The sequence below is a fragment of the Neorhizobium galegae genome, from assembly GCF_021391675.1.
Lineage (GTDB): Bacteria > Pseudomonadota > Alphaproteobacteria > Rhizobiales > Rhizobiaceae > Neorhizobium > Neorhizobium galegae_B.
The window spans coordinates 115,343-172,888 of record NZ_CP090096.1 but is presented as its reverse complement, the minus strand read 5'-3'; the positions used below and the strand labels follow the sequence as shown (position 1 = coordinate 172,888).

The 57,546-nt window shown below is 59.9% G+C and carries 48 protein-coding genes and 3 pseudogenes (2 of these 51 only partly in view); 21 read left to right on the top strand and 30 right to left on the bottom strand.

Annotation, left to right across the window (positions count from 1 at the left end):
- Both LZK81_RS23630 and LZK81_RS23625 read left to right on the top strand, forming a co-directional pair.
- Nucleotides 1-824, top strand: the 3' portion of a protein-coding gene (locus LZK81_RS23630) for an alpha/beta fold hydrolase (protein WP_233957501.1). The gene continues 19 nt to the left of window position 1, outside the view; only the last 824 of its 843 coding nucleotides appear in the window; its start codon lies beyond the left edge, outside the window; the stop codon is at nt 822-824.
- 523 nt (nt 825-1,347) lie between these two features.
- Entirely contained in the window at nt 1,348-1,914 is a 567-nt protein-coding gene (locus LZK81_RS23625; protein WP_233957500.1) for a hypothetical protein, read from the top strand.
- On the opposite strand, the gene LZK81_RS23620 is transcribed toward LZK81_RS23625, so the two are convergent.
- From LZK81_RS23620 to LZK81_RS23575, 10 genes are all read right to left on the bottom strand, one after another.
- On the bottom strand, nt 1,908-2,099 hold the full coding sequence (locus LZK81_RS23620) for a hypothetical protein (RefSeq protein ID WP_233957499.1): 192 nt from the start codon (nt 2,097-2,099) through the stop codon (nt 1,908-1,910). The two genes, LZK81_RS23625 and LZK81_RS23620, sit on opposite strands and share 7 nt — an antisense overlap.
- A gap of 117 nt (nt 2,100-2,216) precedes the next feature.
- Nucleotides 2,217-2,912 carry a TfuA-like protein gene (locus LZK81_RS23615; RefSeq protein ID WP_233957498.1) on the bottom strand — a complete coding sequence of 232 codons (696 nt, stop codon included), beginning with the start codon at nt 2,910-2,912 and terminating at the stop codon, nt 2,217-2,219.
- The gene (locus tag LZK81_RS23610; RefSeq protein ID WP_233957497.1) at nt 2,909-4,060 is read right to left on the bottom strand and encodes a YcaO-like family protein; all 1,152 of its coding nucleotides are present in this window, start codon (nt 4,058-4,060) and stop codon (nt 2,909-2,911) included. The genes LZK81_RS23615 and LZK81_RS23610 overlap by 4 nt, the downstream gene beginning before the upstream one ends.
- A gap of 19 nt (nt 4,061-4,079) precedes the next feature.
- Nucleotides 4,080-4,298 (bottom strand): hypothetical protein, encoded by a 219-nt coding sequence (locus tag LZK81_RS23605; RefSeq protein ID WP_040124903.1) that lies wholly within the window; start codon nt 4,296-4,298, stop codon nt 4,080-4,082.
- A 32-nt stretch (nt 4,299-4,330) separates the two neighbouring features.
- The gene (locus LZK81_RS23600) at nt 4,331-6,085 is read right to left on the bottom strand and encodes a tetratricopeptide repeat protein (protein ID WP_233957496.1); all 1,755 of its coding nucleotides are present in this window, start codon (nt 6,083-6,085) and stop codon (nt 4,331-4,333) included.
- A gap of 69 nt (nt 6,086-6,154) precedes the next feature.
- Nucleotides 6,155-6,595, bottom strand: a complete 441-nt coding sequence (locus tag LZK81_RS23595) for a helix-turn-helix domain-containing protein (protein WP_233957495.1) — start codon at nt 6,593-6,595, stop codon at nt 6,155-6,157.
- A 432-nt stretch (nt 6,596-7,027) separates the two neighbouring features.
- A complete protein-coding gene (locus LZK81_RS23590) occupies nt 7,028-7,525 on the bottom strand; it encodes a DoxX family protein (RefSeq protein ID WP_233957494.1) in 498 nt (165 codons plus the stop codon).
- On the bottom strand, nt 7,522-8,304 hold the full coding sequence (locus LZK81_RS23585) for a DNA-binding domain-containing protein (protein WP_233957493.1): 783 nt from the start codon (nt 8,302-8,304) through the stop codon (nt 7,522-7,524). Before LZK81_RS23585 ends, LZK81_RS23590 begins: the two co-directional genes overlap by 4 nt.
- Nucleotides 8,301-9,182: a DUF692 domain-containing protein gene (locus LZK81_RS23580; RefSeq protein ID WP_233957492.1), complete on the bottom strand. Its 882-nt coding sequence runs from the start codon at nt 9,180-9,182 to the stop codon at nt 8,301-8,303. Before LZK81_RS23580 ends, LZK81_RS23585 begins: the two co-directional genes overlap by 4 nt.
- A gap of 64 nt (nt 9,183-9,246) precedes the next feature.
- On the bottom strand, nt 9,247-9,534 hold the full coding sequence (locus LZK81_RS23575; protein ID WP_233957491.1) for a DUF2282 domain-containing protein: 288 nt from the start codon (nt 9,532-9,534) through the stop codon (nt 9,247-9,249).
- A 145-nt stretch (nt 9,535-9,679) separates the two neighbouring features.
- On the opposite strand from LZK81_RS23575, the pseudogene LZK81_RS23570 reads away from it, so the two are divergent.
- Nucleotides 9,680-9,886: pseudogene (locus LZK81_RS23570) on the top strand (LysR family transcriptional regulator); the annotation flags it as partial.
- Nucleotides 9,887-10,159: 273 nt separating this feature from the next.
- Here the strand turns inward: LZK81_RS23570 and LZK81_RS23560 are convergent.
- The gene (locus LZK81_RS23560; RefSeq protein ID WP_233957490.1) at nt 10,160-11,074 is read right to left on the bottom strand and encodes a LysR family transcriptional regulator; all 915 of its coding nucleotides are present in this window, start codon (nt 11,072-11,074) and stop codon (nt 10,160-10,162) included.
- 106 nt (nt 11,075-11,180) lie between these two features.
- Here LZK81_RS23560 and LZK81_RS23555 point away from each other — a divergent pair, with 106 nt between their 5' ends.
- Nucleotides 11,181-12,350: an L-talarate/galactarate dehydratase gene (locus LZK81_RS23555; protein ID WP_233957489.1), complete on the top strand. Its 1,170-nt coding sequence runs from the start codon at nt 11,181-11,183 to the stop codon at nt 12,348-12,350.
- A gap of 9 nt (nt 12,351-12,359) precedes the next feature.
- On the opposite strand, the gene LZK81_RS23550 is transcribed toward LZK81_RS23555, so the two are convergent.
- Nucleotides 12,360-13,385: a LacI family DNA-binding transcriptional regulator gene (locus tag LZK81_RS23550; protein WP_046606058.1), complete on the bottom strand. Its 1,026-nt coding sequence runs from the start codon at nt 13,383-13,385 to the stop codon at nt 12,360-12,362.
- Between the two features lie 237 nt (nt 13,386-13,622).
- Here LZK81_RS23550 and LZK81_RS23545 point away from each other — a divergent pair, with 237 nt between their 5' ends.
- The 3 genes and pseudogenes from LZK81_RS23545 (at nt 13,623) to LZK81_RS23535 (ending at nt 16,680) form a co-directional block, all read left to right on the top strand.
- Complete coding sequence (locus tag LZK81_RS23545; RefSeq protein WP_233957488.1) at nt 13,623-14,603, top strand: Bug family tripartite tricarboxylate transporter substrate binding protein; 981 nt, start codon at nt 13,623-13,625, stop codon at nt 14,601-14,603.
- A 20-nt stretch (nt 14,604-14,623) separates the two neighbouring features.
- Nucleotides 14,624-15,142 carry a tripartite tricarboxylate transporter TctB family protein gene (locus LZK81_RS23540; RefSeq protein ID WP_233957487.1) on the top strand — a complete coding sequence of 173 codons (519 nt, stop codon included), beginning with the start codon at nt 14,624-14,626 and terminating at the stop codon, nt 15,140-15,142.
- A gap of 39 nt (nt 15,143-15,181) precedes the next feature.
- Nucleotides 15,182-16,680: pseudogene (locus LZK81_RS23535) on the top strand (tripartite tricarboxylate transporter permease).
- A 280-nt stretch (nt 16,681-16,960) separates the two neighbouring features.
- On the opposite strand, the gene LZK81_RS23530 reads toward LZK81_RS23535, so the two are convergent.
- From LZK81_RS23530 to LZK81_RS23520, 3 genes are all read right to left on the bottom strand, one after another.
- A complete protein-coding gene (locus LZK81_RS23530; protein ID WP_233957486.1) occupies nt 16,961-18,619 on the bottom strand; it encodes a GMC oxidoreductase in 1,659 nt (552 codons plus the stop codon).
- Nucleotides 18,620-18,747: 128 nt separating this feature from the next.
- Entirely contained in the window at nt 18,748-19,737 is a 990-nt protein-coding gene (locus LZK81_RS23525) for a sugar phosphate isomerase/epimerase family protein (RefSeq protein ID WP_233957485.1), read from the bottom strand.
- 142 nt (nt 19,738-19,879) lie between these two features.
- The gene (locus LZK81_RS23520) at nt 19,880-20,812 is read right to left on the bottom strand and encodes a LysR family transcriptional regulator (protein WP_046605819.1); all 933 of its coding nucleotides are present in this window, start codon (nt 20,810-20,812) and stop codon (nt 19,880-19,882) included.
- A gap of 402 nt (nt 20,813-21,214) precedes the next feature.
- Here LZK81_RS23520 and LZK81_RS23515 point away from each other — a divergent pair, with 402 nt between their 5' ends.
- The 5 genes from LZK81_RS23515 to LZK81_RS23495 all read left to right on the top strand — a co-directional run bounded on the left by LZK81_RS23515 (nt 21,215) and on the right by LZK81_RS23495 (nt 27,295).
- Nucleotides 21,215-22,573 (top strand): ABC transporter substrate-binding protein, encoded by a 1,359-nt coding sequence (locus tag LZK81_RS23515; RefSeq protein ID WP_233957484.1) that lies wholly within the window; start codon nt 21,215-21,217, stop codon nt 22,571-22,573.
- A 63-nt stretch (nt 22,574-22,636) separates the two neighbouring features.
- Entirely contained in the window at nt 22,637-23,605 is a 969-nt protein-coding gene (locus LZK81_RS23510) for a carbohydrate ABC transporter permease (protein WP_233957483.1), read from the top strand.
- A 2-nt stretch (nt 23,606-23,607) separates the two neighbouring features.
- Nucleotides 23,608-24,498: a carbohydrate ABC transporter permease gene (locus tag LZK81_RS23505; RefSeq protein WP_233957482.1), complete on the top strand. Its 891-nt coding sequence runs from the start codon at nt 23,608-23,610 to the stop codon at nt 24,496-24,498.
- A gap of 86 nt (nt 24,499-24,584) precedes the next feature.
- A complete protein-coding gene (locus tag LZK81_RS23500) occupies nt 24,585-25,643 on the top strand; it encodes an ABC transporter ATP-binding protein (RefSeq protein ID WP_233957481.1) in 1,059 nt (352 codons plus the stop codon).
- A gap of 110 nt (nt 25,644-25,753) precedes the next feature.
- Complete coding sequence (locus LZK81_RS23495; protein ID WP_418936520.1) at nt 25,754-27,295, top strand: ATP-dependent acyl-CoA ligase; 1,542 nt, start codon at nt 25,754-25,756, stop codon at nt 27,293-27,295.
- 145 nt (nt 27,296-27,440) lie between these two features.
- On the opposite strand, the gene rfbA is transcribed toward LZK81_RS23495, so the two are convergent.
- The 3 genes from rfbA to rfbC are packed head-to-tail and all read right to left on the bottom strand — an operon-like array spanning nt 27,441 to nt 29,829.
- Entirely contained in the window at nt 27,441-28,304 is an 864-nt protein-coding gene (rfbA, locus tag LZK81_RS23490; protein WP_046605824.1) for a glucose-1-phosphate thymidylyltransferase RfbA, read from the bottom strand.
- 12 nt (nt 28,305-28,316) lie between these two features.
- Entirely contained in the window at nt 28,317-29,246 is a 930-nt protein-coding gene (gene rfbD, locus LZK81_RS23485; protein WP_233957479.1) for a dTDP-4-dehydrorhamnose reductase, read from the bottom strand.
- Nucleotides 29,247-29,256: 10 nt separating this feature from the next.
- Complete coding sequence (rfbC, locus tag LZK81_RS23480; protein WP_046605826.1) at nt 29,257-29,829, bottom strand: dTDP-4-dehydrorhamnose 3,5-epimerase; 573 nt, start codon at nt 29,827-29,829, stop codon at nt 29,257-29,259.
- Between the two features lie 380 nt (nt 29,830-30,209).
- Between rfbC and LZK81_RS23475 the strand changes: the two genes are divergently transcribed.
- The gene (locus LZK81_RS23475; RefSeq protein WP_233957478.1) at nt 30,210-31,163 is read left to right on the top strand and encodes a hypothetical protein; all 954 of its coding nucleotides are present in this window, start codon (nt 30,210-30,212) and stop codon (nt 31,161-31,163) included.
- 84 nt (nt 31,164-31,247) lie between these two features.
- Here the strand turns inward: LZK81_RS23475 and LZK81_RS23470 are convergent, their stop codons facing one another.
- From LZK81_RS23470 to LZK81_RS23430, 9 genes are all read right to left on the bottom strand, one after another.
- A complete protein-coding gene (locus tag LZK81_RS23470; protein ID WP_233957477.1) occupies nt 31,248-32,567 on the bottom strand; it encodes a glycosyltransferase family 4 protein in 1,320 nt (439 codons plus the stop codon).
- Nucleotides 32,564-34,834, bottom strand: coding sequence for a glycosyltransferase family 2 protein (locus LZK81_RS23465; protein WP_418936519.1), 2,271 nt, complete (start codon nt 34,832-34,834; stop codon nt 32,564-32,566). The genes LZK81_RS23470 and LZK81_RS23465 overlap by 4 nt, the downstream gene beginning before the upstream one ends.
- A gap of 17 nt (nt 34,835-34,851) precedes the next feature.
- Nucleotides 34,852-35,583 (bottom strand): hypothetical protein, encoded by a 732-nt coding sequence (locus LZK81_RS23460; RefSeq protein WP_233957476.1) that lies wholly within the window; start codon nt 35,581-35,583, stop codon nt 34,852-34,854.
- Complete coding sequence (locus LZK81_RS23455) at nt 35,580-36,842, bottom strand: glycosyltransferase family 4 protein (RefSeq protein ID WP_233957475.1); 1,263 nt, start codon at nt 36,840-36,842, stop codon at nt 35,580-35,582. Before LZK81_RS23455 ends, LZK81_RS23460 begins: the two co-directional genes overlap by 4 nt.
- Nucleotides 36,839-37,678: a class I SAM-dependent methyltransferase gene (locus LZK81_RS23450; RefSeq protein ID WP_233957474.1), complete on the bottom strand. Its 840-nt coding sequence runs from the start codon at nt 37,676-37,678 to the stop codon at nt 36,839-36,841. Before LZK81_RS23450 ends, LZK81_RS23455 begins: the two co-directional genes overlap by 4 nt.
- Complete coding sequence (locus LZK81_RS23445) at nt 37,675-39,930, bottom strand: glycosyltransferase family 2 protein (protein ID WP_233957473.1); 2,256 nt, start codon at nt 39,928-39,930, stop codon at nt 37,675-37,677. Before LZK81_RS23445 ends, LZK81_RS23450 begins: the two co-directional genes overlap by 4 nt.
- Nucleotides 39,931-39,995: 65 nt before the next feature.
- Nucleotides 39,996-40,655 carry a calcium-binding protein gene (locus tag LZK81_RS23440; RefSeq protein WP_233957472.1) on the bottom strand — a complete coding sequence of 220 codons (660 nt, stop codon included), beginning with the start codon at nt 40,653-40,655 and terminating at the stop codon, nt 39,996-39,998.
- 272 nt (nt 40,656-40,927) lie between these two features.
- Nucleotides 40,928-42,349 (bottom strand): HlyD family type I secretion periplasmic adaptor subunit, encoded by a 1,422-nt coding sequence (locus LZK81_RS23435; protein ID WP_418936518.1) that lies wholly within the window; start codon nt 42,347-42,349, stop codon nt 40,928-40,930.
- On the bottom strand, nt 42,346-44,106 hold the full coding sequence (locus LZK81_RS23430) for a type I secretion system permease/ATPase (protein WP_233957471.1): 1,761 nt from the start codon (nt 44,104-44,106) through the stop codon (nt 42,346-42,348). Before LZK81_RS23430 ends, LZK81_RS23435 begins: the two co-directional genes overlap by 4 nt.
- A 195-nt stretch (nt 44,107-44,301) precedes the next feature.
- On the opposite strand from LZK81_RS23430, the gene LZK81_RS23425 reads away from it, so the two are divergent.
- The 7 genes from LZK81_RS23425 (at nt 44,302) to LZK81_RS23395 (ending at nt 54,074) form a co-directional block, all read left to right on the top strand.
- Entirely contained in the window at nt 44,302-44,874 is a 573-nt protein-coding gene (locus LZK81_RS23425; RefSeq protein WP_233957470.1) for a MarR family transcriptional regulator, read from the top strand.
- 44 nt (nt 44,875-44,918) lie between these two features.
- On the top strand, nt 44,919-46,175 hold the full coding sequence (locus LZK81_RS23420; RefSeq protein WP_233957469.1) for a glycosyltransferase family 4 protein: 1,257 nt from the start codon (nt 44,919-44,921) through the stop codon (nt 46,173-46,175).
- A 181-nt stretch (nt 46,176-46,356) separates the two neighbouring features.
- Nucleotides 46,357-47,838 (top strand): DUF6212 domain-containing protein, encoded by a 1,482-nt coding sequence (locus LZK81_RS23415; protein ID WP_046605839.1) that lies wholly within the window; start codon nt 46,357-46,359, stop codon nt 47,836-47,838.
- Nucleotides 47,828-50,506, top strand: a complete 2,679-nt coding sequence (locus LZK81_RS23410) for a glycosyltransferase (protein ID WP_233957468.1) — start codon at nt 47,828-47,830, stop codon at nt 50,504-50,506. The genes LZK81_RS23415 and LZK81_RS23410 overlap by 11 nt, the downstream gene beginning before the upstream one ends.
- 39 nt (nt 50,507-50,545) lie before the next feature.
- Nucleotides 50,546-51,724 (top strand): polysaccharide pyruvyl transferase family protein, encoded by a 1,179-nt coding sequence (locus LZK81_RS23405; protein WP_233957467.1) that lies wholly within the window; start codon nt 50,546-50,548, stop codon nt 51,722-51,724.
- Nucleotides 51,725-51,778: 54 nt separating this feature from the next.
- A complete protein-coding gene (locus LZK81_RS23400; RefSeq protein ID WP_233957466.1) occupies nt 51,779-52,951 on the top strand; it encodes a polysaccharide pyruvyl transferase family protein in 1,173 nt (390 codons plus the stop codon).
- A 4-nt stretch (nt 52,952-52,955) separates the two neighbouring features.
- Nucleotides 52,956-54,074, top strand: a complete 1,119-nt coding sequence (locus LZK81_RS23395; RefSeq protein WP_233957465.1) for a glycoside hydrolase — start codon at nt 52,956-52,958, stop codon at nt 54,072-54,074.
- Nucleotides 54,075-54,137: 63 nt separating this feature from the next.
- Here LZK81_RS23395 and LZK81_RS23390 read toward each other — a convergent pair whose 3' ends face one another.
- Complete coding sequence (locus LZK81_RS23390) at nt 54,138-54,896, bottom strand: GGDEF domain-containing protein (RefSeq protein ID WP_233957464.1); 759 nt, start codon at nt 54,894-54,896, stop codon at nt 54,138-54,140.
- 120 nt (nt 54,897-55,016) lie between these two features.
- Here LZK81_RS23390 and LZK81_RS23385 point away from each other — a divergent pair.
- Nucleotides 55,017-55,112: pseudogene (locus LZK81_RS23385) on the top strand (hypothetical protein); the annotation flags it as partial.
- A gap of 52 nt (nt 55,113-55,164) precedes the next feature.
- Here LZK81_RS23385 and LZK81_RS23380 read toward each other — a convergent pair.
- Both LZK81_RS23380 and LZK81_RS23375 read right to left on the bottom strand, forming a co-directional pair.
- Nucleotides 55,165-56,541: a M20/M25/M40 family metallo-hydrolase gene (locus tag LZK81_RS23380; protein ID WP_233957463.1), complete on the bottom strand. Its 1,377-nt coding sequence runs from the start codon at nt 56,539-56,541 to the stop codon at nt 55,165-55,167.
- Between the two features lies 1 nt (nt 56,542).
- Nucleotides 56,543-57,546, bottom strand: the end of a protein-coding gene (locus LZK81_RS23375) for a hydantoinase/oxoprolinase family protein (protein ID WP_233957462.1). Its footprint extends 1,045 nt past the window's final position; the window shows 1,004 of its 2,049 coding nt (coding positions 1,046-2,049); the start codon falls outside the window, past its right edge; the stop codon is at nt 56,543-56,545.

Below are 57,546 nucleotides of genomic sequence, written 5' to 3'. Positions count from 1 at the left end.
ACAACGCCACCTTTGTCTACGACGACATCGGCAATCCCGATGCCGAGCCGATCATTGCGCTGCATGGCGGGCGCGGCATCGGCGACCGCCACGGAGAGTTCAACGCCTACAAGGTCCTGTCGGACAAATACCGTGTCATCGCCTATGATCAGCGCGGTTGCGGGGAGACGAGCCTGACGCCTCCCTACACGTTCGAGCAGCTGGCCGATGACGTCGAAGCCTTTCGCGTGAACCTGTGCGGCGGCCGCAAGATCATCCTCGAGGGTGGCTCGTTCGGCGGCATGATTGCGCTCACCTATGCCGTGAAATACGGCCAGAATCTGTCGCGGTTGATCCTGCGCGGCACCGCCGCCAGCTATCACCACGAAGACGATGCCATGGTGGTGTTCAAGCAGCGCATCCACAAGGCGACCAGCGCCTCGCTCGACATGCTCGACAAGATGTTCTCCGACAGGGTCAAGGACGATACCGAGCTGCGCCTGATCTGGCTGGCGCTGCAGCCGCTTTATTACGAAAAATTCGATCCGGATGCGGCGCTGGAGCGCACCCGCACCATGCATCTGCATGCCGAGACCCACAACGCACTGTTCAAGGAACGCCTCTACGACCTGCGCGACAAGCTGAAAGACATTCCGGTTCCGACGCTGGTTGTCTGCGGTGCGGAAGACTGGATCTGCCCGCCGAACCATTCGCGCCTGATCGCTGAAAGCATTCCCGGGGGCGAGCTTCTCGAAGTGCCGAACGCGAACCACGCGGTCCATGCCGAAGCGCATGAGGTCGTGATCGCGGCGATAAGGGAATTTTTGGCGCGCACCGCGAACTGAGGCCCACGGAAGGCACATTCAGAATCGGTTGTGCTGATCAGCAGCTATATTACATGGTGCGGGTTCTGAAGCTGATTCCCGGGCGCGACGACGAATGCGATCAAGATGATTTCCGCTCTGCTGGCCGGCGTAATCATAGCGGGGATTCCCGCCTGGATTGCGGCTCGGGCTATTGATCCCTAAGACGGCGGCAGCGGCATTCGGCTCGACGACTCGCTCTAATTTTGAGGATGCGATCAAGAAAGCCTGGGCCCGTGACGGCTGGAAGCCCTGAGGCGTGCACGTCCCTCCGTCTGTCAGGAAGTCCTCGACGCGGGAACCGGCACGCAGTGCAGCATGAGATCAATCAACGCTCTATGTGAGTAGATAGACAAGGATTGCGGCTCCCAGTAACCAAAGCCCGCTCAGAAGGGCTAGAGAAACAGCAACCGTTCTGCGGTCAACCTGAACCCACGGCCGCTGTGGACCGCGCAGGCTCATAGCAGACGTGTTGTTGGGCGTGGTTGGAACTCCGAAGGCCGATATGGTTTCCTCAGCAGAAGATGTTTTTGACAGTCTCGCGTTCATGCCAGTCTCATCCAATTTTGTCCCTGATTTTTTCACCGAGTCCAACCAAATCCATTCGATTTCGCGACTTGAGGGGCAATGGCTCACTGAACAGGCGGCAGCGACAATTGCTGACCCGCGAGAGAGCTTGGCGGTCTCAAGCAATGTTGTGGCGCTGACCAAAGATCTCACCGCCGATCTCCGGAAGCTTCTCGTCAATTCTGACGATATTCCGCCGGAGTTGGTTGTCGGTGCGTGGATCCGGTGCGCCGACGAGATCATGTGCCTGCAAAAGTTGTCCCAATACTCGTCGGTTGCGGTGGAAATTTACCGGATATTCGCTACACTTCCTGACCGAACTGGACGACGGCGACAGCCGTGTGGAAGTTCCACTGCTGCAGGGCCGCCCCTAGCGGTTACCCCACTGCGGCAAGGGCTCGACGTGCTTTCCATACCGCCCGTCGAGCCCTTTGTGCCGCCCCCACTGCACTGTTCAGCGACCTCAACCGTCAACCACCATCCGATCGCGGTTCCCGCTTATTGATAGGTTTGACTTGATGTTTTGCGTGAGTGCCTGGTCGCCGTAACATCCAGGTCGCCAGTAAGCTCCTTGGTGATCGCTTCAAGCGTCACGGAAAGTCCAGCCTCGACCTCGATCGATTTGAGGCTTTTTGCGATCTCTCTCGCGTAGATCACCAGCCTCGCCAGAGCGACGAGTTCTACTTCCATATCAGTTTGCAAATCCGAGCATTCCATGCACCAACCCCCAACTTGTGTGGGCAATCTAAAACTCTTTGAGGGTCGTCGGGCGTGACATCGCCGTGACACAACGCATGGCTGATGACGCTAGTCATCGCGCCAGAGAGATGTTCGGTTAAATTCAAAGCGAGTGGGGGGAGAATAGGCCTCGGCCTGACGCAGAGCGTCGATAAGGGCTATGGCGTCAGCTCTTTTTTGGTCCAAATAATTGTGGCGAAGAATTCGCAGGACTTCGTTGGCCCGCCCACTTGCAATCTCCGAGCAGTTTGCCAGGATCGCGTTCCAGCTACGGACCTTGAAGAACAAAGATCGCGCGCTTTCTTTGAGATGCCGCGCTTCCTGGCCGCAGATCAGGCCGTGCGTGCAACAGCTGGCGACTGTTGCGTCTACATTGACCATCGGAATGGTGATGGCGAAATATCCAAGCTCTTCCGGTCCGTGCAGCAGTGCGACATCCGCATCGTCGACACGGGTTTCGCTCGCATAGGCCGCAAAGATTTCCCCAATGCCAGTCATGCCGAAGGCGTGACATTCTGCCGCCCGCAATGCACCCATGCTCGCCGCTCCAAAGATCGCCACGCCTTTCGAGAGACCGTAGAGAATTTCCTTGTGCCAGACGGGGGCGACATATTCGAAGGCACCGTCAATTAATCCGATGGCCCGCGCACCTTCGTCGACCGCCAGCCGCACGTCTCCCTGCATCGCCGGCGGCCTCACAATCATATCATCAGCGACGAAACGTCTTGCCTCCGGCAGGCTTGGACCGACAAAGAGTACTTTCATGAGGTAAACGATGCTGTCATCGCCCTGTCGCCAAATCTGTACCGTCGCTCTCCCTCAGGACTTTCCAGTCCAGGCACCAATATCTTGACGACCGCGAAGGGTAATGCCGGCTCGCTCAGTCGAACGGCGATTGCTTGCGTGATACCCGACCGCTTCAAGTTCCCCAAGATTCCTGCAAGGTCGTTCGGACCGGGCAAGGGCACGCCGCGTGAGGGATCAGCGGAAAACAGCTTTAACAACCGCTCTGGCAGTGGTCGCCGATAGGTCTCATGGAATACGTCATCACGTGCGCCGCTAATATAAGTGACCCGGGACTGCGCGGCTTCCGTCAGCGCGCGCATGGCAGCGCGCTCGGAGGATGGATGAGCGCCGCAGCCGAACGTCACGTCGACATACCGCGGCGCACGCGCCGCGAGCGCGGTTTTCGCCGCCAGGAAGGCGCCGATACACGGTATGCCGATATCGCTTGTCATGTCGAACATGCGCAGCAGGATGCCCGCATCCTCGATCTTCGCGATAAGGGACCTAACCTCCTCATCGCTGAATGCGTCGGGTTCCAGACACCTGGAGTGCTGGCTAGATTCAGGAAGAACCTGCCACAAGACATGAGCGTCGCGTTCGATACGCTCCAGAAGGCCGTGGAAAATTGCCTCGTCATGCGTATTGCCCGATGCAAGGCCGTCCGAAGATTGCCAGTACCGGCAGTTCGACAGAGTCCGATCGAGTGACACGGCTTCGGCCGGAACGTAGACGCGATCAAAACTGAAGAGGTCTTCTCCCGCCGCAAATGCCATAGTTTCGGTTGCTCGGGGAGGGGACTGGTTCCGGCCAAGGAGCGGCACAAGCAAGTCGACACGCTCGTCGGCATCTGAAAGAGCTGACGCGGAGACATTCTTGATTGGCAGGAACGGATCGCAAGCGACAGCCCGCTCTATGGCCTCCATGACCGCGGATGTTCTCGCATCGGCATCGGTGAGCCCTTTGCCTTGAGCAACCACGATCGATTTGGCGTTTGGAGTATAGGCGCACCAAACCGGAATGCCGATATGATCGAGTCCGGTCTGGCGGCCAATACGGGTTATCCCAAGCGTCTTCAGAAAAGGACGCACCCGCTCATAGGTCTCCTCGGGTAAGCAGATGCGGTCCATCGCTTACGCCGTGGGCAGCTTAACCATCGAAGACACCAGAGAAAGCCTGTTCAGAGGAGGAGACTGCAACCGCCAAGTTGACGTCTTTGACAATTGTTCCTCCCGCATTTCTAAGATCGTTTGCAGCAGCCAGCGGTCCGGAAACTGGCGGCTGCATCGGCAGGACCGTTCCCGCGTCAATGTCCGCCAGATAAAGCTGATCGTCTCCGGGCAGCCCGATTATCACAACTCTTGCCATATCTTACCCCTTAGGTTGTTGGTGCTGAAAATCTAAAACCCGGCTTTCATCAGGCCCTCTCGGTAGAGTTCCTTCTGCCATTGTTCTTTCACCGGAAGTACGGAAAGCCATTTGTCGAGATCGAATTGCGGATTGAGCTCCTGAGCCCGGCGGCGATGGAAGCGTGCTTTCGCGGTATCGCCGGCCATAGCATAGCTGGCCGCAAGCAATCTCCGAGCCGACGAGGAGTCCCCCATTCGGTCGATATAGCTGATCGCCTGATGAAATTCACCCAGGAAATAGCTGGCGCCGGCCGCAATCCAGAAATAATCGTCGGGGCATATCGGATTTAGGCGGATAGCGTTGCTGATTTTCGCTAACCCATCGGCAGGCTTCGATGCATGAACCAGAGCGTCGGCATACCCGCATATTGCGTCGGCAAGGTGTGGGCTCAATCCTTCCGCCCGATCGAATGCCTCCAGGCTTCCGTCGACATCGCCAAGGTAAAGCCTCGATAGCCCAAGCTCCCGGTGCGCCGATGCCAGTTCCGGCTGCAGGGCCACTGCTTTTCTTGCCGTTTCTTCCGCCTGAGCCAGCAGTTCGGTCTCTCCCCGCGCCGTCAAGACCCATTCCCAGGAGTAGGTACGGGACAAACCCGCCAATGCCGGCGCGAAATCCCCGCGCATTCTCAGCGTTTCTCGAAAGGCATTTCTAGCCCGGCGCACGTCAGGGAGCGTGAACTTGTTGAGATGCTGGGCGCTTGTAAGATAGGACCTGTAGACATCCGGATGAGCACGGTAATCAGCGAGCACAATTTCGGTGCGCTGGAGGTGGCCGCTGATTGCCATCACGATCATCTGTGCCACTTGTCTGCGGTGTGAAGCAAGCGAGCTGGCATTGAGGCGGAAGCGTTCCGCCCACAAAACGCTGTCCGAGGGAAGGAAGATCATCTGTACGAAGAGACCTTCGCTGCTGATGTTCGTGTCAAGGACGTAGGAGATGGAATGTCTCTCCAGCTGAGCCATCTTATCCGCATCCTGCCGGATGCGGGCAGCCGTATACGGAGCAACGACCGCCACCGTCCTCAAGGAGCAAAGACTTATCGTGATATCTTCCATCAATGCGCGGGCTGGATAAGCGGCGTTTTGCTCTGCTTCCTGGGGAGGAAGTAATACCAGCCGGGGCAGTTCCATGGGCATTGAGGGGACGATTGCTGTCCCTACGGGCAGCGTGAACTCAGCTCGACTGACCGATGATCTAGAGGATCCAATTTGGTCATCATGACGATGCGCCCCCAGCAACACCTCACGTACAGCGGAATCGCCCGGATCGCGTTCGAGGAGTTGTTTTGCGCTATCCTTGACATCGGCCCATTCCGACCGACTCGCCGCGGCGGCTTGTGCCTCGAAGAGCCCTGCGCGAAAGCGTTGCCACTGGACCGACCGTTGTTTCTCGATCCATGGTTTTAGGCCGATGGGTAAATTGGCTTCGTCCATAAACTGCCGCGTCATCAATTTCGACATCGCGTTCAATCGCGGCAGTGCTTCAAGATCACTGGAGAAGACGGAGAAATCCGCCTCAAGGGGCTCGGCAGATAGCTGTACGGTCGAAGCCGTGAAATCGAGTGGCGCGGGCCAGCCGTCCACGGCGCATTTCCGCACGCGCTCGGCCATTTTTCGAAAGTTGATTTTGGCGGCGTCTTGATCGCCGGCCCAGAGCAGCCGCGCCAGATAATCTCGCGGTAGTTCAAATTCACCGCTGGCCAACATATAAGCGAGGCCAAACAGTGCCTTCTGCGGCAGGGGCACTGTCCCTCGTTCCCCGTCAGCAAGCCAGAGGCCCCCGAACGTCACAAGCCGGAGCATCGGAACGATCCGCTAACGCGTAGCGCCTGGATCCGCGTGATCGCGGTCCAGACCTGACGGGGCCCCTAAGGATTTGACCAGTTGAACGATGTTTTGGCGGAGCTTCGCATTTGCCACCCTCTGGAATGCCAGATTGAGTTCCACCCCCTCGCGGGTTGCCAAAAAGGAGGTCACCGCATCTTCCTCGTGCACGACAGGTTTGCTATCGGTTGTCGACAACGGGGTTGGCGCATCGGCAAAGAAATAGCCAACAGGCGCGCCCAGTATAGTTGCGATCATCTGAAGACGACTGGCGCCAACCCGATTGGTTCCCTTTTCGTATTTCTGCACTTGCTGGAAAGTAATCCCAAGCCCGTCGGCCAATCTCTCCTGAGACATCTTCAGCATGGCCCGCCTCAGCCGGATCCTTGATCCAACATGTACGTCAATCGGGTTCGGCTTCTTCTGATCCATCACTGCACCCTCCGTCACCGCTACACAGTGGTATAAACGGAGACTTCGTGCAACTGGGACCTGTCGGCAAAGGTGTGCACCATGTAGATTCATGGCGACCCCTCAGAAATTCTGGACGGAAACGCTTTCTACATGGGTGATGACGTGGCTTAAGTCACGGAACAAAGTGAACAGCTCGGCCGCTCTGTTCTTGGCCCGGGAGGCCGGGCCGGTTCTGTTACCTGCTCCACCAGGCTTCAACCGTCACCGGATTTGTGAGACCCGGATGACAATTGATTTTCTGAAGCGTTTCCTCAGGTTTCAATGACTTAAAGCAGCGTACCCCATCGCGTGAGTTGAAGCTTCGATCCCCTTCGGGGGCACGCTCTTCCGAATGTCTCCAGGTTAGGCGGATTGAGAGTATCCAACCGATTCGGGATGGGCGGAGTTTGGTCATTCGCCGCGCAGTTTGACCAAGGGATCAAGTGCGATCCTGCCGCCGCCGTACACCACAAGGGTCAGCGCCATGGCGGCCCATGGAAGATGGAAGTTGGCCCAGCCGTCCGGAATGGTGAGCTGGATCACTGCCGTCATCGCGAGCAGGCCAAGAGCCGCATAGCGGGTGAAAAGGCCCAGGACCAGCAGGACGGGCAGGGCAAGTTCGGCAATCCCGGCCGCCGCCGCCATGGTCAACGGCATAGGGTAGGAGAATTGGCTGCCGAATATATGCAGCTTGAATTCCTGTTCGAATAGAAATCTGGCTCCGGTCGAGAGGGTCAGGAATCCGTCCCACTTCGTCAGCCCCGATTTGAAGAACGGGATTGCCAGGCCGATGCGCAGCGCCAGCAGCGGCAGCGACTGTGGAATTAATGCGAGCAGGCGTTCGGCGCGATGATGAAGCGAGACAAGTGCTACGCCGAGACCGCGGGAGGAAGTACGTTCTATGGTCATGGGACTTCTCCTTCAACAGGTTCAAAGGCGCTGAATACGCCAAGGCCGATCAGACCGATCAGCGCCGATCCGAAATCGAAATCGGGCGCGACGGCGAATGCCGTCTGCGCCGCCTCGCCGAGGGTAGCGCCCTCAAGGAGGGAGGCCGCGAACGTCGCGTCCTGCGGAGGTAGGACATGTACCTCGACGTGCATTGCCGGCCGCACGACCAGCGCCGCTTCGGGATGCCAGTCGGCTACCGTTGCCACGGTCTCGCCCTGGTGGGCGCTCCAGATGGCGCCGGCCGGAAAGTCCGACCGCACGAGCCGGGCCGAAGGATGCGGAACGAGCACCATCTCGGAAATTCGTTCTGGCGCGACGCTGGCAAGTGCGGTGACGCCGAGCGGCAATCTGTCCGCCGCATGATAGGCCCGGGTCCAGGCAACCTCGATCCGGGCGACATCGGGAAGATAAGGGAGAGAAGCAGCGGGGAGAAACGCCGCGATGAAATCGGGGAAGTCATCGCCATAGTGCATGATCAGTGGTGAGGCCGGCTTGTGATCCGCGGCGTAGGCGCGTGCCATGCCGACGAAGAAGTCGGAGCCGACGAGCCGCTTCGTCACCGGGAAGCGCTGGCCGAGTGCCGTCGTCAGCCCGACATAGACATTGTTGCGGTAGACGGCGAAGCGCGATGAACCGGCCGCGCCGCGGGCGGTGGTGATGCCTTGGGGAAGCGGCCCGTCCGGATGCAGCAGGGCGGTCGCGAAGGCATCCTGACTTTCGGTGAGACCCATGGTCATGCCGCCCGGGTTGCGCGGCGGCCCGGGGCCGCGGCGGCCAGCATGGCATCGGCGCGAACCGCCTCTGCCTGAAGGGTGGCAAAATCCGGGACGTCGTTGTCCCACTCGATCAATGTCGGCAGGGGGCCGCTCCGGGACAGCGTGTGCCGGTAAAGCTCCACCACATCGGTTCTGACCGTGCTGCCATGGGCGTCGATCAGCAGCCGGTCACCCACGCTGTCGACGGTTTCGTCATAGCCGGCCAGGTGTATTTCACCCACCAGTTCGAGCGGAAAACGGTCGATATAGGCGACCGGATCGAGACAGTGGTTTACGGCCGAAACCATGACATTGTTGACGTCGAGCAGCAGCCCGCAGCCGGCGCGGTCGGCGATCTCCGTCAGGAAGTCCACTTCGTCGATCGTGCTCTCGGAGAACAATAGATAGGTCGACGGATTTTCGAGCAACATTTGCCGGCCGAGCCATTGCTGCGTCTCATCGACATGGTCGACGACCCGCGCCAGCGTTTCGGCCGTATAGGGCAGCGGCAGAAGGTCGTTGAAGAAGCTGGTCTCGTGGGTCGACCAGGCCAGATGTTCCGAAAAGCTCTGCGGCCGGTAGCGATCGATGAGGCCGCGAAGCCGCTTCAGATGTTTTCTGTCGAGGTCGCGCGCTGCACCAATCGACAGGCCTACGCCATGGAGCGAGAGCGGATAGAGGTCGGCGACGGCCTCGAGATAGCGGTGCGGTGGCCCGCCAGCACCCATGTAGTTTTCGGCATGAACCTCGAAAAAGCCGACATCCGGCCTGATGGCGAGAATGGTTTCGTAATGCTCCGGCTTGAGGCCGAGGCCGGCGCGTAGCGGCAGGACGGTGGCACGGTCTGCTGAAACGGTCATTGCTGTTCTCCCTGTATCGACGGATGAGGCGGAGGCCCGGCCAAACCGGGCCTCCGGTCGGGGATCAACCCTTCATGGGCTCCAGCATGCCTTTATGGCCATTGACATTCATCGAGGTGCAGGTGCCCGTGGGGACGGCCTTCCAGGCATTGCCCTGATAGTCGACCGTCGAGGTGCCTGCGCAGGTGGTGCCGGCGCCGGCGGCGCAATCGTTCTGACCCTTCAGTGCGATGCCATAGCATTTCTCGTTGCCGACCATCTTTTCCGGCGCCAGCGGTGCGGCGAAGGAAACGGATGCGATTGCCGATGCGAGCGAGCCGGCGAGGGCGAGGGTGAGCGTGGAATGGTTCATGGATGATCTCCTCTTTGAAGTCCGCAGGCCGGTGATCGGCTGCGTAACCACCTATTCGATGGGGAGAGGCCCGACGTTACGCTTTGCCGCGAACACAAGTTCGTGATCGCCTTTTGTTCTTCGTTGGGCAGGATTTCGAGCCTAGGCAACCCTGTCCCGACGCGTTACCGAGCTGGAGGCTGCCCTTCAGCTTCGGCTGTTCGGGCGCGGGGTGCACAACCTGAAACTCACCAAGGAAGGACGCGCCCTTCACGCGCGGACAGCCGCTCTGTTGACGGAGCTCGATGAGACTGCGGCAGCTATTGCCTCGGGTACGGAAAAGCCGCGTGGGAGGTTGCGGATCAGCGCGCCATCCGTTGAAGCCGGCGATTAGAATATCTTGGAGAGCCGTACCCCAGAGCTCCCTGCAGGCGAACAGGCCGCCGGTCGCCATGTCGTCGTTGGAATAATAGATGCAGTCCAATTCGGGAGCGCACGCCAGCATCAGTTTGGTGAGGTGTTTTCCCAGCGCGACAGACGAGAAGGCATCGTCCAGCTGCTGTCCGGCGAAACGAGACAGTGGTCATTCAATCGCCGAACGACTGGAAGAAGCTTGTAGTCGACGCGCCGGGTTTCCGACGGTTATTCAAAGGTTCTTTCCGGCGAGATGACCGTCATGGGTTCCCGTTCGCACTGCTACGTTGCGGATGTCTTGCAGCAAGCGATTGCGATTGTCCGGTCTCCAGATGGCGTGGAGTTCGGCTATGCATTCTTCGCGGAGATCGATCGGGCGAAATACGACACTATCGAAGCAAGCGGTCCGGGTCTCGCCTGGCACGATTGCCAAACCTATGCCAGCGCTCACCAGTGACAGAATGGCCTGTGAATGCGTCATGTGCTGCACAATGCGTGGGGTAATCCGGGCTTCGGCCAGTAGCCTGGCCAGCTTTTCGTGCAAATATCGCGCCTGGGCGGAAAACATGATGAAGGGCTCGCCGTCGAGCATGTTCAGCGCGGGACGGCGATTGGCGGCTAGGGGATGAGCCCGGGGTATCGCAAGCATCATCGGTTCGAGCGCCACGCAGACGCTTTCGAGATAATGCGAACCTATTAACGGGCGCGACAAGCCCAGATCGATACGGCCGGCGTTGATCGACTGGAGTTGTTCCGCCGTCTCCATCTGCACCAATTCTAGCTCGATCTGAGGGGCGGTGGTGCGTGCGGCACTGATGAATTTTGGCAAAAAACTATAGGTTGCTGCTCCCACAAATGCGATTCTCACCGATCCAGCGCTGCCGCGTGCCGCTCGCCGCGCCGCTGTTGTGGCCGTATTACCCTGCTCGATCAACTTTTGGGCTTCCACCAAGAATATCATGCCGGCAGGAGTCAGAGCGACCCGCCGGCTAGTCCTTTCCAACAGCGTGACGTCCAGTTCCTGCTCCAAGAGCTTGATCTGCCGGCTGAGGGGCGGCTGCGTGATATTCAAGCGTCGGGCGGCACGGCTGAAATTCAACTCTGACGCCAGCACGACAAACGATCTGACCTGCGTCATATCCAGCATCTATCCAACTCCGGTATAGATTCTCTACAATAATCAATCTGGACTTAAATGGGTGAGATCGGTAACGGTCAAGACCAGACGCGAAACCTTTATGGGCGTGAGACGAATGGATACGCACTCGACAACGGGCTCAACGCAGCAAATCGGCGGTGGAGACAGCATTGCCTGGATCAAGCTTTCCTCGATCTTCCTGCCGCTGAAAACGCCGATCAGCGATGCAAAGGTGCTGACCGGCCGGCAGAAGCCGCTGACCGAGGTTGCGTTCCTGTTCGCAGAGATAGAGACGCAGCGGGGGCATAGCGGCATCGGGTTCAGTTATTCCAAGCGGGCAGGCGGTCCCGGCCAATACGAGCATGCAAAGGAGATCGCCGAGGTTTTAATCGGTGAAGATCCGAACGATATCGGCAAGCTCTGGAACAAACTCTGCTGGGCCGGTGCCTCCGTCGGTCGCAGCGGTCTTGCCATTCAAGCGATCGCTGCTTTCGATGTGGCGTTGTGGGATCTCAAAGCCAAGCGCGCGGGTCTGCCGCTCGCAAAGCTGCTGGGCGCACACCGTGATTCCGTCAGATGCTACAACACGTCCGGCGGGTTCCTTTCTTCTCCGATCGAAGAGGTTCTCGAAAACGTCGAGCAGTCGATCGCGGCCGGCATCGGCGGCGTCAAGATCAAGGTCGGTCAGCCGGACATGAATATCGACCTGAAGCGAGTGGCGGCAGTTCACGACCGCATCGGTGGCCGGGCAGCCATGATGGTCGATGCAAACCAGCAATGGGACCGGCCGAGCGCCGTGCGTTTCGGCCGCCTGATGGAGCCTTATAACCTTACCTGGATCGAGGAGCCGCTCGACGCATATGATGTCGAAGGGCATGCGGCGCTTGCGGCGCAGTTGGACACGCCGATCGCGACCGGCGAAATGCTGGCAAGCGTTCTTGAACATGCATCTCTTATCCAGAACAATTCCGTTGATTTCATCCAGCCGGACGCGCCACGGGTAGGCGGCATTACCCAATTCCTGAAGATTTGTGCGCTGGCGGAAGCGAAAAAGGTGCAACTGGCGCCGCATTTTGCCATGGAAATCCATTTGCACCTGGCGGCAGCTTACGAACTTGAATCTTGGGTCGAACATTTCGACTGGCTCGATCCGCTGTTCAACGAGCGGCTGGAGATCAAGGACGGCCGCATGGCTGTACCGGCCCGTCCGGGACTGGGGATCACGCTTTCCGAGCAGTCGCATCATTGGACAAGGGGAACGGCGGAGTTCGGCAAGCGAGCTTGAGGCCGCATGTCAGGCAGTTCCCCGCGCGACGATGTGGAAATCGACATTGATCATGGCGCCCACATCCTCGTTGCCGGCGATTTTTTTTAAAATCGATTGCGCCGCCTTGGTGCCGATGTCGCGGCGATCGATGCGGACGGTCGTTAGCGGAGGATGCGTGTGCGGAGCGAAATCGAAATCGCCAAAGCCGATGATAGCCAGGTCCTCCGGTATCTTGCAGCCTTGGAAATGGGCTTCGGCCAGTGCCCCGTGGGCTACCACGTCCGACGAACAGAAGACGCCGAGCGTGCCGTGTCCCCGGTCCAAAAGCTGCGCCATCGCGGCCCGTCCGTCGCTAAACGTCGATGGCGAGTTCATATCGAGCGCCGGCAATTCCACCTCCGCAATTCCCGCCAGACGATTGACGAAGCCGTCGCGGCGTTGGACTGCGCGCGGGTCGTTCGCGCCAATTTGGGCATAGCGGTCATATCCCGTCGCCAGAAGATGCTCGGCGACCAGGGCGCCCACGGCCAAGTGCGAAAAGCCGACTGCCGTATCGAGCGGCGACGGCGTCGAGTCCCAGATCTCGACAATCGGCAACCCTGCCCCGGTCAGCATCGCGCGCGTTTCTTTCAGATGAGAGATTCCGGTCAGGATAATGCCGTCGGGACGGCGGGCGAGGATCGCCCGGGTCAGTTCGAGCTCTCGTTGGACATCGTAGCCGGAAAGTCCAAGCAAGAGCTGGTAGCCGGCAGAAACAAGCTCGGCGTTAAGACCCTCTATGGTTTCTGCGAAGATTGTGCTGGCGACTGACGGCACGATCGCAGCGATCAACCTCGTTCTTCGTGAGGCGAGCCCCCCGGCCAGGAGATTGGGCACGTATCCGGTCCTTGCGATGACGCGGCCGATTGCTTCCAGCGTTTGCGGCTTGACCAGATTTGGGGTGTTGATGGCTCGTGAGACGGTAACAGGAGATACGTCGGCCAGCCTTGCGACGTCGGCAAGCGTCACCGGCCCATTCGTCGGATTTCTTCTGTTTTTATCGTGACCCGTCATATTCGCCATTCCTGCAAAATGATTTACGCTTTCATTGGACACGCACACAAGTGTCTAAACTGCAGAAACTTCGAGCGAACTGGTTAACTTACTGATTTAAAGCGGTATAAATTTTGCCACTTATGCTTGCGGAGCAAGATTTTGAAGTTACAATGAAAGCGCTTCCATTCTTTCCCGGGAGGTCTGGAAAGAGTGGGTTTATGAGGCTGGCTGTTGGCCAGGCAAGGAGGAAGTTCTATGTACTTCAAGCGTTTCACGACGTTTGCGGCCGTTGTGGCTGCACTATGCGCGACAAGCATGCAGTCGAGCCGCGCCGATGACTATCCATCCAAGACCGTGACGGTGGTCGTGCCGTTCGCCGCGGGCGGGAATACGGATACATTCGGCCGCCTCGTCGCCGAACAGTTGGACAAGAGGCTGGGGCAGCGGTTTATCGTCGAGAACAAGCCCGGTGCGGGCGGGAATGTGGGTCTTGGGGATCTCGCGCGGTCGAAGCCGGATGGCTATACGATCGGCATGGGTACCGTAAGTTCAAACGCCATCAACCAGACGCTTTACAAGACCTTGCCCTACGACAAGGAGAAAGGTTTTGCGCCGATCTCGCTCATCGCGACCTTGCCGAACGTTTTGGTGGTCAATCCGGACAAGATCAAGGCGACCTCCGTCGAGGAGCTTATCGAGCTTCTCAAGAAGGAGCCAGGCAAGCACACTTATGCTTCGTCGGGCGTCGGCACGTCCATACATCTAGCCGGCGAGCTTTTAGCCACCAAGGCAGGCATCAAGATGACCCACATTCCCTACAAGGGAAGCAGCCAGGCCATTCTCGATGTGGTTGCGGGCCATGTTGACATGATGTTCGACAATATTCCGACGGCAGCGCAGCAGGTGAAGGCCGGCAAGGTACGCGCACTCGCGGTGACCAGTCTCGAAAAAGCGGCTCTTCTGCCGGAAGTGCCGACAATGGCGAGCATCATTCCCGGGTTCGAAGCAACGTCGTGGCACGGTATCTTTGCGCCTCCCGGCACGCCGCCGGAAATCGTCGAGAAGCTCAGCAAAGAGGTTCAGGCTATTCTTGCGGAGCCGGCCATGAAGGCAAAGCTGGAAGGCATGGGGGCGACCCCGGTCGGCAACACGTCGGCCGAGTTCAAGGCCTTCATTGACACGGAAACGGTAAAGTGGGCCGAGGTGATCAAGGCCGCCAACGTTCCGCCTCAGTGAGTACGCGCCGGTCGGAGCTGATGCCCGACCGGCTCATCTTTCCACGCGAGTGTCATGCCATGTTGAAGATAAGAAATGGCCGCGATTTCGTCGGCGGCGTGACGATGATCTTTGCGGGTCTGCTATTTATCTGGTTCGGTCGCAACCTGGAGGTCGGAAACTCTTTCCAGATGGGGCCGGGCTATTTTCCCACGGCACTCAGCCTGGTTCTGATGGCGATAGGCGCGCTCATCATTCTTCAGTCCCTGGTGGTCGAGGCCGAGAGAGTGGAGCCGCAGAGGCCGAATTGGAAAGCCTATTTTCTCGTCATCCTCGCGCCAGTAGGATTCGGTGCGCTGCTCTCCGGACTGGGGTTGGCGCCGACAATGTTTCTCCTGATCGTCGGCGTCGCGACTGCTAGCCGATACGCCAACTGGCGCCATTCCATCCTCCTCGGCCTGTTCCTGGCGGTCTGCTCGGTCTTGCTGTTCACGCGGCTTTTGTCGCTCCCCATCAGCGCGTTCGGACCGTGGGTCCCTTTTCTCGGCGACCTTTCATAACCCTCCCAGCGAGGCCGACGAAACCGGATTGGATTGCTTATGGACATCTTCTCGAACCTCTGGCTCGGCGCCTCGACCGCATTCCTGCCGATGAATCTGCTCTACGGCTTCGTCGGGTGTCTGCTCGGGACAGCGATCGGCGTGTTGCCGGGGCTGGGGCCAACGGCGACGATTGCCATGCTCCTGCCGATCACTTTCGGACTGCCGCCGGAATCAGCGCTCATCATGCTTGCGGGCATCTTCTACGGTGCACAATACGGCGGTTCGACAACAGCCATTCTCATCAATCTTCCGGGCGAGAGCTCATCCGTCGTGACCGCGATAGACGGCTATCAGATGGCGCGAAACGGGCGTGCCGGTGCTGCGCTGGCGACGGCTGCACTTGGCTCCTTCTTCGCCGGGACGGTGGCGACAATCCTACTCGCGATGGCAGCCCCCCTCTGGCTGCGGTTGCACTGAATTTCGGGCCCGCCGAGTATTTTTCGCTGATGGTTCTGGGGCTGGTTGCCTCTGTGGCGCTCGCCAGCGGGTCGTTGCTCAAGGCGATGGCTATGATCGTTTTTGGGCTGATGCTTGGCACTGTCGGCACCGACGTCGAGAGCGGTACCCCACGTTATGTCTTCGACATCCCCGAGCTTTATGACGGGCTTAACTTCGTCGCGGTCAGCATGGGCATATTCGGGATCTGCGAGATTCTTCGCAATCTCGAAAGCGAGCAGGAACGTTCGGTTGGCGTCAAGCGCGTGACCGGGCTGATGCTGACGAGGAGCGATTTTAAGCGCATTATCGCTCCGATTCTACGCGGCACGGCGCTCGGATCCTTTCTTGGTGTTCTGCCTGGAGGCGGCGCGATGCTCGCATCCTTCGCGTCCTATGCAATGGAAAAGCGAATATCCCCGAACCGGGCTGAGTTCGGCAAGGGGGCGATCGAGGGGGTCGCGGCACCCGAATCCGCCAACAATGCTGGTGCGCAGACTTCGTTCATTCCGATGCTGACGCTCGGAATTCCCGGCAACCCGGTCATGGCCCTGATGGTAGGGGCTATGATCATGCAGGGCATCACGCCCGGTCCTAACGTTATCTCGGACGAGCCGGCATTGTTCTGGGGCATGATCGTCTCGATGTGGTCGGGCAATCTCATGCTGGTCATCCTTAACCTGCCGCTTATCGGGCTATGGGTACGGATGCTGACGGTGCCTTACCATCTGTTGTTTCCCGCGATTATCGGTTTCTGCTGCATCGGCGCCTACAGCATCAATAACAGCGTCTTCGACGTGTTCGTCATGGCAGGTTTCAGCGTCATTGGATTTGCGCTCAGCAAGATGCGATTCGAGCCGGCGCCGCTGCTCCTCGGCTTCATTCTCGGACCGATGCTGGAGGAGAACCTGCGGCGTGCCATGCTCATCAGCCAAGGAGATCCGTCGATCTTCTTGCGCAGCCCGCTCAGCCTTTCGCTGTTGATTTTCGCCGTCGTTGTCCTTGCGCTGGTGCTGTCGCCGAGCATCAGCCGTAAACGGGAAGAGGCCTTCACGGAATAGCGCTGAGCACGATCAGGAAAATTGCCGATGGGCACAATGAAGCCGGTATGGCAACATCATCCAGCCCGCCGGGCGCAATTGTTCGGAAGTCTCGCTGACTGGCTCGACGCAACGCAACGCCAATGCCTTGGCCATCGAACGCCGGCAAAGTCTCCGCAAGAAAGTACGCGCCTAGATGCGCTATGCCGGTTAGCTTCAGACGACCCGCAAGTCGCGCCTCGGCATGGACCCACACAGCCCGTCGTCAACTCCGGCCGCAATTCGGCTGGAACGGTCGCGGTCACGTTGGCCGGCCATGACCATGCTGAGCGAGGCGCCGGCATGCACGTGTCGTGAGTGCCATTACCGTGAGAGTAGTTCCGGCGACCCCGCTCGTCGGGAAGGAACTTGCGTCGGTAACGAGAAGGTTGGGAACATCCCAGCTCTGGTTCCACGAGTTCAGGACCGACGTCTCAGGCGACGTCCCCATCCGTATACCGCCTGTCTCATGAATGGCGGCGCCCATCGACATGCTTCGATGGAACATCTTTCGAAACATCAGGCGGCTGACGACATCAGCATTGGGATAGGCGCCCTTTCCCATTTCCTTGAGCCCGAGCGGAGACCCGATGAACTCCAGGTCACCACCGGCTTGCCTGACGATTTCGATCAGGGTCTCTTCCTGCCTGGCGAGGAGGTCACGCTCTCCGGCCGCCATGACGCAGCGGATATGAGGGACTGGGATGTTCCAAGTATCCGTCTTGCGGCTATCCAGGGTCACGCGGTTGTCGGCGTGGGGCAGCATCTGGCCGTAGCCGAAAAACGCCATGCGGGCCGGCGTACCACTCGAAACGGGCGCCCTGCCGACAGCCCCTTGATAAGCGAAGTCACCGCTTTGGCCTCCGGTCCCGGAGGGTTCAAACCGCGGGATGAAGATGCCGCCGGAGGCATTGTAGAACGGGTCTGCCGGCGCGGAATCATCCTTCATCCACCCGGGGACCGGCGGAAAGGAACCCATCGCCAGGCATGGCAGCTGGTCCATGAAGTAACGCCCCAACGTCCCCGAACTGTTGCCAAGGCCTTGCGGATGCCGGGACGAGGCGGAGTTCAGGAGAAGCCGGATGCTCTCGATCGGAGAGGCGCAGACGACGACGTTCGAAGCCCGGACCGTTTCCGTTGTTCCGGTGGCGCTGTCGGTAAACTCCGCGCCGGTCGCCATCCCGGTCCGACTATCGGTCGTGATACGACGCACGACCGCATTGTAGCGGATGGCGAGGCGGGAGGTCGACTGTGCGTCACGAAGGGCGCGGGGGATGCGTTCGGCTTCCGGAGCGATATAGCGCCAAGATACGACGCGCCGTTCTGGCCATCGTCCCTCAACGGCTGCCTTGAACGATTCCTCGGCCGGCGTGAGAGTAGCTCGTTTCGAGTAAATTCCGTCGGGTAACGTTGAGACATGGTCTTCTTGGCCGTAGAGGCCCAGATAGGATTCGACCTCGGCATAGAAAGGATCGAGTTCCTCATATGACAAGGGCCAGTCGACGCCCTGACCGGTCCGGGCATGCAGCCTGAAATCGTCGTCACTCCAGCGGAGCAGGACGCGACCGAAGGTGTGCAGCCTCCCCCCGGCCTGCCGCCCTCTGATCCAGAGGAATGGAGCATCCGGCGGCGTCGTGTAGGGGTTTCGACGATCGTTGACGAAGAGGTGGCTCATCCACTCCTTGAAGAAGACCGCGCGCGCCTGTACGGCCTGCCCGTTCGCCGTCGCGCGTGCCCGTTCCCAGATGTTGATGTCTTTCTGTGCCGCCTTCTTGCGAGCCGGGTCGAAATCCTTCGGACCGACCGAAGGTCCTGCCTCGAGGAGCAGGACCGACAGACCTTGGGCAGTCAACTCCCTGGCTGCAAAGGACCCGGCCGCGCCGGAACCGACGACCAGTGCATCATAAACGGTTTGAGACATAGCTTTCAGTATCCTGCCTGCGGCAAAGAGATTTGTCCCGAGAGATCAACGGAATTCCGGGTGTTGGTCGGGCCGGAACGACCCGCCATGCAGCGATCCGATCTGTTGCGGGCGCCCCGCCGTGTCGGTCAACGGGAAGAGGGGACGGGGCGCCGCAGATCAGCCAGCCACTCGGCGCTGGCTTGAGCACATTCGAATGGCGCAAGCGTGGGAAAGTCCACTTCGGCAATCAGCCAGCCGTCAAAATCAGGGCCCAGTGCAGCGAGCATCCCTTCAAGATCAAGTTCGCCAGTCCCGGGTTCCGCCCAAAGGCCGGAAACGACGGTTTCCTGGTAACTTTTTCCGTCAGCCTTGGCTGCGTCGCGGACGCTCAGCCGGCAGTCCTTGACATGCACGACCCGTGTCCGGTCGCGGTAGTCGCTGATGAGGCCGATGACGTCTGCCCCGGCCCATGACAGATGCCCCGTGTCAGGGCCGAAACCGAGCTGATCCGAACCGATATTGTCCAGCAGGCGGCGGGTTTCAGCCTCACTCTCGATCCAGGTCCCGATATGCGGATGCAGCGCCGCCTTGACGCCTTCCTCCTTCAGAATTGCCGAGGCTCGCTCGACAAGGTCGAAGATCATGACAAAGCGGGCCTCGTCGAACTCTGCCCCGACACCCGGGTGTTTGACGCGCGGTGCATCCTTGGTCATCCGGGTGGCGATGAACATGTCGGTCAGGCCGAGCTGTGCCTGTTGCGCGGCGCTCGTACGTGCCGTTTCCAGTGTTGTCGCTATATCGACGCCGTGTTCCGGCAGCGCCATCGACAGATAGCCCGGGGCAGGCTGCAGGCCCGCATCCTTCAGGGCGTTCTGATAGTCCTCTGTCGTCCATCCGGTCGGAACCTGGGCGTGAACGGCGTGAAATCCGGAGTGTGCGATTTCCTTCAGCAAGCCCTGCGGCGCCGGTCCTTTAGCCGGATCGAGCCAGCCGTCTTCCGTCGCGAACCACTGGATGGGATTGAGAGCATATCTGTAGCCGCCGGAAGCAAATTGGGAATCTGTCATCAAGAATGTCCGCTTTTGGTTATTCCGCGCCGCTCGTCCCTCTATCTTTGGGCATGCCTTCACCAGCATCCGGACACATATATCCGGATGATGCGAAATGCCCTTACTGCGCGTGTTGTCGATGAGACGAGTACGTTTAGAGGTACATGAGCGCGCTCATCGAATAAAATAACTTCGACTGGCGAAGGTATAACTGATCGTCATAGCGGACTTATTGCGGCGAAAGGGATCCGCCCATACCGCTGGATCGTTCGATTTCTTTGAGAAGTACCGAGACTGTTGGACGGACCTCCCCCTTGCGGCGAAAGACCGCATATATGTCGCGCGCCAGTGAAATCTCGTTGAAGTCGAGAGCCACTAATCCCAACCCACTTCCCTGAAGGTTCGCGCGTGTCAGATAGGCCAAATGGTGGGTGCGCGAGATCATCGACGTGAGAAAATTTATTGATGTCGTTTCCACGGCCACCACAGGTTTTGGCAAGCCGGCACCGCGGAAAAGAGACTCGAGCAGCAGCCTGTCGGTCTCGGGTAGCGGCGGCAGGACCCAGCTGTATTTTGCGAGATCAGAGATCGTCAGATTTTCACGATTTGCAAGCGGATGCGATTGATGCGCAACGATTTGCACGGGCTCCCTCGCGACAAGCCTCCACTCAAAATCCTCGTTCAGGATCTCGCTGGGTTTTACGGTAAAAACGACGTCGAGCTTTCCGGCGAAGAGTTGGGGAAGCAAGACTTCATTTATACCCTCATGCACCATCAGGCCGACATCTGGGCGTGTCACCGCGAAGTGGTTCAACGCATCGGGGATAAGTTGTCGCAATGCGGCAGCCATGCTTCCAATTCGAAGCGAGCCACGACGCGCACCGCGTAGCGCGTCAATTTCATCAATGGCTTCGCTGGCCAATGACAGCAGCAATTCGCTGTAGCCGATCAGGCGCTGTCCGAAGATGGTAGCCTGAACTCCGCTCGGTCCGCGGTCGAGCAGGCGGACGCCAAGCGACTGCTCCATGCTGCGGATGCTCTTGCTGAGCGCAGGTTGGGTTAGCCGCAGGTTCTCCGCCGCCATGCTGAAACTGCCCGTATGCACGACCGCAATGAAATGCCGGAGTTGTCGAAGATCTAGGCGGTGCAGGTTTTTGTTCATGGGGACCTTGCTGCGAAACGCGTTTACGGGTGGCAGTATGACTAAAGGTTATACCTCGGGCAATGTTAGTTGTTTGACTTCGAGCCGCGGTGAACGGAGTGTCGTGCCATAAAGGCCGGGCGGAACACCGCCATGACATATCGACACCGGATCGGCATGCATGGTGATTGTTCTGCTAAAACCGGCCGCATAAGGGAACATGGTGACTACGCTGAATATTCCGAAGCCTGGAAGATCAGCGTCATAGTCACGGAAAACGGAAACGGCGGGCCGGAGCCGCGCCGGGATTTTGTACACACGATCGAACTGTAAGCATCCTGCATTTCCGAGAGATGCTGGCGGCAGCCGTGCGCGCAAACGCAAGAATCTGCGAACGACCGTAAAACAGGAGGTAAATACATCATGGTGTTGCTAAAAACTGAGAAGACGTCGCGCGTGCCGACACTGCTATCCATGGGTTTCGTGGTGGCTATGGCGTTGACGTCCTCCGACAGAATGGCGCATGCCCAGGGGGTGGAGCTTCCCAAGCCTCTCATCGACGCGGCGCAGGCTTATGCATCGACCCTGACCGGCGGACAGAAGATCGGCGGTAAGGTATCCATTCTCGGCGTCAACGGCGGCCGGGAGCTTGATATGCTCAAGGCGGCCTGGGCGCCTTTCCAGGCAGCGACCGGCATTACCGTCGACTATACAGGCACGACCGATTTCGCCGCGGTGCTTCAGACGCGCGTCCAGGCGGGCGATCCGCCGGATCTAGCCGGCAGCACCAACATTAACAACCTCATGCGCTACGCCAAGCAGGGGGCTTTGAAGGATGTCGGCGCGATGGTCGGCGAAGCCGCCATCAAGGGCAAATTTGATGCCGGGCTTGTCGATGCGGCAAGCTTGAACGGCAAGATTTACGGGGTCTGGACCGAACTCAACAACTTCATGGTCTGGTACAACGTCCATACCTATGACGGCCCGAAAGAATCGCCGACCTGGGAGCAGTTCGACGCATGGGCCGTGAAGCGCGCCAACGCCGGCAAGACGCCCTGGTGTTATACCGACGAGCGAGGCGCGTCCTCGGGAGCGCTCGCCGGCAACTGGATCCAGGCCTACATCCTGAAGAATTCCGGCCAGAAAACCCTCAAAGGTCTTGCCGATGGCTCGGTTTCCTGGACCGCTCCCGAAGTGAAGGCAGCCTTCGAGGCGTTCGGCAAAGTCGCCCATGATCCGAAGATGGTTCCGGGCGGGCCGGTAGCTGCCATGTCGACGCCCGCCGTCAAAGTCGGTACCGGACTTTTCTACGAGCCGCCGCAATGCTCGGTTCTTCTTTGGGGGACGTATGCAGGCAGCCTGACCACCTTGATCTATCCAAAGGTCAAGCCGATCGAGGACCTGGACTTCATGCCGGTGCCGGGCAAGCCGGAGAATGCGGCCTATGAGACCTTCGGCGGAACGCTTTACCTGGCATTCAAGGATACGCCGCAGGCCAAGGCATTCCTGTCCTACCTTGTCTCGGACGAGGCGCAGAAGCTCGTGGCTTCCGCTGGCAACTGGACCGTTGCCAGCCAGGCTGTTCAGCCGAGCGACTATTCCAACCCGGTTCTCAAACGGGCTCGCGAGACGCTGCTCAAGCCGGGTGTGACGCTTGTCGCCCAGCCGACCCAGGTTGTCGATCCGCCGGTGATCCAGGCCTTGTGGAAGGGTATTGTGCAATATGTGCTCGACCCAGACAGCCTCGACAGCGTCCTGCAGTCCATTGACGCTGCGAGATAAGTCGGACGATCAATTCCCGGGAGCGGCCTGAGGTCGCTCTCGGCACAAGACGGAACAAGCGCCATGACTAGTCAGATCCTGCAACTTGTCCTCGGGCTTCTCGCAATGCCCGCGGTCGTCCTCGCCATCATCCTGCCGGGCGAACTGGCTATCAGGAGGTTTCCGCAGAAGCGCCAGAGCAGCCTGCGGCCATGGATCTGGCTCTCGCCTGTCCTTGCTCTGGTCGGGCTTGTCATCGCCTATCCGCTCGCCGCATCGATCGTTTTCAGTTTTCGCGATGCCACGGCCAGCAAATGGGTCGGATTCAGCAACTTCGTCTGGGCATTCGGGAGCGCGATGCGGCCCGTTCTGGTCAACAATGTCCTCTGGATCGTCGTCTTTCCGCTGCTGACAGCCGTGCTTGCGCTTTCTGCCGCCATCATGCTGGACCGGGTCAAGTACGAGCGCATCGCCAGAACCTTCCTGATCCTACCCACGGCGATGTCCTTTGTGGCCGGTGCCGTGATCTGGAAGATGATGTACACCTATGAGCCGCCGATGCAGCCCCAGACCGGTACGCTCAACGCCATCTGGACTGCGGTCACCGGCCGCATGCCGATCGCCTGGCTGATAGACCGCAACGTCAACAACTACGCGCTGATCTTCGTCGCTGTTTGGATGAGCATCGGCGTCGCCACGCTGATCCTCTCGGCTGGCGTCAAGAACATCCCGCGAGAGCTGGTCGAAGCGGCCCGCATAGACGGGGCGGGGGAGTGGGCGATCTTCCGGTTCGTGACGCTACCCTCGCTGTGGCCGACGATCCTCGTGGTCCTGACGACCCAGGCGATCTTTTCCCTCAAAGTGTTCGACATCGTCTACGTCATGACCAACGGCTCCTTTGGCACCGATGTGATCGCCAACAGAATGTATACGGAGCTCTTCGTGAAGCAGAATCTCGGAACGGCCAGCGCCATCGCAGTCCTGCTCCTCATCCTGGCGTCCCCCGTGATCTTTATGAATATCAAGCAGATCAAGTCGGGGGGAGGAGAGTGACGATGTCCGCAATCGAAAGCCACAGAGCCACGTCCGCACCGATGCAATCCACGTCCAAGCTCGGAACCCGGCTGAAAGGTGTAGCGCTGCACACCACGGTCTTCCTGCTTTGTCTGGTCTGGTTCACGCCCGTCCTGTCGCTTTTCGTGACGACGTTCCGATCGGAAAGCGACTCGTCGCGAACCGGGTGGTGGCACGCCTTCATCGAGTGGCGGCCAGTGCTGTCGAACTATGTCGAAGCGATGTACTTGACCGGCGTTGGCCGAAGCGTCGTGAACTCGATCGTCCTGACGGTCCCGACCGTCCTGGGCACCGTGCTCTTTTCCGCGATCGGTGCGTTTGCGCTCGCCCGGATGCGGTTTCGCGGGCGCATCGCCTTGTTCCTCGCCATGGTCGGTTTCCAGGTGCTTCCGCCCCAGCTCGTTCTGGTGCCGATGCTGAAATTCTTTCTCGCGCTCGGCCTTACCGGAACCTTCATCCCGGTGTGGATCATTGAGATGGGGTTGACGGTGCCGTTCGGGATCTTTCTCCTTTACGGCTTCTTCGCCAGCATTCCATCCGACCTCGTGGAAGCCGCACGCATCGACGGCGCTTCCGAGCCCCGGATATTCTTCCAGATCATCCTGCCGCTGTCGGGAGCCGTTCTCGCATCGCTGGCGATCCTGCAGTTCATGATCGCCTGGAACCACCTGCTGATCCCGCTGATCTTCCTGGGGTCCGGCTCGCTCTCGCCGCTGACGGTGCAGGTCGCAAGCCTGGCACAGACCAATGCGGGTGGCCTCAACACGCTCACCGCCGCGACCTTCATCTCGGTGATCGTGCCTTTGGTCCTGATCGTCACCCTTCAGAAATATTTCGTCCGCGGCGTGCTCGGCGGCGCTGTCAAAGGATAACCATCAACGGCTTGCGATCCGCCTAGAGCGGATGGCAGCCGCTGCGCCCGACGGGACAGTCGGCGCACGCAACGAGGAATGGAAGCATGGCCAACGTAAATCTCCGCGATGTCAGAAAGATCTATAATCAGACCCAGGTCATTCATGGCGTGAACGTCGATATCGATGACGGCGAGTTCGTGGTTCTGGTCGGACCGTCGGGATGTGGAAAGTCGACACTGCTGCGGATGATTGCCGGGCTGGAGGAAATCAGCGACGGCCAGGTGCATATCGGATCGACCATCGTCAACGACATGTCCCCGAAGGACCGGGACATCGCGATGGTCTTCCAGAGCTACGCGCTCTATCCGCACATGACGGTTGCCCAGAACATGGGTTTCTCCTTGCAGATGCGCGGCAACGCCAAGGCGGAGATCCGCACCCAGGTCGAAAAGGCCGCCAAGATTCTCAACCTCGAACCTCTGCTCGAGCGTTATCCGCGGCAATTGTCGGGTGGCCAGCGGCAGCGCGTTGCCATGGGTCGGGCGATCGTGCGCAATCCGCAGGTCTTCCTGTTCGACGAGCCGCTGTCCAATCTGGACGCCAAGCTGCGGGTCGTCATGCGCGGCGAGATCAAGGCGCTGCACCAGAGGCTGGGAAGCACCATGGTCTACGTGACGCACGACCAGATCGAAGCCATGACCATGGCAGACAAGATCGTGGTGATGCGGGACGGTTTCGTCGAGCAGGTCGGTTCTCCCCTTGCTCTCTACGATCGGCCGGCCAATCTCTTCGTTGCTGGTTTCATCGGTTCGCCGGGGATGAACTTCCTGTCAGGCAGATATGCCGCGGGCGCGGTCTGGGTCGGCGATGTCTCGCTTCCGGTTTCGGATCTTCCGGCCTCTGCCAGCGAAGGGCGGCAGGTGATTTACGGCATCCGCCCCGAAAACCTGGCCGTTACCGATGACGATGGCCTGCCTCTCGTCGTCGAGGTCATCGAGCCGACAGGCGCCGAAACGCATGTCGTCGGCCACATATCCGGACAGCGGGTCATCGGTGTTTTCCGGGAGCGATTTGCGACGCGGCCAGGAGATGTTCTTCGCGTCAAATTCGATCCCCGGAAGGTCCATCTCTTCGACCAGCAGAGCGAACAGCGGATAAACTGAGGGGCAGGCGGCGAACAATAATGAACGCACATCAGATCGAATTATCTCGAGAGGCGAAGGTCTTTCGGCTGGCGGAGACGTTCAGTCCGTCAATGCGGACATTCCCCCAGATGATTTCTCTTCAGGCCGAACGTCATGGCGACCGGCCGCTGGTTAAAATCGACGACAGGACGCTCAGTTTTTCCGCGGCGAAGGAGCTTGCGGCAGCGGCTGGAAACACGCTTCGCGCAGCAGGTGTCAAAGCCGGCGACACGGTCGCCATCATCTGCTCCAACAGGCTCGAATTTCTTCAGATCCTGCTCGGCTGCGCCTGGTGCGGTGCCGTTGCGGTCCCCATCAATACAGCCTCCCGCGGGGCTCAGCTCGCGCATATTCTGAAGGACAGCGGTGCCAAACTCGCCCTAGTCGAGGGCAATCTTCTCGGTGCCCTGGCAACCATCGAGGATGCGCCGCTGCCTCTCGAACAGATCTGGACCGTAGGCGACGTGCCGGACGATCTTGCCCTTCGCTGGCCGCACCATCAGGTCCCTGAAATGAAGGGCGATATGGCGGCTCACCCAAGCCGGCCTTCCGACACGATGGCGATCCTCTATACGTCCGGTACCACCGGTCTTTCGAAAGGCGTGTGCTGCCCCCACGCGCAATATTTCTGGTGGGGTGTGCACACGGCGGCACTTCTCGGCGTTGCGGACGACGATGTCCTGCTCACCTGCCTTCCGCTTTTTCACACCAACGCGCTGAACACATTCTTCCAGGCCCTTCTGACCGGCGCATCGTTGGTAATCGACACCCGCTTCTCCGCGTCACGCTTCTGGACGACCCTTGCCGCGCACGGAGCAACGGTCACCTATCTCCTCGGCGCGATGGTGCCGATCCTTCTGTCGAAAGATGCAACCGATGCCGAAAAGCAGCACAAGACGCGTATTGCGCTCGCGCCCGGCGTTCCGCCTCAGTTCCATGCCCCTTTCACGGAACGCTCCGGCGTGGCACTGCTCGATGGTTATGGATCGACGGAGACGAATTTTGTCGTCGGCGCGCTGCTGCATGACCAAAAGTCTGGAACGATGGGAAAAGCCCGACCCGGCTTCGAGATTGCGGTGTTCGACGAGAACGACAACCAGGTGCCGGATGGCACGCCCGGAGAACTGGTGGTACGCGCGGCGGAGCCGTTTTCCATCGCGACCGGCTATTTCGGTATGTCTGAAAAGACCGTCGAAGCCTGGCGGAACCTTTGGTTCCATACGGGTGATCGCGTCACCAGGGATGCGGACGGTTACGTTCAGTTTCTGGACCGCATGAAAGATGCCATCCGCAGGCGAGGGGAAAACATCTCATCCTTTGAGGTGGAGCAGGTGCTGATTTCCCACCCGAGCGTCGAAAATGCGGCGGTCTTTCCTGTCCGATCGGAACTGGCGGAAGATGAGGTGATGGCATCGATCGTGCTCAAAAACGGCTTCGGTCTCAGTGCCTCGGAGTTGCTCGACTTCTGTCAGCCCCGGATGAGCTATTTCTCCGTGCCGCGCTTCATGGATTTCATTGAGGCGCTGCCGCTGACGGAGAACGGCAAAGTTCAGAAATTCAAATTGATCGAGAGAGGCGTGACGAACACGACCTGGGACAGGGAGAAGGTAGGGTACAAAGTGGCCCGTTGAGGTTTTGATCTTGCTCGCGATCCCGATCGATGGCTGGCGATGTGTCGTAGACTGATAGGTTCTGTTGCCGCCGGGTGTTTCGCGGCGCCCGTAGCGGCCGCCAAAATATGGCTGCCATACTTGTCAACAGGATCTGGTCTTGAACTTAGGTGCAAAGCGTTTGTAGATATCTGCCATATTCGCTTTTGCCCAGCTTCTTGCCAACGGCCTCCAGTTGCTTGTCATCTATAAAGCCCCGGCGCCAGGCGACCTCCTCAGGGCTGTTGATTTTGATGCCCTGCCGCTTCTGCAGAGTGCCGACAAAATTCCCTGCTTCCAACAAACTCTCGGGTGTCCCGGTGTCGAGCCAAGCAAAACCGCGGCCCATTTGTTCGACGTTCAACTTGCCGCGTTCGAGATATACTCGGTTGACATCGGTGATCTCCAGTTCACCGCGCAGCGACGGCTTGAGGTTTGCGGCAATGTCAACCACGTCCTTGTCGTAAAAATAGAGTCCGGTAACTGCCCAATTGGATTTCGGGACTGTCGGCTTCTCGACGATCGAGATCGCCTTCATTGCCTTGTCGAACTCCACAACGCCATAACGTTCCGGATCGTGGACATGATAGGCGAACACTGTCGCGCCATCGTCACGCGCGGCAGCGCTTTCAAAAAGCTCCGTGATGCCATGGCCGTAGAAAATGTTATCACCGAGGATGAGGCAGGACCGATCCGATCCGACAAAATCGGCACCGATGATGTAAGCTTGAGCAAGGCCTGCAGGTGACGGCTGTTCCGCGTAGGAGAGTGAAATTCCCCAAGCCGAACCGTCACCTAACAGGCCGCGAAAATCGGGCAGATCATGCGGAGTGGATATGATGAGGATATCGCGTATTCCGGCCAGCATTAACGTTGAGAGTGGATAATAGATCATCGGCTTGTCATAGACGGGCATTAACTGTTTCGACGTGACGAGTGTCATCGGATGCAGACGCGTCCCGTTGCCGCCAGCCAGAATGATACCCTTCATCGACAATTCTCCTCAAAATGCCTTTTCCATGCCGGCCTGTTTTTCCGGCGCATCGCCGGCCAAGAGCCGTTGCAACGTAGTCGCAGTAGCGATTTTCCAGTTTGGCAGACGAACACCGTGAATCCGTTCGAGTTTGCTGCAATCCAACCTCGAATTGTTTGGCCTGCGAGCCGGTGTCGGATATTGCGCAGTAGGGATCGGATGGACGATCGCAGACGGGCCCCCCATCTCGACAGATATGCGGAATATTTCGGAAGCAAAGTCTGCCCAGCTGGCCTCCCCGCTTCCCGCCATGTGGAATATGCCGCGCAGGCGCCCGTCCGGTGACGACAGCAAATTGCCGGCAACCGTTAATACGGCATCGGCGATATCGAGTGCAGATGTTGGATTGCCGTATTGATCGGCGACGACATTGAGTTCGTCACGACTTCCGGCAAGATGTAACATCGTGCGCAAAAAGTTCTTGTTAAAGGGGCTGTAGACCCACGCGGTCCTGAGGATGACGTAATCTGCCCCCGATGCGATGAGACGACGTTCGCCCTCAAGCTTCGATTGACCATAAACACAGAGGGGCGCGACTGGGTCGCTCTCATGATAAGGCGAAGTCTTATTGCCGCTGAAGACATAGTCCGTCGACAAGTGAATAATCGGCACGTTAAGCTTGGTCGCGACGCGACCGATCTCATTTATAGCCGCGCCGTTGACGAGAAAAGCTTTGGCTGGGTCGTTTTCCGCTTGGTCGACGGCGGTATAGGCGGCAGCGGAAATGATCAATTCAGGTCTCGCTTCCACAAGAGCTTTTTCGATCGTTCCGATATCGGCAAGGTCGAGATCGGGTCGTGCTAGCGGGATAATTTTTATCTCGCTGTAGCGCTCGACACGCTCGATCAGAGACCGCGCGACCTGTCCGCCACGTCCGGTGACCACATACCGCCGCGCCATTATTCGTCTCCTAGCCGCCACTCGCTATTGTGAAAGAAGTCGTCTCAAGCTCGGCGAGAAGTGGTTGCGTCCTATCTCTCTCCGAAAGCACGGCGCTTTCTGCCGTTACCGGCCACCTGATATTGAGCTCCGGGTCGTTCCATAATATTCCACGGTCATGGTCGCGGCTGTAGTAGTCCGTTACCTTGTAGGAGATGATGCTGTTGGGCTGGAGAGTGCAGAACCCATGCGCAAACCCTGCGGGAATCCAGACTTGGCAACCGTTCTCGGCGGTCAGTTCCGCTTGGACATATTGTCCAAAAGTTGGTGAGCCTCTCCGGATATCGACTGCGACGTCGAGGATGGAACCAGCGATGCACCGGACCAGCTTTCCTTGGGCGTGAGGTTCAATCTGGTAGTGCAGTCCTCTAACCGTTCCGGCTTCTACTGAATGCGACTGGTTGTCTTGGACGAAATTGAACGCACCGATGTTTTGACCAAAGACGTCAGAACGAAAAGTCTCTGAAAAGTATCCGCGATGGTCTCCGAATTTTCTCGGCGTCACCAGCACGACGTCGCCGATTTTCGTTCGTTCAAATTGCATGCCTTCCTCGCATTCAGATGCTAGATCAACTCAACCACGTGATGGAGACGTCTGGCCGCAGTCACCGGATCATTCGTGAGAACATCTCCAAAGAGCCTTCTTCCGTTTTTGTGCGGTTGCAGCGAGGCCAGTCTCTATTTTCTCCTGGTAACGCATGCAGGCGAGAAACATCCTTCCGTGAATGCAGGGGGCGATTCGTGCTTTTCCGAGTCGGATAAAATTGGTTTAGCCAAATTTAGGATATCAAGAAACATGTATTCCTATTGTGCGTGTAAATCTGTCATTGATGTTAAGCAACATTTTACGCATGATTACATATCGGAACAAATATAGTTCAAAAATTGAATTACTTTATTCCGTAAATTCTTGATGGTGGCCGTATGATCATATTTTCAGATGAAAACTTAGAGGTGATACATCATTCCGGGTCGTCTCCCTATCTTCTCATCACATTTAACGAAATGGACATGAGGGCGAACGGCAGTCGTTTCTGGGGGCAGCGATTGTGCGAGAAGGCCGGTATTTCGGCGCTCGGCTTCATCAGCCGGCGGCCGAACTGGTTTCCGGCGGCGAGCGTCGTCACGGCCGTCGAGGCAGCCGCGCCCATTCTTCGCGCAGCACCGGAGCGGATCCTCTACGGGCATTCGCAGGGCGGCTATGCGGCATTGCGCTATCGGAGGCGCTTCAACGCCACAGTCGCCGTCGCCTTCTGCCCGCAAGTCTCGATCGATCCGAAGGCCGTTCCCTTCGACGGCAGGTTTGCGTGCCATTTCTCCTCCGATCTCCATGCCAATATGGGGATCGCGCCTGATCACGCGGCAGGCCGGGCCTATCTGTTCTTCGATCCGTTTCACATCGTCGATCACCAGCACGCGGTTCGGATCGCGGCGCTGCAGGAAGGGACCCAACTGGTGCCTGTCCATATGACCGGCCATGGCACCGTTCGCGCCTTTACCGGGACGGCGCGCGCGCTGTCGCTGATCGAGGCCTGCCGCAGAGACGATCTTCCGGGTCTGCGCGGTCTCGCCCGCGCAGCGCGCGTGACCGCGCCAATGCGGCCCTATCAGATCGCCATGACGGCGATTGCTCGGCATCGGGCCTGGGCCGACAGGTTTCACGCGCGCTTCGGCCCGGATTTCTCTCCTCTCCAGCAGGCAAACTTCCTCTACCATCGGGCCAACCGCCATATTCGCGACGGTGAACTTGTGACGGCGCGGGCAATGCTTGCCGACGCCATGACGTATCAGCCGGACAATCTCGGCTTCGGCCGTCGGCTAGAGGAACTGGACGGCCGCATCGCGCGGCTCGGAGCGGCAGGTGCCGCGCATTCGTGATCCGAATTTTGCCGAGCCTGCCGAGACAAGGCGGCCTTTGCATAGAAGAACGATACCCCCGGCTTTTCTCGACCCGAGTGTCTTTTAAAGCGCGGGCGAGAGAAGCTTGGGGCTCTCGGCGATCGCGGCATCGAGTTTCCGCCGTAGCAATGCGCGATAGAGTTTGACGTGTTCGCGCGCGCAGGCGGCGCGGTCGGCGGGTTGGCGCATGGAAACGCGCAGCCGCTCCCAGATTTTGCCATCGCCCAGCACCTCAACGATGCGATCCGCGAGATCCTGGCTGCTGCCTGCGCGAAAGTGCAGGCCGTCCTTTCCGTCACGCACCTTCTCGGCCATTCCGCCGATATCGGAGCAGATCATCGGCCTGCGGTGGAGCAGAGCTTCCTGAATGACAACCGGGGAGTTCTCCCACCAGACGGACGGCAGAACCACCCAGTCGACGGAACGCATGAGACGCGGCACGTCCGCGTTCTGGTAGGCGCCGTAGAAGCGAACGCGGTGGCCGGCGTCGGCGATGAGCTTCTTCATACGTTCCTGGAACTCGACCGGCTGTCGCTCGAGATTGCCGCCGAAGATCATCAGGCACGAGTCTTCGCCCCATATCTCCTTCGGGATGCGCGAGACGGCGTCGATCAGGAGATCTGCGCCCTTGAATGGAGTCATTTGTCCGAAATAGGCAAAGCGATTTCGGCGCGGCTTGGGACCTTGAACCTCGCGCGCGGGCGCCGCTGTTTCCATGGCGATGCCGTTTTCGATCACGCTGATCTTGTCTCTTTCGATGCCCCATGCGGCGTAGCGATCCGCCAGGAACCGGCTGGGGGAAACGAAAGCGTCGGCAAGGCCGAGCATGCCGCGGGCGAACAGTTCCCGCTTCAGGAAGCGCGAGACGGGGATATCGGGAAAGCAGCCGTGGCAGGCGACGGGGGATGCGGTTTCGCAGAGCTGGCCGGAAGACCGTTTCACCATCTGTCCGTGATTGTGGCAGATCGAGAGATATTCATGGAACGTGACGATGATGGCGGCGTGCGGAAACGCCTCTCTCAAGGCATAGAGCGCTTCGAGGCCGATACCGAGAACATGATGGAAATGGATGACATGGGGCCTGAGATCGCGCGCAAAACGTAAAAGGTCCAGGCTGATCGCCCGAGTATCGCCGTTGGACAGGAAGAAGTGGTCGTAGTCGTCCGTGTGGAATAGCAATTCGTCCTCGACAAGGCGCAGGCTCATCAGCGCGGATGCGGCGTGCCGCGGCACCGGGTGTCCAATCCGGGCCAGATAAACCGATTCCACATTCGGCAACGCTTTCAGGCCAAGATGCAGGTTGTGGGACGCGATTTCCGCCCCGCCGAGCGAGACCGACGGATGTGCATGCGAGACGACAAGGACGCGAAGCTGCTCGTTCATGCGGGCCTCTTTTCCAGATGCTTTTCAACGGTGAGGATAGCCAGCCATTGGCTCTTGAAGATTTTTCGATCGACCTCTTCCACTAAAGCCGTCATCGCAGGGCTGTCGCCGGCGCGTGCGTCGTCGCAGCCCCACATCTGCACCGACGGCAGCAAATAGGAGTCGAACCCGGACCGGCTGAGGCGGAGGCCGAGATCCAGACCCTTTTCCTGCGTGCCGAGATAGCCGCCGGAAAAGCCGCCCGCGCGCGACAGGGCGTCGCGGGGCATGACGCAGCATTCGAGCGATGCCGCCGCGATGCTGGTCACCTTCATGTCCGTCACCGCTTTAATCGGATATCCGGCGTAGCGGCCGACAACCGGTTGGTCGTCGTTGCCGTCGTCGATCCAGCTTCCCGCCCAGCGAACCGAATGGTCTTCGTAAGCCAGGACGGGCGAGACTATGCTTCCTTTCATCGCGGAAGCCGCGGCTACGAGCTTGCCATACCAGCCTGTCCCGTGCGGGATCAGTGAGGCGGAGAGCGACACGACCGTTTCACAGGAAAGCGCCTGCGTGCCCGCTTCCAGCATGTCGAAGACGTCGCCCGTTCCCTTCATCGACACCAACCTGACCGAAAGGCGATAGAAGCGCGCGAGCTCCTTGAGGCGGGCGGCCTGCCTGCGAAACCGCTCGGCAGGCATGGCGACCACAATCGGCGCGCTTCGGGTTTCCGGATCGAGCGCGAGCAGGGCGAGCAGTGGGGAGATGTCTTCCTCGCTTTCGCCTACGCCGATGATGATCGGCAAGCCGTTTTCCTCATCGAAGAATCCGGCATCTACGATCGTTTCGATGACCGGCGCGGATCTTCCTGATGATTGTGTGAGGAACGGGACAATGTGTGTATCGACGATCTCCGGCAGCGCGCTGTTGGCGGGATCGATCGAGCCGATCTGGCGCAATGCCGCCGAACGTGCCGAAAGGCGTGTCGGTTTTACCGGCAGAAACGCACGGCGCGAATCCTGCAGCGTCAGTTCGAAATAAGGGAGGGCACCGGGATCTTCACCCGATAGCTGGGCGTGGGCGACGAAGCCGTGGGCGCGCTGATCTCCCCGGAGACCCGGCACAAAGTGCGACTGTTCGCTGAAACTGTCCGATACATCGGGGCGATCGAAGCGCGTCCAGTGCTCGTCGAGGCCGGCCGCGGCATTGCGTCGGCGCAGTCTGACTGTCGCGACGTGGCCATCGGGGTCATAAAGCCAGCCGGAGATGAGGAGATTTCCCGCTTCGGCCTCGAACATGCTGTCTATTCCCATCCGGACGAGATAGGGCAGGCTGGAGACGGTTTCCTTGCCCTCGAAGCTGTTGGCGGCCGCCCGCAGGGACAGGAGCACGTCCGGCGTGCCATGGGTGCGCATTAGGATCGACCGGATATGTTCGGGCGTTTCCTGCGGATCGGCGATGCGTTTTCGAGGGTGGACCGCAATATGCCTCCAACCGGCGCGCCCTCGAAAGATCAGACCCTCAATGTCGGCAGCGCGGGCAGCCTCGTCCGTCTCGATAAGGCCGACAAAACCAGCGGCGCCATCGGGAGCGTCGGGACGTGTAAAGGTGGCTATACCGCATTCCGCGACCACCGGTGTCGCCCTTCCGATCAGGGACATCCGGCAAGGCCCGGGCGCCATGCCGCGGCTCCAGCCATGCAGGAATGTCACGCCGTCATGGCTCTCGCCGATCAACTCGACGAAGCCATCAGTGGCGTGGGTCGCCTGTAAAAGCGCGGTTATGGTGAGAAGCCTGCGGCGGCTGAGATCGCCGGTCATCAGCGCGTCCACGAGCCGGTTTATGACGGCGGCCGACTGAGATCCGGCGGACTCCAGCATGAGCGCGGCTGCTTCCTCCGTTGAGACAAGACGGGACGCAAAGATGTAGGGCGTGCCCGTCTCCTTCTCTCCGAAGCGTATCGTGGTCATGGCAAGGTCCGTGTCCCCTGCCGGAAGGAGCGCCGCAAAGCCTTGCTTGGCCCGCGGTGAGGATGCGGCCAATCGCCATTCCGAGACAAATGCGTTTCGGGTGTCGGTCTGATTTTCGCCGACGTCAACCGTCACGTCACCGACCGGGACATGGCCGAGGCCGATAACGAGCAGGGTTGTTTCGTCGACACGGCAGCCGATAACCCTTCCGTGGCGCATCGCCTTGCTCGCCCCTTGCTTGGCGGGCGTTGGTTTGGCGACCAGGGGGCTGGCAACCGGAGGGCTGGTAATCGTGGGGGATTGTTCCGTAAGCAGCATGCCTTGCCCTCCCTCGGTCAGATCCTGACAATCAGCGCAAGGCCGGCGCCAGCGGTAAATCCGACGAGAACGAACAGCAGCAACAGCATGGGTTTGAATTCGGCGTTCGCCCGCTTCTTCAATGTATTGAGGTTCTTTTCCATCCCCGCCACGACCCCGTCCAGCCGCATCAGGTGGACATCGAGGTCGTTCAGTCGTTGGCTGACCTCCACCTTGAGGTTTTCGACAGCGTTGCCGATTTCAGTCAGGCCGGTGGCTTCAGTCTTATCCGCATCGATTTCCGGCGCGCGCTGCAGGGAGCGCTGCGAGACCTGCAACTGCCGCTGCGACGCCATCAGCACATCAAGCTTGTCGAGCACTTTTGCCAGCGGCGCGGCGATCAGGGCTTCGGCCGCCTGTTCGTTAGGCTGCGGAACACGCAGAGCCTGTTCGGAACCGCTTCCATTGCGCGCCATGACGACGATATCGTTGGCTCGCGAATGGAGGGGATCGGGCAGCGCGATTTCGAATGCGTGTTTGCCGTCGCCGATACCGTTGCGCCGCAGGTCGGGACGATTGCGATCGGCAACGGCCTCGGCAATTACCTTGCCATCGAGAAGGACACGGATGGTCAGCCGTTGATCTGGCGCCATCGGGTCGTATGCCCAGCCGAAAATTCTGCCCATGTCGACGGCGTCCACCCGGCCGTTCATCGGCTTGACGTTGTCCTGTTCGGATGCGGCATCCGGTCGTTCGGCGGGACTGGTCATACGCTCTCCAATGCCTGAAGCTGTACCGTCTCCATCCACTTGAGATAGCGGCGGGCAGTCGTGTCGATGTCGTCGGGCTTGCGGGCGTTTTGCGCGAACAGGTGCAGCAGTTTAGGGTTTTCCACGATGTCGCGCATCGCCGCGGCGAGCGCCCGGGCATCGTTGGGTGGGACGGTCAGGCCGTTGACGCCATGCTCGACCATTTCAGCCATTCCGCCGATATTGCTGGCGATGACCGGACGGCCTTGCGCCTGGGCTTCCTGAATGACCAGCGGTGCGTTTTCCCACCAGACGGAAGGAACGATGGTGCAATCGACCGCGGCCACCAGATCGCCGATATCTTCGCGTCGATAGGGGCCTCGGGCCTGCACGGATGCTGATGTTTCGGCAAAGCGCCGATTGATCTCCTCGACGAACGTCTCGCTCTGGAAGGGCGCGCCGCCATGGACGCGAAGTTCGAAATCCAGGCCGTCGGCCAGAAGCTGACGCGCAGCCTCGAGCAAGACGGTCACCCCTTTCCAGGGATTGAGATTGCCGAAATATCCGAAGACCGGCTTCCCGCCCTGGAGCAGATCTCTTCGCAGGCCGGCTTTGCGGGCGGGGATGCCATTGGGAATGACGCTGATCGTATCTTCGTCCAGTCCCCATTGCACGTAGCGATCCCGCAAAAAGGCGCTTGGCGAGACGAAGTGGTCAACCGTGCTCAACAGGGCCTTCAGGTGGCGTTCGCGCAAGGCAAAGCGATCAAGCGGAATGTCCTTGAAGCAGGCATGGCAGCGGTCCGGGCTGGACTGGTGACAAAGCTCCTTGCTGCCAGTGCGCACCATCAGGCCGTCATGGTGGCAGATGGGGTAGTAGTCGTGGAGTGTCATGACGATCTGGCAGTCGGGCAGGGTGCGGCGGACGATGTGAGGGAACTCGGCGCCAAGCAGCAGCATGTGATGGAGATGAACCACATCCGGCCGGAAATCGAGCAGCAACTCCGCTATGTCGGGCACGACACCATAGAGGTCGATCTGGCTCATGAAGAAGCGGTCGAAATGTCCGGACCACAGCAGTATTTCGTCTCCCGCCGAACCGATGCTCTGGAAACTCGTGCCTGGTCTCGCTTCGCGATGAATATGGTTTGTGGCACCCAGAAACAGAGCTTCATGGCCCTCGCGCTGATAGGCGCGAAACAGGTCATGAGCGAATATTTCGGTTCCGCCCGGGTGAAGGGAGGGATGATTGTGGGCAGCGACCAGAATGCGCTTGCTCATCGGCCATTTCCCCGGCGCTTCGCTACGATGAAATCCTGATGGTGAGCCGCATTGGTGCCCCGCCAATGGCCAAGCGATTTCAGGGCGATGGAGAGGCCGGCCCGTTCGAGCGCCTTGTCCAGAAAGCCGTCTTCGAAGCCGACCGCCGCAAGCGGCGCCTGGTTGGGCACGAACCAGCACGGGCTTTCGCCATAACGGCGGAACGCAAGGCGCGGATCGCGCCGCCCGTGCTCGTTTGCCGCCGCGATCCGGTCGACCACGAAGGCCGTCATGAACAGGCGTCCGCCGGGTGACAGGACCCTGCGAACCTCGGCGAGGTAAACGAGGACTTCCGCAGGGGGCAGGTGAGTGACCACCGACGTCATGACGACGAAGTCGAAATGGTGATCCGGAAAGGGAAGCCTCAGGACCTTGCCGCTGACCTTGCCGTTCGGATTGTAGAGTTCGTGCGCGATATCCAGTCGCTGGAAGGCGAAATTGGAGTAGACGGGCGTGATCGTCCGCTGGCACCAGTCGATGCCGCCCTCGACCGGGTCGATGCCATCGTAGCGGCTCGTCTGCGGATCGAGATACTGGGTGAGCGGCACGGCCATCCGGCCGATACCGCAGCCGATGTCGAGCACGCGGGCCTCTTCGCGCAGGCCGCCGATACGGATGAAGTGCCCGAGGAATTCTGCGCCTATCGCACGAAAATCACCGTCCCCCACGAAGACATTGGTGGGTTCCGGCTGCGGCAGAAAACGGTTGCTCCGAACGGCTTCAAGCAGCCAGCGAACACGGTCCTCATCGACCAGCCGAGCCGGCTTGGAAGGGTGCGCGAGTGCTATCTGTGTCACGCTGCGTTCCTTTCCCGGTCTCTCCCATTCGTGGCGGCGGGGCGATCTTGATCTCTGCCGAATTGGTTCGCCATCAAGTCGGTGATATCGTCTTCCCAGCGTTGCGTGTGCAGCCATGAATTGTATTGGCTGGCAACACCGCGCATATAGTCCTGGCTACGGCGGATCGAGCGGCGCTCGAAATGATACAGGCACGCAGCCGGCTCATAGGCGATCTGGAGCCCGAGACGGCGGATCTTGAGGCAGAGGTCACTGTCCTCGTAGTCGCCGATCACGTAGTCCTCGGTGAAGCCGCCGACGCGCTCGTAGATGACCCTGCGGGTCACGAGGCAGGCGCCGGTGACGCCGGGAACCTCGCGGGCTTGTTGGGCGGGAGCATAGTCGCCGGGCATGCCCTTGTTGAAATGGTGGTTCAACCAGATCCCGCGCTGGTCGCGGCCAAAATAAAGGCCGGCATGCTGCAGCGATCCGTCTTCGAACAGCAGTTTCGGGCCGATGGCGCCCAGCCTGCTGTTTTCCAGCAGCGGCCGCGACAGCACCTGAAGCCAACCTGGTCCCTTTGGCACGACATCCGAATTGAGCATGACCAGAATGGCGCCGCGGGCAAACCGTGCGCCGGCATTGCAGGCCCGTGCGTAGCCGCTGTTGCGGTTCATGACGACCAGCTTCATCGGCAGTCCGTGCAGGAGGTGCAGGCCGCCCAGCATATGCTCCGTCTCATCCTGGATTTCCGGTGAATCGAGGACGAAGATGATCTCGGCATTGGCGACTAGCCACGGATCGGTGGCCATTCCCGACAGTTGGAAGCGCAGGAAATCGAGGACCTTGTAGAGAGGTATGACAATCGAAACGAGGGGTGTGGTTTCGGACAGGCTGTAGTCCTTGGTGGAATCGACCTCGATGGTCTTGCCCAATCGCCGCTCTATGTCCTGCAGGGCGGGCGCGAGGATCGTGCGGAACGCACTGTCGACCGCATGCTGCGCCGGCACGGCGCGCAGGACATGGTTTCGCTGCGTTGCGGGCTCGAAAGGCTGCGGCTTCGGTATCAGCGGCCTGACCGCTCCCGAAGCAAGGCGCAACTGAAATCGCGGCTGCAGGAGCGGGCCGGGAGATTCGGTCAGCGGGATCCAGGCAACGAAGCCGGTCACATCGGTCTTGCTCTTCTCATCCTTGCCTTCCGCCCAGGCCGGGAATTTGTAGCTGTTTGCGTCAAGCGGAACGGCCGTGCCGTCTTCCTTGACGTAGTCGATGCCGGCGAAGGCGGATGACGGTGCATGGAACCAGCCGCCTGCCAGAAGGCCATCGTCGAGCGCCAGGGCGAGATCGATTTCCCCGGACGGATGCATCGACGACTTGGCAATCCGGTTTGCAGGCAGCGGGGCGTTGACCTGAAGGTCGATCGCCGTCGCGGCGCTGCCTTCCGGCAAGGTGGCGAGGCAGCGAACGATCATCTCGCGCAGTTCCGCCGCCTCACGGTTTTTGCTCCACCAGTTCTGAAGGCTGGGATGACGAGGCTTGCCATCAGCAAGCTGCCGGATTGCGGCACCATTCTTGCTCAAGAGGACGATGAGAAACGGAGGAGAGGGAAAAGGCGCTTCCGCGATGAAATGGCAGGGTTGCAGACCGCTTTTCGCTTTGCGTCCGAGGACAGGCCTTGCGGCCATGCGTGCGATCGAAGCCGCGCCGATCGCATAGATCGCTATGATGTCGCCGAGGTCCGGATTGATCGCCGTCTCGATCAGATGGCGCCCCTGGGCAACCTGGCAGACGATGCTGGCGGCCTGCGGTTCCGGCACGAGCGCATGGAGGGCGTCTTCAACGATCATATGGAAAAGGTGGTCGCCGGCGATGCGGAAGGCGCTTCGCCAGACGGTCAGCAGGTTGTTGACGAACTTGATGCGGGAACCCGGCGCAAGATCCGTAAACAGCGCTTCCACATCGAGTGGCGTGAGCATGTGCGCCGGCTGCATGACGACAGTTTCGGCGATTCCGCCGTGTTCCGTGCAGATGTCCACATTCACTGGCTGCTGTTCCGGTCGCATCGCCCAGAACATGCGTTGTCTTCCGTGGCCGAGTGGAAGCATCATGCTGACCAGCGGCACCGGTGAGCGATCCATCGACAACAGGCACTTGGTGGTTGCGGGAAATGGCGGGGAGAGATCCCAGACAAGGATTGCCAAATCCGCGCCGAGCCGAAAGATTTTTGCGTTTCTGAAAACGCCGGTGGCGTCTATCGCTTCGTCGAACGTCACACGCTGCCCCTTTGGATCGGAGTTGCGCGCCCCGCGGGAGGAGGCAGGGCGCACAGAAATCATGCTCAGTGAACGGTGAAGTAGTTCTCGGGATTGGCATGAATGTCGTCAGCGTCGACATTGACCAATGTGAGCGTATCTCCATGGCCGAGATCCACGACGACATTGCCACCGACCTGCGTGATGCGCGAGGCCAGATCGTCCGGCGAAGTCACGTCGAGGCCATTGATGCCCTTCGAGATCTGCAGGATATCCTCGCCAGCGGTGAAGTCGAGAATGACGTCATTGCCGCCGCCGCCGCCGAAGACGAAGACGTCATTGCCAGCGCCGCCGACCAGGAGGTCATTGCCAGCGCCGCCATCGATGACGTCGTTGCCGTCGCCGCCATAGAGGATGTCAGCACCCTTGCCGCCGGACAGAAGGTCATTGCCATGTCCGCCGAGCAGGGTGTCATTGCCCTTGTCGCCGTAAAGAAGATCATCACCCCAGCCGCCGACAAGGTTGTCGTCGCCAGCTTCACCGTTCAGCAAGTCGCTACCCTCGCCGCCGAACAGGGAATCATGTCCCTTTCCGCCGAACAGGATGTCGTCACCCTCACCGCCGAACACCATATCGTGTCCGTTACCGCCGCTTACGAAATCATCGCCCCCATGGGCGCGGATGAAGTCGTTGAAGCGGGAACCGAACAGGGCATCGTCGTATGCTCCGCCTTCCAATGTGGCCATCTGCCTCTCCTCTTCAGGTTTGTACGAGTGCGTTGTCGGCGCAGGCTGCGACGATTTCGCGCTTGAAATGTGCACTGCAAAAAACAGAAGCGCAAGCATATCTAGGAGCTAAAATGTCAGATGTTGGGAAATATATTTCCTGAATTGAATATTAATGGCACATTGTTTCGATAATCTGCTGTTTTATAAATTAAAGTTGCCGTATTTTACTTTGAAACAACTTCAATATTTGAAACAGTTTCTGCTATGCAGCATTTCTCGCGCCTCATATACTAATCTTCCCTGAAGGCGCGATGGAAACTTTCGAGGACGGGAGAGGTGATGTAGTCGATCGCGCGGCGTGACGCGTGGATGATCAGCACTTCTGCCGGCATGCCGGGATAGAGGCGCACATCAGGGTTTGCCTTGAGCGATGCCGGGTCGAGTTTGGCGCGCGCGACGAAAAACGCACTGTTTGATTTCTCATCGACCGACTGGTCCGCTGCGATATACGTGATGGTCCCTTCCATCGGCAGGCGGGACCGCTGGTTATAGGCCGTCAGCCGGATCTGGGTCTGCGAGCCGACGGCGATGCTGTCGATGTCGCGAGGATTGACACGCATCTCGACCAGCAGCGGCTCGTTTTCCGGAACGATCTCCAGCAACGGCTGACCGGGCGTGACCGCGCTGCCGGGTGTACGCAACAAGATGTTGCTGATGATGCCATCCTGCGGAGAGCGGATCTCAAGCCGCCGCAGCACGTCCTTGGAAGCGGTGATCTGTTGTTCGACGTCGGCGAGATCGACGCGTGCGGTGGCGATTTCGCCGGCAATCGTCGACTGAAAATCGCTTTCGATCCCGGTCAGCGCAAGCTGCGCACCCGCTGCGGCCTTTTCGGATTGGGCCTTGTTGCCGACGAGTTCGCCCCGTTGCCTCGCGAGATCGCTGAGCCTGGAGTCGATCTCGATGACCTGGGTACGCGGTACGGCACCTATCTTCACCAATGAGTCCATCGCCGCGCGGTGCTCCCTGATGAAGCCGATTTGCCGGTCGATCGCCTCGATCTGGATATCGTATGACGCCGCCAGTTCGAGGTGTTCCTCGATCGTTTTTCTCTGGACCTCGACGCGTCCGACCTTGGTCTCGCGCCGCTTTTCAAAAAATATCGTCTCCGCCCTCACGGAGTCGTCGATCGTAACATCCCAGGCGTCCCCGAAATCGTTAGGAAAACTGATTTGCGGCGCGTCATTCTGCTCAGCTTTCAGTCGAGCCAGTTTGGCGATCAGGCCGATGCGCCGGGCCTGGAGCGACCGGAGGCTGGAACGGGCGCGCGTATCCTCCAGTTCGATCAGGGGCTGACCGGCAGTAACCTTGTCGCCCTCCTGGACGAGCAATCTGTTCATCACGCCGCCTTCGAAATGGCTGATGGTTTTTCGTTTCGAATCGACGATGACCGTGCCGTTAGCGACCGTCGCGCTGCTGAGCTCGACCGAAAATCCCCAGGCAAAAAATCCACCGAAGGACACGAGGATCGTGGCGAGCCCCGCAATGACGAGACCGCGGAGCGGTGAACGGTTGTCAAACTGGTCGAACTCCAGGTTCGATGGGCCGGCATCCTGCAAGGCCGGCTGATACCGCTGGATTTGACGCTCTGAAAGATCGGTGCGGATCGCGAGCGGTTTCTTCTCCATCAGGAGAGGTTTTTGCGCGGTCATATTGCGGCTACCTCCCGGGTTGTTTCGCCCGGCATCGCGGCCGCAACCACGGACGTACGCGGTCCGAACTGGGTGATACGGCCGTTTTCAAGCACGAGCAGCTTGTCGGCGACCTGCATGATGGCCGGCCGGTGAGCGATAATGACGACGATGGCGCCACTTTCGCGGGCGCGCTCGATCGCGCGGATAAGGGCCCGCTCGCCGATCGCGTCCAGGTTTGCGTTCGGCTCGTCGAGCACGATGAGGCGAGGTTGGTTGTAGAGGCAACGCGCCAACGCGATGCGCTGCCGCTGGCCTCCGGAAAGGGTCAGATGTCCGTCGCCGACCGGCGTGTCGTAGCCGAGCGGCAGGCGCCCGACCATTTCATGAATGTCGGCCAGTCGCGCCGCCTCCAGTACCTTGTATGGATCGCTGTCTGCCATTCGCCCGATGTTTTCCCGAATGGTGCCTTCCAGAAGCGAGACGGATTGCGGCAGGTATCCGACAACCTGGCCGAACGAGCTGCGCTCCCAGAGATAGGTATTGTTGCCGTCGAGGAAGACGCCGCCGGACGTGGGGCGCAGGATACCGACCAGCAGGCGCGCAAGCGTCGATTTGCCTGCGGCGGAAGGGCCGATCACGCCCAGAACCTCGCCCGGAGAGAGGGAGAAAGAAATGCCCTTGATGATCGGAACATCAAGCCCGGGGGCCGCATAAATGAGCTTGTCGACCACGATGTCGCCCGACGAATGCGGCGTTGGCATCGTCTGGCGGATAGCAACGTCCGCCGTGAGGATGGCCTCAATACGATGCCAGGCCCCTGCCGCCAGTACCCACTGCCGCCAGTTGTCGATGAGCGAATCGAAAGGGATCAGGAGGCGCCCGACCAGGATGCTCGATGCCATCATTGCGCCGGGCGTGATTTCCTGCTCCAGCACCAGGAAGGCACCGGCCGCGAGCGTAATGATCTGGATGGAATAGCGCAGGCTGCGGGTAATGGACGACATCGCCTTGCTCCTGCTCCCGCTCGTTTCATAGGCGCTGAGGGCTTGCAGTTGCAGGGCACGCCAACGGGCCGCCAGGGCCGGCAGCATGCCCATTGCCTCGATTGCCTCGGAATGTCGCAGCGAAGCGCCAATCTTGGACACCGCCTCGATATTCGTCTGATTCGCCTCCTTGGTGAGTTGGCGCGTCAAAATGTCCGTAACCAGTCCGCCGCAGAGGAGCAGAGCGGCGGAAACGGCTCCGATAAGGCCGAAGAGCGGATGCAAGAGGAAAAGGGCGCCGAGGAAAATCGGTGACCACGCCGCATCGAGGGGCGCAGTGACTGCTGACGAGGTCAGGAAGCTTCGCAATTCTGAGATGTCCCGAAGCGACTGGGTCGCGCGCGACAGGCCTTGGTCGACCGAGGCCTGAACGGCGGCCGCCAGGATGGGCATGTTCAGTCGGCGCACAAGCGCACCTCCCATGGCCTGGAACGAAAGGGCGCGGATGAATTCCAGAACACCGAGCACGATCAGGGCGCCTACGGCCAGGATGACGAGCATTCCAAGCGTGTCCATGCTCTGACTGTTGAGCACCCGGTCATGAACCTGCAGCATGAACAGAGGCATCGTCAGTTGTAATAAATTCAGACACACGCTGAGCGCCGCAGCATAAAGCAACCCCGAGAGAAATACACGCTTGGATTGCGAAACCAGCAACCCTGGACTGTCTTTTTTTGAGCCTCCCCGGATTTGCCTCTTGCTTGTTGTCTCATTTTGAACAGTATCGCGCATGGCAATTTGCCCCAGGTTAACGTTAGATCAATCAGTCGGAGGACGTTTTGGTTATAGCTAAACCGAAGGATAGTATTGCTTCCTCCAATCTGGCACATAACGGAGGGCTTGTGCAAGCTCATGGCGATTGGGGGGATTGGGCGTAGTTGAATATTACTTCAATTTTTGAAGTAGTTTCCTGAAGCGGAGATTAGGATGAAAGAAGAAGTTGTGCTTAATTTGCCTCTAGAGCTGAACGGCGAACTAACAGTTCAAATGGGTCAGGCGGCACAGACAGACCCCAAGCATCCTCAGGATGCCGAGTTTGGGGCCCTCCAGCAGGTTACATATTTCGAACTCGCTCGCCTCATGGAGCGGGCAAGCCGGCGGTTCTCGGGTCTGATCCGTGCGGAGCTGACCAAGCTTCGGGTCGACGATATCGGCCCAGCACAAGCAATGATCCTGCTGGCAATCGGCGATTCGGAGCTCTCGGTCGCCGAGCTTCTGGATCGGGGGCATTATGTCGGCTCCAACGTTTCCTACTATCTGAAACAGCTTGGTGATGGTGACTACATCGATCGGGTTGCCTCCCAGCGCGATAAGCGGTCCGCACGCATCAAGTTGACGGAGAAGGGGCGGCAGCTCAGGGCAAATCTCCGGGAGGCAGCGATGACCTATGAGCGCGCGGTGAATCGTGGCGACCAGGAGCAACGGATGCTTGAAACTGCCTTCCAGACACTGCATCAGCTCGAACTGGCCTGGGGCAGCACCTCACGGTACGGCGTGTGAGTGGTGGGTGAGGCCGCGCCCCTGGCCGTGGGGGAATAGACGCGATGCACGTGGCGTTTGTTCATCGACGGGGTTTCGGTCAGTTCGCTGCCCTGGCCGCCCAGCTCTCACAGCTGGGCAATGAGGTCAGCCTCATCACCGAGACCATAGATCAGAAGATCCCTTCCGTTCGCGTTATTCGACATCGAGCGGAAGCGGGCCCGCGTGCGGATCCTCATATGGCCCGACACATGGGTACTCCCGATCACCATGCGCGAATCGGCCATCGCGTCGCCGAGACGCTCGATGCCATGGTACGGCAGGGGCTGGTGCCCGATGTCGTGGTCGGCCATATCGGCTGGGGAAGCATGATGTTCCTGAAGGATGTGCTCCCGCAGGTGCCCGCATTGGGGTATTGCGAGTTCTTCTATCGGTCGGAAGGGGCGGATATAGGGTTTCCCCCCGACGATCGGCCCGATCTGGAGACCCGCAAGAGGCTGCGGCTGCGCAATATCGCGCAACTCCTGTCCCTCGACGCCATCGAGGCCGGCATCAGCCCCACCCATTGGCAGAGAAGTCTCTATCCTGCCGACGCCCAGGGGCGCATTTCGGTGTGTCACGAGGGGATCGATACGGTGCGGTTTCGACCCGACCCGACAGCTTCGGCCACGCTTCCGGATGGACGCGTGCTGAGTGCCGATGGTCCTCCCATCGTCACCTTTGTTGCGCGCGATCTCGAGCCGTATCGCGGATTCCCGCAGGCTCTGGAGGCCGCCGCCAAGGTCGTGCGCCAGCGTCCCGATGCTCTGTTCGTCTTCGTTGGAGGAGACGGTGTCAGCTATGGCGTGCCGCCGCCGGGCGGCGGGGCGTGGAAGGATCATCTCCTCAAGTCGCTGGACATCCCGCGGGAGAATATCGTCTTTCCCGGCGCGGTACCGCATTCGGTCCTACGGCAGATCTACCAGATCTCGTCCGCGCATCTGTACCTGACCTATCCCTTCGTCCTGTCCTGGTCGGTGCTGGAGGCGATGGCCTGTGGCGCGCTGGTCATCGGATCCGATACGGCGCCCGTTCAGGAGGTCATACGTTCCGGCAAAAATGGCCTTTTGGTGCCGTTCTTCGATACGGATGCGCTCGCCGAGGCGATTCTCGGCGCCCTCGCGAATCCGGAACGTCACTTCGGGATGCGCGTCGCGGCGCGCCGGACGGTCGAGAGGCGTTTCCGGTTGGCGGAATGCCTTAATAGTCAACAGAATATTATTGAAAAGCTGGCTGGAAAGTCGTTTAGAGGCATCCAGGGGCAGACGTTGGCGGCCTCATGATTAATACTTCAATTTTTAAAGTATATTTGGAATATATTTTTTTATATCGGTTGAATTTTGTTATTGTGCACTGCAATGTTAGTTGTTAGGCTTCCAATAGAAGACGCAGGATGACTTTGAAAAGTTTCGGTTATCCGGAATTCTTGTTCTTTGTTGCAGGGTAATTCTTCAGGGGCGGTGCGTGCTAAATTTGACGTCTTCCGGCATTGGGAAACAACTGGTGACGAGAAAGCTGATCGCGGCATCGGTCCGGGATCGCTCCTGCTTCGAAGGAAGCGATATCGAACATCAGGTCGTTTTCCTCGACGCAGATGGCCTTCCTCCGGTGACATTGCAGAATGCTTTTCCATTGGTCGCCGTCGCCTATTCGGACGAGGGCGAGGCGGATCTGCAGGCGGGTTTGGCGCTGCTTGGATCATTGGGGACGATCCCGGCCGTTCCCATCCGGCGGCTTGATCCCGCAAACAGGCCGGAAAGCCTCCCGCTTCTGCAGGCTCTGACCGAAGGCAGTGTCGGCCGGCTTGCGCGATACAGCGCCTCGATCACCTCGGAGCTTGCGATCCTGCGAAGGGAGCGAGAAACGCTGCTGGAAAACTACCGAGCGCTCGAGGATGCCTTCCAGGCCCGAAACTGGGAGCCGGTTTCGGAGATTTTCTCCCACGATCCATATGCCGATCCGAAGGATGAGGGGATCGGGCCGCTGCTTGCTGCAGCCTTTATCGAACAGCTTCTGCCGGTATCCAGCCTTGGCGTGGCGGGGTTTGCCCTTCACTTTCACTCGGTGCCCAGAATCAGCGGAGAGCTTGTCGTCGCGTTGAGCTATCTCGAGAGCGGCGAAGGGGTTGCCGAATGGACTGTCCCCTATGCGCAGCTCGTGCCGAACTGGAATTTCTTCTCGCTGCCCCGCGCCTGTGGAGGAGCAGCACGTACGCTGCGGCTGCGGATTTCTGCGACCGGGCCGGAGACCGTCGGCCTTTCGCTCGGCTATCCGATCGCCGGCGAGCGTTATTCGGCGCGCTCGGAGCTTCCGCATCCGGATCTCGACCTGCGCCCGCTGGCGTTCAAGGTGTTCACGGGGTTGCCCGGGGTCAAGCCCGCCAGAACACCCAACATGATAGCGCCGAGCAACCTGCTCGAAGGCCAGTACACTGTCGACTATCGCCTGGCGGTCGCTACGTTGAGTCAGATCGCCGACGTTTCGGTCACGCCCATCGTCCCGGAATTCCAGACGGTGCGGTTCCTCGAGCACGAGCATGCCATCGTCTGCCATCCGTTGCCGAGCGGCATATCGGCCGGCGCGGTCAGTGGCGCCGTCGAGACCGGAACGATATCCTTTTCGGTGAGCGCCTTCATCGATCATCCGGAAGGCAAGCCCGCGGCGGTCAGCTTCCTGCTCGCGCCGGCAAATTCGAATGCGCGTTCCGAAGTGGCCGAGATCGCGCGAAAGGGCACGGCCAGACCGTCGACATTCTTCAGCGGATGGCGCGAAGTCAGCTCCAGCGAGGTCGTCAACATCAACATTCAGCTGGATGAGCCGGTACGCGGCCCGATGGATCTGATGATCCTCAGCCGCGCAGTGACGGATTCGGTCGATTTCTCCTGGCTTAAAGTCTCCGGCTTCAGGATGGTCAAGCAATTTACGGAGGCCGCCGATGTCCGGTAACAGGGAGCCAGCCGACCTGATCGCCGTGGCCATGCCTCTCTACGGTCACGCGGCACTTGCTCTTGAGGCGATCGAGTCGGTGCTTGCCTCGAATCCCGGCAACTGCCGGATCGTCATCGTCGTCTCTGTCGACGGCGATCCGCGGCACGAAACGTTCGATCAGCTGCTGCTCTACGCCGCGGCCCATCCTTGCGTCCATGTCATATTCGGCCGGAACGCCGGCCCGGGCGGTGCACGCAATCGCGCCATCGATTTCGTCATCGAGCATTTTTCCGAGGCGAGGGCTGTCTACTTCCTCGATGCCGACAACCGCATCCTTCCCGGCACGATCAAGACGCTTTACCAGCAGCTCGTCTCCAGCGGCTGCGGGTGGGTTTACACGAATATCGACACATTCTCGGTCAGCTGGCGCGCCCATTACGGCAATCGCTATTCGCGGCTGGTGCACTGCATCACCGACAATATCTGCGATACGGGATCGATGATCTCGATCGAGGTTTTCAAGGACGGCGTCCGCTTTAATGACGACCGGCAGAACGGTTTCGAGGATTGGGAATTCTGGCTGTCCTGCATCGAGCACGGTTTCGTCGGCATGCCCTGCCACGACACCGTCTTCGAATACAGGCTGAGGGCGGAAAGCCGCTTCAAGGAGGCGAACCGCGACCGCGCCACATCGGTCAGCTTCCTGCGCAAGCGCCACATGCCGTTGTTCCAGCGCCCGATGCTGGTGGATTTCGAGCACGAGGATTGCCCGCGCTACCTGTTTGCGCGGACGGAAGATACGGCGATCTCCTTCTTCACCGATCCCACCAAGCCGCCGACGATGCTTCGCCTCGACGACATCATCCCCGCCTTCTGGGGCAATATCGGCGAGCCGGACAATGAACATTTTCCGCCATTCCTGGTCGCCGGAAGCGGCGCGGCGCTCGACCTTCTGCGGCGCTCGCGGATGTTGCCGAACGTGCTTGCTCATCTCGAGCGCCTGAGCGAGGTGAGCAACGTCGTCTTCGTCCAGCTCGCCAACGATGCCGCCCAGCGCAAGATCGAGTCGGTCGTTCATGGGCCGGGTGCACAAAAAATCGGCCCCGCCGATCTCGTTTTCCTGTCGACACGGATCGTCCAGGACGTGGTCCAGAACAATGCCGTGGACTGGTTCGCCTCGATCGCAAGCCAGCAGGTATGGCCGACATCGGCCGTTCTGAAAGTGCGCTTCCCTTTTCCAAGAAGCCTCCCGCGCCGCTCTCTCATCACGCCTCAGCAGGTGATGATCAATTGCCTCAACGCAATTGCCTCGAGCCCCCTCCGCGAGACGGCTGGCAGGCGATGGACCTGGCGTCCCGCGCGGCTCGTGCCCTATACCGATCTCCACAAGGCGTTGCGCAAGGAGATCGGAGGATCGCCGGTCCTGCCGCTCGGGCATAACGAGGGCAAGCGCACCGTGGCGCTGCTGGTGCCGAACGCTTCGTTCGGCGGGGCTGAAAAGGTCGTTTATGCCGCGGCGCGGGAGTTGAAGGCGGCCGGTTATGAAACCCACCTCTTCGTGCTCGGCACGTCCCGGATGGACGTGATCGACGAGTTCGATTCCAGCTTCGACTACATCCATTTCTGGGAGGCGGGAATTCCGGCCTGGGGAGGGTCGGGTTCTTTCCTGGGACAGGACTTCATCGCCGAGGAGCATTCGGTCGACTGGCAGGCGCTCAAAGGGCAGCTTTCCGGCTTCGACCTGGTCATCAACAACCACGTGATGGCCGTCCATCCCCTTATCGCGCGACTGCGATCCGAAGGCACGCGCACGGCCTGCTATCTGCACGTCGTGGACAACACGGCCTTCAAGAGGCCCGCCGGCCAGCCCTTCGCAGCGATTGCCCACGAGCATTGCTACGATGCCTTCCTGACCTGCTCCGAACAGCTCAAGATCTATCTGCACAGCTACGGTGTCCCGCACGAGAAGGTCTTCGCCGTAGCGAACGGCGCAAGCTTCTCGGTGCCGCCCAAAGCCTTGGCGGAGGTTCTGGCCGTCAGGCGGATTGAGCGCAAGGATGACCGCTTGCGGATTCTTTACATGGGCCGGTTTGACCAGCAGAAGGGCATCGACAGGCTGGCGGCAGTGCTCGCGGAATTGCGGGCCTCCAACGTCGCCTTCGACGGTCGGGCCATCGGAGGGGAAATTCTCGCCGATTCCAGGGTCTCCTGGAGTGAACGGCTGAAGGACCTCGGCGTCGACGTGCGCCCGCCGGTCTTCGCGAGCAAGGACCTGATCAAGGCGCTGGGCTGGGCCGATGTTCTCCTCATGCCGTCACGGTGGGAGGGCGCGCCGCTGATGATCGCCGAGGCACAGCAACTCGGCTGCGTGCCCATCGCGACCGCGGTTGGCGCGGTGGACGAACTCATTTGCGACGGCGAGGACGGCATACTCATCGATGCGGCTTCCGATCCTCAGATGGTGAGGGAGATGGCACGAATTATTGAAGAGGTTGCGCGCAATCGCGGAAGACTTGCGCCGCTCATGGAGGGCTGCATCAGAACCGCCGCGCACCGGTCATGGACTTCCTCATTCTCGGATTTCATCTCGTGGAGCGATCGGTCCGTGAAAAATTCGTCACTGTCCCGCGCCGCGATCTTTCGCGAGCAGGCGGCGGCAAATCCCGTGGTCGCGGCAGCTGGCTGATTGCCGGGCCGCTTCTTTGAAACAGAAAGGTCTTGTCGAATGCGTCCGCGAATTCTCGTGACGGGTATTCCTGGTCACTACACGCGCCTTGCCAATGGCGCCCATGGTTCGTCCGTCTCCTATTCGGAGCGGCAGAAGCAGCCGGAAACGAAAGAGGAGTTCCTGCAAGAGCTGAGCAACATCAGCAATACCGGGAACTACCTCATCGGCGAAGGCGCCCTGCGGGCGCTCGCGCCGCATGCCAAGCAGGTTCCCTTCTGGCATCTCTACAATCTCAGCAAGAGCGGCAGTGGGTTCGATGAGTTCAACGCCAATTTCGATATCTGCGTCTTCACCTGCGCGAACCTGTTGCGCAAGGGGCTTTCCGCGGACGCCGAGGCGGATGTCCTCAGCCGGCTCAACATGCCAATCGTCATGCTGGGCATCGGATTGCAGAACCGCAAGGACCTGGAGAACAATCTTCCGGAAGGAACGAAGCGGCTTCTGGCGGTCCTGAAGGAGCGAGAGCACTATTTCCTGACACGCGGCTACGAGTCCGCCGGCTTCCTGAAGGATCAGGGCTTCTCCTTCGTGCGCCCGACCGGCTGCCCTTCCGTCTATTTCATGCCGGACAACATGCGCCGGTCGATGAGGAAGCTGCCGAGCGTCAAGATCGGCCAGGCGAAGACCATTTTTTCGGGCTATCTCGGTGGCAATCAGGATGCGATCCTGGATGCGAACGCGCTCGCGCCGCAGGATACCGTACCGCCATACGTCGTGCAGGACGAGTTCCTTCACTTCGATATGAAGGTTGAGCCCAATGACGAGGGACGCGTCTATGATTCCGCTTCGGGCCGGATGATCGGCGATCTGACCTATCCCGGTATTGAACGGGAGAAGCAGCGGTTCGAGGTTCGTACCTTCTTCGACAACAACCAGTGGCGCGGCTGGGCCTCCTCGATGGATTTCAATTTCGGCCGGCGTTTTCACGGTTCGATCATCGCCATGCAGGCGGCCGTGCCTAGTCTGATGGTAGCGGTGGACGACCGCATGCGCGAGATGCTGGGCTTCACCGGCCTGCCGGCTGTCGACATTACGGAGGTCGACAAGGCGGAGAACCGCGCCGAGTTCGTCGCCGACCATCTGGCGCAGCTCAACACGAGCGAACTCGTCGACCGGTATTCCGATCGCGAGAGCGCCTTCCGCACCACGCTTCGCGAAATCGGCATCGGCCTTTAGCGAGGCCCTATCCAGGGGCCCGCGGGCCATCACCCTTCGGTTCAGAGGACAGTCATGCGTATCTTGCTCACGGGCATTCCCTCCTATCTGCAGCGGACGATTGCGGACGTCTCCGGCACGACCGTTATCCATCGGCCCTATTTCGACGAGACGAGGACAAAAAAGGATCTGATCGCGCAGGTCAGGAAGATCGCCAATACCGGCAACTACCTGATCGGCGAGGGAGCGGCCGAGAGCCTGCGCGGCCATAACGTCACCTACCTGCCGTTCTGGCATCTGGCCAACAATCGGGAGTCGAACGAGATTTTCGAGCAGGTGAACCGCGAGTTCGATCTGTGCGTCTTCGCCTCAGCCAATCTGCTGCGCCCCGGCTATTCCGCCGATCTCGAGGCGGAAATCTTCGCGAAGCTGACGATGCCGGTCGTGGTGATGGGCATCGGCATCCAGCGCAAGGAGGGCCTCAAGGATCAACTGCCGGCCGGTACGCTCAAGTTCCTGGACGTGTTGCGGAACAAGGAGAGTTTCTTCCTCACGCGCGGTTACTTCACTGCCGAATTCCTGAGGGAGCAGGGGATGAAGTTCGTCAAGCCGACCGGCTGCCCGTCACTCTATTTCTCGCCGAATGATATGAAACGTTCGCTGACCGCGCTCGCCAACCCGGCGCTGGCGGAGGCCCAGAAGATCGCCTTCGGCGGCTATCTTGGCAGCGTTGCCGATACCATCGTCGATGCCCACGCACTGCTCAAGCCCGACAGCGTCGCAAGCTATGTCGTCCAGGACGAACTTGTTGCCTACAACCTTTCCCTGACCGGCGGCGACAGTGATATCGCCTATGACCGGTCGAGTGCGCGCATCACCGGGGGCACCGAATACAAGCATTCGGAGAAATGGCAGCGGAAATACGAGTTGCTGGTCTATTTCGATACGAACCAGTGGCGCGGGGCGATGTCCGAGCGCGATCTCTGCTTCGGCCGCCGCTTCCATGGCTGCATCATCGGCATGCAGGCCGGCACGCCCGCCCTGATGATCGCCGTTGACGACCGGATGCGGGAAATGCTGGAATTCATCGGCTTCCCTTATATCGAGGCCTCCACCTGGAACAGGGAGACGGACAAGCGCGCCTATCTCGCCAACTTCCTCGGCAAGATCGACACGCAGGCCGTGATCGACCGCTATTCCGCTTGCGAGGCGAATTTCCGCAGTGCTTTGGGGCAGATCGGACTTTGAGCGGATGAAGGTGGCGGTGCGCGCGATCCTTGCCTGTGCGCTGGCGGTGCTCTGGGGGTTTGCTCCGGTGCCGCCGGCGGGTGCTGGCGATGTGGTTACCGATCGCATCGGCATCAACCGGGTAAACCTCGCCTGGCTTTCTCGTGCCGACCAGGAGCGTATACTAAAGGAAATCGCGGCGAGTGGCATCACCCATGTCCGGCTTTCGCTGTCGATGCCGGTGGCCAGGAGCATCGATGCGCTCGAAATCGCAAACCGGCTGGGGCTGAAAGTCCTTCTCGAGATCCAGCTCGGCAACAAGGATTATTATCCCCCCGGGGCACGTCCCCGTACCGGTTTCGGCCGTATCTGGGATGTTCAGCGGCTTTCTGATCTCGACCTCGATCTTTATCGGTCGCAGTTGCGCTCGGCCCTTCGCCGCATTGACGGCATGGGCATCCGCATCGACGCCGTCGAGCCCGGAAACGAGATAAACTACAGCGCCTACAACGGTGACCTCGTCGTCTACGAAAAGCCCGGGCAACGGACACCGCGCAACGTTTCGGAACTCGCAGACCGCACGGCCTTCGGGCGGGGGCTAGACGCCTATGTCGGTGCCGTCCGCATCACCCGGGAGGAGTTGCAGTCGACGGTTCATAGCCGCGATGCGCTTTTGATTTCGGCCGGGCTGTCCGATGTTGGCACAAGCGAGGCCGACAGCCGGGGCATGGAACGGCTCGACCCCGGCGAATTCATTTCACTCCTGCGAGAGCGGGGTATCGATGCGCTGGTCGATGGCTATGGAATTCATCTCTATCCGGGGCGCAAGGATGACGCGGGACTTGCGCGCTATGTCAGAACGCTTCTCGGCTTTTGCCGGCCTGAAGGGGAGGGCAAGTCGTGCTGGGTGACCGAGTGGGGCATTGCCAACACTGCTCTTTCCTGCCCCCTGGACGATCGCGAGCGGGAAGTCGCGGTTCTTGCCGTGCGCCGCAGCTTTAACGAACTGATGGATGAAGGAAGGCTGAGAGCGGCCTTCTATTATGACTGGGACACCCAAGCGGTCTATAGCGTCTGGCGTTGCGGCGCGTTAAGCCCGGCCGGCGTCGCAGCCACGAAAACGGGAAAGGTTGACGCGAAGTAGGAAAATCCGCGATCTCAAGATCGCAAAGACCGGATATGCGCGGCAGACGCTTGAGTTTCCGGTTCAAGAGAACCGCTCCCGGAATAGGGGCGAGCCAGCTTCCTCCTCCGCGATGGCGGCGCGATTGGCAGCCTCGCGCAGCGCCTGAAAGTCGGCTTGGTGCTCGACCCTGGTACCGCCAAGCCGCACCGTCACCAATATCTGGCGCTCCTGCCCGGTCGTGAATGTGGTCTCCTTTACCTGCGCGCGGATACGCTCGCAGATGGTGCTGGCATTTTCCATTGTCGTGCCGGGCAGATAGATGCCCAGTTCGTCTGAGGCGAGGCGGGCGACAAGGTCACTATGGCGCACGGAAGAATATACGATCCGGACCATCGATTGAAGCAGCGTATCAGCCCATTGTGGACCGTAACGATGATCGATCGCATCGAAATCATCAATCTTGAGAACGAGCAAGACGCCATCGGCGCTTTCGGTGCTGCTTGTGCGCCTGCGTTCTATCGCATGTTCGACCGAATTCGCAAATTCGCCGGCGCGCATCGTGCCTGTGACGGGGTTGCGACTGAGCGCGTGCCGAAGCTCTTCTTGGGTATCACGAAGCGCGTCGTTACGCAGATAAAGCGCCAATTGAAGCGGAAATGTAACAGCGAGCGATATCAATGCCACGACTGTCAATTCCACCCAGAACGGGCGTTGGGGAACAAGCAGGCTTAGTAGCCAAGCAATCGTGATCGCTCCAATCGCAGTGGCGAGGGCGCGAAGTATTGCCATCTTGATGTGCGGTACGACTACCGCCTGGCGAAAACGAAAATGCAGGGTCATCGGTTGAGAGAGCTTTTGCGGTGGCCTCTATCTTTGAGATATTCCGTGAAAATACCAAGTGAAAAAACCTTATGGTATTTTAACAATGGGCATGAAGAATTTGATCGGAAGGCGATCGGCCTGCATCGGCAGAATGGGTGGGCGCGGTTTGTATCGATGCAGCCTCACTACAACCTCATCTACAGGGAGGAGGAGCGCGAAGTGCTGCCGTTCTGCCTCAGCGCCTGGCAAGATTTCTCTCGGCACAAAAGCAGAGAGACTCTTCGCATTACCGCTTCATCCCACCCAGCTTCGTCAGCAATGCCGCCCCCGTCTTGATGCCTGCAATGAACAAATCCAGCTTGAGGTTCTCGTTCGGCGCATGGTTCGCCTCGTCCGCATTGGCGTAAGGCACGACGAACGCAGGTTTCTTCAGGATCTTCGTGAATACGTAATCCGGAAGTGATCCGCCAACGGTCGGGTAGAGCAGCGGTTCGACGCCACGGGCGGTGAAGATCGCGTCCTGGATGACCGGCGCGAATGGGCTATCCATCGGCGTCTTCGACGGCAGCATGGCGTTGAGCGGTACGAATTCCACATCCGGCGCGTGGGCCGCCACATGCGCCCGCACCTTCTCGAACACGTAATCCGGCGTCAGGCTTTCGACCAGGCGGATGTCGCATTTGGCAAACGCCTCGCAGGGCAGAACCGTCTTCTGGCCCGGCCCACCGTAACCGCCATGCAACCCGTTGATGGTCAGCGTCGGGTGGAACATCAGCCGGTCGAAATAGCCGCGGTCGAGCGGCGCGTCGAGTTCCTTGATGCCGAGGTCGGCCTTGATCGCATCGAGATCGAGCGGCAGCTTGTCGACCGCCTCGCGCTCCATATTGGTCGGCGGCACAACGACGTCGTGCAGGCCGTCTATGGTGATCTCGCCCTTGTCGTTCTTCATCGTGGCGAGCAGATGCACGAGCTTCCAGATCGCATTCGGCATCACGCCGCCGAAATTGCCGGAATGGGCGTCACGGTTGGCCGTCTTCGCCCGCAGTTCGAAGGACGCGACACCGCGCACGCCAAACGTGATGATCGGCGTGTCGGATTCATGCAGCGGGCCATCGGAGGTGACGACCAAATCCGCGGCATTCAGTTTGTCGGCATGCTCGGCCACGAACTCGGCGATGTGCGGGCTGCCGATCTCTTCTTCGCCTTCCAGCAGGAAGATGACGTTGCAGGGCAGTTCGCCGGTCACCTTCAGATGCGATTCCAGCGCCATCAGCTGAGCAAAATGCTGGCCCTTGTTGTCGCCGATGCCGCGGGCGTAGATGCGGCCGTCGCGGATGGTCGGCTCGAAGGGCGGGCTCAGCCACAACTCATAGGGTTCCGGCGGCTGCACGTCGTAATGACCATAGAGGAGCACGGTCGGCTTGCCGGGCTGCTTTTCCATGCGGCCGAGCACCATCGGATGGTTCTTGGTCGGGATGGTGATCGCCTCCATGCCCATGCCGTTCAGCATGTCGACGAGGATGGCCGCCACTTCGGCGATACCCTTGTTCTGGGCGCTGATCGAGGGATGGCGGACATAATCCATCACCCGTTCGATGAAGCTTTCGCGGTTTTCCTCGATATGCGCGAAGACGCGCTCCAGATCGCTCTTTTGCTCAGTCATTTCATGCATCCTGCTTGGCTGTCAGAAGGAGGGCGCCGGAACCATGCACCGTACCGCTCCACCCGGGTGCGACCAATGTCGTCGTATCAAGTTGGGTGAGGATCATAGGCCCCTGGAACGTGGCGCCCGCACCGAGCGTCGAACGGTCGACGACCGGAACGCTCGTCACGCCGCTTTCGAAATGCACCGGCACATGGTCGAACGGGGTGACATCGGAGCCCTTCTCGAGGATTGCCGGCGGCGGTTCGACCGTCATGCCGGCGGCTTCGACGCGCAGGGTCACCAGTTCGATCGCCGCTTCGAGCTCAAAACCGTAGAGCGCCTTGTGCTCGGCGGCGAAGGCGGCATCCACAGCCTCGCGGGTCTCGCCCCAGGTGACGGCAAGCTCGCCACCCTGGCCGTGGTAGCGCAGCAGCGCGACGGTCGCGATGCGGCGGTCCTTTTCGGCCACACCTTCTATGTCGAACCAGGATGATGCCTGGGCTTTGAGCTCGGCGATGATGCCGTTGGCAGCCACCACATCCACCGCACCGGCTTTCGGCAACGTGCGGCTGAACTCGGCCTTGAGGTCGGCGGCAAGCAGGCCGTCGGCGCAGAGAATGCCCGGAGCCGGCGCGATCATGATGCGGGAAATGCCGAGCAGTTCCGCAAGCGCGCAGCCATGCAGCGGACCGGCGCCGCCGAACGGCACCAGCGTGAAGTCGCGCGGATCATGGCCGCGTTCGACCGAAACGACGCGCACCGCGCCGACCATGTGGTTGTCGACGATCGCCAGAATGCCGCGCGCCGCCGTTGCCGTGGAAAGGCCGAGCGGGTTCGCGACCTTGCTGTCGACCGCCTTGCGGGCGGCTTCGACATCCAGCGCCATGCGACCGCCGAGGAGACGGGCCGGCAGATGTCCGAGCACGACATGGGCGTCGGTCACGGTCGGGTTCTCGCCGCCGTGGCCATAGGCGGCCGGGCCCGGACGGGCGCCGGCGCTCTGCGGGCCGACGGTCAGCGTGC

Excerpts from the sequence above, each read along its gene's own strand:
- LZK81_RS23520 (WP_046605819.1), bottom strand. The coding sequence starts at position 20,812 with ATGAACAAAAACCTGCACCGCCTAGATCTTCGACAACTCCGGCATTTC.
- LZK81_RS23470 (WP_233957477.1), bottom strand. The coding sequence starts at position 32,567 with ATGAACGAGCAGCTTCGCGTCCTTGTCGTCTCGCATGCACATCCGTCG.
- LZK81_RS23390 (WP_233957464.1), bottom strand. The coding sequence starts at position 54,896 with ATGACCCTGCATTTTCGTTTTCGCCAGGCGGTAGTCGTACCGCACATC.
- LZK81_RS23515 (WP_233957484.1), top strand. The coding sequence starts at position 21,215 with ATGGTGTTGCTAAAAACTGAGAAGACGTCGCGCGTGCCGACACTGCTA.
- LZK81_RS23430 (WP_233957471.1), bottom strand. The coding sequence starts at position 44,106 with ATGCGCGATACTGTTCAAAATGAGACAACAAGCAAGAGGCAAATCCGG.
- LZK81_RS23580 (WP_233957492.1), bottom strand. The coding sequence starts at position 9,182 with ATGACCGTTTCAGCAGACCGTGCCACCGTCCTGCCGCTACGCGCCGGC.
- LZK81_RS23585 (WP_233957493.1), bottom strand. The coding sequence starts at position 8,304 with ATGACCATGGGTCTCACCGAAAGTCAGGATGCCTTCGCGACCGCCCTG.
- LZK81_RS23545 (WP_233957488.1), top strand. The coding sequence starts at position 13,623 with ATGTACTTCAAGCGTTTCACGACGTTTGCGGCCGTTGTGGCTGCACTA.
- LZK81_RS23550 (WP_046606058.1), bottom strand. The coding sequence starts at position 13,385 with ATGACGGGTCACGATAAAAACAGAAGAAATCCGACGAATGGGCCGGTG.
- LZK81_RS23405 (WP_233957467.1), top strand. The coding sequence starts at position 50,546 with ATGCGTCCGCGAATTCTCGTGACGGGTATTCCTGGTCACTACACGCGC.
- LZK81_RS23525 (WP_233957485.1), bottom strand. The coding sequence starts at position 19,737 with ATGCTGGTGAAGGCATGCCCAAAGATAGAGGGACGAGCGGCGCGGAAT.
- rfbC (WP_046605826.1), bottom strand. The coding sequence starts at position 29,829 with ATGCAATTTGAACGAACGAAAATCGGCGACGTCGTGCTGGTGACGCCG.
- LZK81_RS23440 (WP_233957472.1), bottom strand. The coding sequence starts at position 40,655 with ATGGCCACATTGGAAGGCGGAGCATACGACGATGCCCTGTTCGGTTCC.
- LZK81_RS23560 (WP_233957490.1), bottom strand. The coding sequence starts at position 11,074 with ATGCTGGATATGACGCAGGTCAGATCGTTTGTCGTGCTGGCGTCAGAG.
- LZK81_RS23605 (WP_040124903.1), bottom strand. The coding sequence starts at position 4,298 with ATGGCAAGAGTTGTGATAATCGGGCTGCCCGGAGACGATCAGCTTTAT.
- LZK81_RS23495 (WP_418936520.1), top strand. The coding sequence starts at position 25,754 with ATGATTTCTCTTCAGGCCGAACGTCATGGCGACCGGCCGCTGGTTAAA.
- rfbD (WP_233957479.1), bottom strand. The coding sequence starts at position 29,246 with ATGGCGCGGCGGTATGTGGTCACCGGACGTGGCGGACAGGTCGCGCGG.
- LZK81_RS23620 (WP_233957499.1), bottom strand. The coding sequence starts at position 2,099 with ATGGAAGTAGAACTCGTCGCTCTGGCGAGGCTGGTGATCTACGCGAGA.
- LZK81_RS23555 (WP_233957489.1), top strand. The coding sequence starts at position 11,181 with ATGGATACGCACTCGACAACGGGCTCAACGCAGCAAATCGGCGGTGGA.
- LZK81_RS23400 (WP_233957466.1), top strand. The coding sequence starts at position 51,779 with ATGCGTATCTTGCTCACGGGCATTCCCTCCTATCTGCAGCGGACGATT.
- LZK81_RS23380 (WP_233957463.1), bottom strand. The coding sequence starts at position 56,541 with ATGACTGAGCAAAAGAGCGATCTGGAGCGCGTCTTCGCGCATATCGAG.
- LZK81_RS23395 (WP_233957465.1), top strand. The coding sequence starts at position 52,956 with ATGAAGGTGGCGGTGCGCGCGATCCTTGCCTGTGCGCTGGCGGTGCTC.
- LZK81_RS23505 (WP_233957482.1), top strand. The coding sequence starts at position 23,608 with ATGTCCGCAATCGAAAGCCACAGAGCCACGTCCGCACCGATGCAATCC.
- LZK81_RS23615 (WP_233957498.1), bottom strand. The coding sequence starts at position 2,912 with ATGAAAGTACTCTTTGTCGGTCCAAGCCTGCCGGAGGCAAGACGTTTC.
- LZK81_RS23595 (WP_233957495.1), bottom strand. The coding sequence starts at position 6,595 with ATGGATCAGAAGAAGCCGAACCCGATTGACGTACATGTTGGATCAAGG.
- LZK81_RS23530 (WP_233957486.1), bottom strand. The coding sequence starts at position 18,619 with ATGTCTCAAACCGTTTATGATGCACTGGTCGTCGGTTCCGGCGCGGCC.
- rfbA (WP_046605824.1), bottom strand. The coding sequence starts at position 28,304 with ATGAAGGGTATCATTCTGGCTGGCGGCAACGGGACGCGTCTGCATCCG.
- LZK81_RS23575 (WP_233957491.1), bottom strand. The coding sequence starts at position 9,534 with ATGAACCATTCCACGCTCACCCTCGCCCTCGCCGGCTCGCTCGCATCG.
- LZK81_RS23625 (WP_233957500.1), top strand. The coding sequence starts at position 1,348 with ATGGTTTCCTCAGCAGAAGATGTTTTTGACAGTCTCGCGTTCATGCCA.
- LZK81_RS23420 (WP_233957469.1), top strand. The coding sequence starts at position 44,919 with ATGCACGTGGCGTTTGTTCATCGACGGGGTTTCGGTCAGTTCGCTGCC.
- LZK81_RS23610 (WP_233957497.1), bottom strand. The coding sequence starts at position 4,060 with ATGGACCGCATCTGCTTACCCGAGGAGACCTATGAGCGGGTGCGTCCT.
- LZK81_RS23500 (WP_233957481.1), top strand. The coding sequence starts at position 24,585 with ATGGCCAACGTAAATCTCCGCGATGTCAGAAAGATCTATAATCAGACC.
- LZK81_RS23425 (WP_233957470.1), top strand. The coding sequence starts at position 44,302 with ATGAAAGAAGAAGTTGTGCTTAATTTGCCTCTAGAGCTGAACGGCGAA.
- LZK81_RS23460 (WP_233957476.1), bottom strand. The coding sequence starts at position 35,583 with ATGACCAGTCCCGCCGAACGACCGGATGCCGCATCCGAACAGGACAAC.
- LZK81_RS23465 (WP_418936519.1), bottom strand. The coding sequence starts at position 34,834 with ATGCTGCTTACGGAACAATCCCCCACGATTACCAGCCCTCCGGTTGCC.
- LZK81_RS23590 (WP_233957494.1), bottom strand. The coding sequence starts at position 7,525 with ATGACCATAGAACGTACTTCCTCCCGCGGTCTCGGCGTAGCACTTGTC.
- LZK81_RS23475 (WP_233957478.1), top strand. The coding sequence starts at position 30,210 with ATGATCATATTTTCAGATGAAAACTTAGAGGTGATACATCATTCCGGG.
- LZK81_RS23510 (WP_233957483.1), top strand. The coding sequence starts at position 22,637 with ATGACTAGTCAGATCCTGCAACTTGTCCTCGGGCTTCTCGCAATGCCC.
- LZK81_RS23540 (WP_233957487.1), top strand. The coding sequence starts at position 14,624 with ATGCCCGACCGGCTCATCTTTCCACGCGAGTGTCATGCCATGTTGAAG.
- LZK81_RS23455 (WP_233957475.1), bottom strand. The coding sequence starts at position 36,842 with ATGAGCAAGCGCATTCTGGTCGCTGCCCACAATCATCCCTCCCTTCAC.
- LZK81_RS23435 (WP_418936518.1), bottom strand. The coding sequence starts at position 42,349 with ATGACCGCGCAAAAACCTCTCCTGATGGAGAAGAAACCGCTCGCGATC.
- LZK81_RS23410 (WP_233957468.1), top strand. The coding sequence starts at position 47,828 with ATGTCCGGTAACAGGGAGCCAGCCGACCTGATCGCCGTGGCCATGCCT.